The 57671-nt window shown below is 65.9% G+C and carries 44 protein-coding genes and 1 pseudogene (1 of these 45 running past the window's edge); 24 read left to right on the plus strand and 21 right to left on the minus strand.

Annotation, left to right across the window (positions count from 1 at the left end; genetic code table 11):
- Nucleotides 1-246 precede the first annotated feature (246 nt).
- Both EGJ34_RS01215 and EGJ34_RS01220 read right to left on the minus strand, forming a co-directional pair.
- Nucleotides 247-771, minus strand: coding sequence for a DUF4019 domain-containing protein (locus tag EGJ34_RS01215; RefSeq protein WP_125358281.1), 525 nt, complete (start codon nt 769-771; stop codon nt 247-249).
- A gap of 58 nt (nt 772-829) precedes the next feature.
- Nucleotides 830-1972, minus strand: a complete 1143-nt coding sequence (locus EGJ34_RS01220; RefSeq protein WP_260476867.1) for a hypothetical protein — start codon at nt 1970-1972, stop codon at nt 830-832.
- Nucleotides 1973-2143: 171 nt separating this feature from the next.
- Between EGJ34_RS01220 and EGJ34_RS01225 the strand changes: the two genes are divergently transcribed.
- From EGJ34_RS01225 to EGJ34_RS01235, 3 genes are read left to right on the plus strand one after another with little or no spacing between them, the layout of a single operon-like run.
- Nucleotides 2144-3619 carry an AlkA N-terminal domain-containing protein gene (locus EGJ34_RS01225; RefSeq protein ID WP_125358285.1) on the plus strand — a complete coding sequence of 492 codons (1476 nt, stop codon included), beginning with the start codon at nt 2144-2146 and terminating at the stop codon, nt 3617-3619.
- The gene (locus EGJ34_RS01230) at nt 3616-4107 is read left to right on the plus strand and encodes a methylated-DNA--[protein]-cysteine S-methyltransferase (protein WP_125358287.1); all 492 of its coding nucleotides are present in this window, start codon (nt 3616-3618) and stop codon (nt 4105-4107) included. Before EGJ34_RS01225 ends, EGJ34_RS01230 begins: the two co-directional genes overlap by 4 nt.
- Nucleotides 4108-4158: 51 nt before the next feature.
- A complete protein-coding gene (locus EGJ34_RS01235) occupies nt 4159-5409 on the plus strand; it encodes an ectonucleotide pyrophosphatase/phosphodiesterase (protein ID WP_125358289.1) in 1251 nt (416 codons plus the stop codon).
- Between the two features lie 120 nt (nt 5410-5529).
- Here EGJ34_RS01235 and EGJ34_RS01240 read toward each other — a convergent pair whose 3' ends face one another.
- Both EGJ34_RS01240 and EGJ34_RS01245 read right to left on the minus strand, forming a co-directional pair.
- Nucleotides 5530-5712: a 30S ribosomal protein THX gene (locus EGJ34_RS01240; protein ID WP_125358291.1), complete on the minus strand. Its 183-nt coding sequence runs from the start codon at nt 5710-5712 to the stop codon at nt 5530-5532.
- A 110-nt stretch (nt 5713-5822) separates the two neighbouring features.
- Nucleotides 5823-6236, minus strand: coding sequence for a MerC domain-containing protein (locus EGJ34_RS01245; protein WP_125358293.1), 414 nt, complete (start codon nt 6234-6236; stop codon nt 5823-5825).
- A gap of 175 nt (nt 6237-6411) precedes the next feature.
- Here EGJ34_RS01245 and EGJ34_RS01250 point away from each other — a divergent pair, with 175 nt between their 5' ends.
- The 6 genes from EGJ34_RS01250 (at nt 6412) to EGJ34_RS01275 (ending at nt 14864) form a co-directional block, all read left to right on the plus strand.
- Nucleotides 6412-8601 (plus strand): TonB-dependent receptor, encoded by a 2190-nt coding sequence (locus tag EGJ34_RS01250; RefSeq protein WP_125358295.1) that lies wholly within the window; start codon nt 6412-6414, stop codon nt 8599-8601.
- 271 nt (nt 8602-8872) lie between these two features.
- On the plus strand, nt 8873-9937 hold the full coding sequence (locus tag EGJ34_RS01255) for a D-alanine--D-alanine ligase family protein (protein WP_125358297.1): 1065 nt from the start codon (nt 8873-8875) through the stop codon (nt 9935-9937).
- A 220-nt stretch (nt 9938-10157) separates the two neighbouring features.
- Nucleotides 10158-11381, plus strand: coding sequence for an MFS transporter (locus EGJ34_RS01260; RefSeq protein WP_260476866.1), 1224 nt, complete (start codon nt 10158-10160; stop codon nt 11379-11381).
- Nucleotides 11382-11497: 116 nt separating this feature from the next.
- The gene (locus EGJ34_RS01265; RefSeq protein WP_125358299.1) at nt 11498-12067 is read left to right on the plus strand and encodes a TetR/AcrR family transcriptional regulator; all 570 of its coding nucleotides are present in this window, start codon (nt 11498-11500) and stop codon (nt 12065-12067) included.
- Nucleotides 12064-13716 (plus strand): MFS transporter, encoded by a 1653-nt coding sequence (locus EGJ34_RS01270; RefSeq protein WP_125358301.1) that lies wholly within the window; start codon nt 12064-12066, stop codon nt 13714-13716. The genes EGJ34_RS01265 and EGJ34_RS01270 overlap by 4 nt, the downstream gene beginning before the upstream one ends.
- Before the next feature lie 8 nt (nt 13717-13724).
- Entirely contained in the window at nt 13725-14864 is a 1140-nt protein-coding gene (locus EGJ34_RS01275) for an HlyD family secretion protein (RefSeq protein WP_125358303.1), read from the plus strand.
- Here the strand turns inward: EGJ34_RS01275 and EGJ34_RS01280 are convergent.
- From EGJ34_RS01280 to creB, 7 genes are all read right to left on the minus strand, one after another.
- Nucleotides 14861-15346, minus strand: coding sequence for a Fur family transcriptional regulator (locus EGJ34_RS01280; RefSeq protein WP_125358305.1), 486 nt, complete (start codon nt 15344-15346; stop codon nt 14861-14863). The genes EGJ34_RS01275 and EGJ34_RS01280 overlap by 4 nt on opposite strands.
- A 16-nt stretch (nt 15347-15362) precedes the next feature.
- Nucleotides 15363-16766, minus strand: a complete 1404-nt coding sequence (gene gltX, locus EGJ34_RS01285; protein ID WP_125358307.1) for a glutamate--tRNA ligase — start codon at nt 16764-16766, stop codon at nt 15363-15365.
- 90 nt (nt 16767-16856) lie between these two features.
- Entirely contained in the window at nt 16857-18653 is a 1797-nt protein-coding gene (locus tag EGJ34_RS01290) for a DUF6543 domain-containing protein (RefSeq protein ID WP_125358309.1), read from the minus strand.
- Entirely contained in the window at nt 18560-22162 is a 3603-nt protein-coding gene (locus EGJ34_RS01295; protein ID WP_125358311.1) for a DUF6543 domain-containing protein, read from the minus strand. The genes EGJ34_RS01290 and EGJ34_RS01295 overlap by 94 nt, the downstream gene beginning before the upstream one ends.
- Nucleotides 22163-22494: 332 nt before the next feature.
- The gene (gene creD / locus EGJ34_RS01300; protein WP_125358313.1) at nt 22495-23814 is read right to left on the minus strand and encodes a cell envelope integrity protein CreD; all 1320 of its coding nucleotides are present in this window, start codon (nt 23812-23814) and stop codon (nt 22495-22497) included.
- A 146-nt stretch (nt 23815-23960) separates the two neighbouring features.
- A complete protein-coding gene (gene creC, locus EGJ34_RS01305; protein WP_125358315.1) occupies nt 23961-25391 on the minus strand; it encodes a two-component system sensor histidine kinase CreC in 1431 nt (476 codons plus the stop codon).
- Between the two features lies 1 nt (nt 25392).
- On the minus strand, nt 25393-26082 hold the full coding sequence (creB, locus tag EGJ34_RS01310; protein ID WP_125358317.1) for a two-component system response regulator CreB: 690 nt from the start codon (nt 26080-26082) through the stop codon (nt 25393-25395).
- Nucleotides 26083-26127: 45 nt separating this feature from the next.
- Here creB and rlmJ point away from each other — a divergent pair, with 45 nt between their 5' ends.
- The 4 genes from rlmJ (at nt 26128) to EGJ34_RS01330 (ending at nt 31799) form a co-directional block, all read left to right on the plus strand.
- Nucleotides 26128-26985 carry a 23S rRNA (adenine(2030)-N(6))-methyltransferase RlmJ gene (gene rlmJ, locus EGJ34_RS01315; protein ID WP_125358319.1) on the plus strand — a complete coding sequence of 286 codons (858 nt, stop codon included), beginning with the start codon at nt 26128-26130 and terminating at the stop codon, nt 26983-26985.
- An 83-nt stretch (nt 26986-27068) separates the two neighbouring features.
- Nucleotides 27069-27614, plus strand: a complete 546-nt coding sequence (locus EGJ34_RS01320) for a GNAT family N-acetyltransferase (RefSeq protein WP_125358321.1) — start codon at nt 27069-27071, stop codon at nt 27612-27614.
- A 60-nt stretch (nt 27615-27674) separates the two neighbouring features.
- Nucleotides 27675-31142 (plus strand): transcription-repair coupling factor, encoded by a 3468-nt coding sequence (mfd, locus tag EGJ34_RS01325; RefSeq protein WP_125358323.1) that lies wholly within the window; start codon nt 27675-27677, stop codon nt 31140-31142.
- Between the two features lie 90 nt (nt 31143-31232).
- Nucleotides 31233-31799: a hypothetical protein gene (locus tag EGJ34_RS01330; protein ID WP_125358325.1), complete on the plus strand. Its 567-nt coding sequence runs from the start codon at nt 31233-31235 to the stop codon at nt 31797-31799.
- A gap of 121 nt (nt 31800-31920) precedes the next feature.
- Here the strand turns inward: EGJ34_RS01330 and EGJ34_RS01335 are convergent, their stop codons facing one another.
- From EGJ34_RS01335 to EGJ34_RS01345, 3 genes are all read right to left on the minus strand, one after another.
- On the minus strand, nt 31921-34014 hold the full coding sequence (locus tag EGJ34_RS01335; protein ID WP_125358327.1) for a M13-type metalloendopeptidase: 2094 nt from the start codon (nt 34012-34014) through the stop codon (nt 31921-31923).
- Nucleotides 34015-34254: 240 nt separating this feature from the next.
- Nucleotides 34255-35004 (minus strand): 2,3-diphosphoglycerate-dependent phosphoglycerate mutase, encoded by a 750-nt coding sequence (gene gpmA / locus EGJ34_RS01340; protein WP_125358329.1) that lies wholly within the window; start codon nt 35002-35004, stop codon nt 34255-34257.
- Between the two features lie 66 nt (nt 35005-35070).
- On the minus strand, nt 35071-36087 hold the full coding sequence (locus EGJ34_RS01345; RefSeq protein ID WP_125358331.1) for a cation diffusion facilitator family transporter: 1017 nt from the start codon (nt 36085-36087) through the stop codon (nt 35071-35073).
- A 199-nt stretch (nt 36088-36286) separates the two neighbouring features.
- Between EGJ34_RS01345 and EGJ34_RS01350 the strand changes: the two genes are divergently transcribed.
- The 8 genes from EGJ34_RS01350 (at nt 36287) to EGJ34_RS01385 (ending at nt 46776) form a co-directional block, all read left to right on the plus strand.
- On the plus strand, nt 36287-37693 hold the full coding sequence (locus EGJ34_RS01350) for a GGDEF domain-containing protein (RefSeq protein WP_125358333.1): 1407 nt from the start codon (nt 36287-36289) through the stop codon (nt 37691-37693).
- Nucleotides 37694-37890: 197 nt separating this feature from the next.
- Nucleotides 37891-38217 (plus strand): hypothetical protein, encoded by a 327-nt coding sequence (locus EGJ34_RS01355; RefSeq protein WP_125358335.1) that lies wholly within the window; start codon nt 37891-37893, stop codon nt 38215-38217.
- Nucleotides 38214-39791, plus strand: coding sequence for a PepSY-associated TM helix domain-containing protein (locus EGJ34_RS01360; protein ID WP_125358337.1), 1578 nt, complete (start codon nt 38214-38216; stop codon nt 39789-39791). Before EGJ34_RS01355 ends, EGJ34_RS01360 begins: the two co-directional genes overlap by 4 nt.
- Nucleotides 39788-40114, plus strand: coding sequence for a DUF3325 domain-containing protein (locus tag EGJ34_RS01365; protein ID WP_125358339.1), 327 nt, complete (start codon nt 39788-39790; stop codon nt 40112-40114). The genes EGJ34_RS01360 and EGJ34_RS01365 overlap by 4 nt, the downstream gene beginning before the upstream one ends.
- A gap of 23 nt (nt 40115-40137) precedes the next feature.
- Nucleotides 40138-42363 carry a TonB-dependent siderophore receptor gene (locus EGJ34_RS01370; protein WP_125358341.1) on the plus strand — a complete coding sequence of 742 codons (2226 nt, stop codon included), beginning with the start codon at nt 40138-40140 and terminating at the stop codon, nt 42361-42363.
- A 280-nt stretch (nt 42364-42643) separates the two neighbouring features.
- Complete coding sequence (locus tag EGJ34_RS01375) at nt 42644-43030, plus strand: BlaI/MecI/CopY family transcriptional regulator (RefSeq protein ID WP_125358343.1); 387 nt, start codon at nt 42644-42646, stop codon at nt 43028-43030.
- The gene (locus EGJ34_RS01380) at nt 43027-44514 is read left to right on the plus strand and encodes a M23/M56 family metallopeptidase (protein WP_125358345.1); all 1488 of its coding nucleotides are present in this window, start codon (nt 43027-43029) and stop codon (nt 44512-44514) included. Before EGJ34_RS01375 ends, EGJ34_RS01380 begins: the two co-directional genes overlap by 4 nt.
- 111 nt (nt 44515-44625) lie before the next feature.
- Nucleotides 44626-46776 (plus strand): TonB-dependent receptor, encoded by a 2151-nt coding sequence (locus EGJ34_RS01385; RefSeq protein ID WP_125358347.1) that lies wholly within the window; start codon nt 44626-44628, stop codon nt 46774-46776.
- Nucleotides 46777-46879: 103 nt separating this feature from the next.
- On the opposite strand, the gene EGJ34_RS01390 is transcribed toward EGJ34_RS01385, so the two are convergent.
- Nucleotides 46880-48007, minus strand: a complete 1128-nt coding sequence (locus tag EGJ34_RS01390; RefSeq protein ID WP_125358349.1) for an acyl-CoA desaturase — start codon at nt 48005-48007, stop codon at nt 46880-46882.
- 2 nt (nt 48008-48009) lie between these two features.
- Nucleotides 48010-49092 (minus strand): ferredoxin reductase, encoded by a 1083-nt coding sequence (locus EGJ34_RS01395; RefSeq protein WP_125358351.1) that lies wholly within the window; start codon nt 49090-49092, stop codon nt 48010-48012.
- Nucleotides 49093-49165: 73 nt separating this feature from the next.
- Between EGJ34_RS01395 and fabR the strand changes: the two genes are divergently transcribed.
- On the plus strand, nt 49166-49849 hold the full coding sequence (fabR, locus tag EGJ34_RS01400) for an HTH-type transcriptional repressor FabR (RefSeq protein WP_125358353.1): 684 nt from the start codon (nt 49166-49168) through the stop codon (nt 49847-49849).
- A gap of 39 nt (nt 49850-49888) precedes the next feature.
- On the opposite strand, the gene EGJ34_RS01405 is transcribed toward fabR, so the two are convergent.
- The 5 genes and pseudogenes from EGJ34_RS01405 to EGJ34_RS01425 all read right to left on the minus strand — a co-directional run bounded on the left by EGJ34_RS01405 (nt 49889) and on the right by EGJ34_RS01425 (nt 55809).
- Nucleotides 49889-50251, minus strand: a complete 363-nt coding sequence (locus EGJ34_RS01405) for a glycine zipper 2TM domain-containing protein (RefSeq protein WP_125358355.1) — start codon at nt 50249-50251, stop codon at nt 49889-49891.
- Nucleotides 50252-50377: 126 nt separating this feature from the next.
- A pseudogene (locus EGJ34_RS01410) lies at nt 50378-50581 on the minus strand (hypothetical protein); the annotation flags it as partial.
- 68 nt (nt 50582-50649) lie between these two features.
- Nucleotides 50650-51624, minus strand: a complete 975-nt coding sequence (locus EGJ34_RS01415) for a DUF1684 domain-containing protein (RefSeq protein ID WP_125358357.1) — start codon at nt 51622-51624, stop codon at nt 50650-50652.
- Between the two features lie 5 nt (nt 51625-51629).
- On the minus strand, nt 51630-54635 hold the full coding sequence (locus tag EGJ34_RS01420) for a TonB-dependent receptor (protein WP_125358358.1): 3006 nt from the start codon (nt 54633-54635) through the stop codon (nt 51630-51632).
- Nucleotides 54616-55809 (minus strand): OsmC family protein, encoded by a 1194-nt coding sequence (locus EGJ34_RS01425; RefSeq protein WP_185750031.1) that lies wholly within the window; start codon nt 55807-55809, stop codon nt 54616-54618. The genes EGJ34_RS01420 and EGJ34_RS01425 overlap by 20 nt, the downstream gene beginning before the upstream one ends.
- A 346-nt stretch (nt 55810-56155) precedes the next feature.
- Here EGJ34_RS01425 and EGJ34_RS01430 point away from each other — a divergent pair, with 346 nt between their 5' ends.
- Both EGJ34_RS01430 and mutS read left to right on the plus strand, forming a co-directional pair.
- Nucleotides 56156-56782 (plus strand): DUF6338 family protein, encoded by a 627-nt coding sequence (locus EGJ34_RS01430; RefSeq protein WP_125358362.1) that lies wholly within the window; start codon nt 56156-56158, stop codon nt 56780-56782.
- 253 nt (nt 56783-57035) lie between these two features.
- A protein-coding gene (mutS, locus tag EGJ34_RS01435) for a DNA mismatch repair protein MutS (protein WP_185750032.1) crosses the window boundary here: on the plus strand, nt 57036-57671 show its 5' end (the start). Its footprint extends 1920 nt past the window's final position; 636 of the gene's 2556 nt are visible here — the first part of the coding sequence; its start codon is at nt 57036-57038; its stop codon lies off the right edge, out of view.

Raw genomic sequence — 57671 nt, forward strand, 5'->3', positions numbered from 1 at the left:
CCAGGGTCACCGACAGTCCACTGCCGGCCAGCGCGCGGGCGAAGCACAGCCCCGCCGGCCCGGCTCCCGCCACCAGCACGTCAACGGTGCCGGTCTGCGGCTCGGAGGGCGTGTCCTGCGCGCCCTGCGCCTGGGTTGCGGTGTCCAGCATGAGTCCTTCCTGATGACGTATCGGTAATGAGCTTAACGCCCTGCCCGGCCCACGCCCTTGATCTGGATCAGCCGGGTTCACCGGGGTTCACCCCGTCACGGCGCGGCAGCACGCACGCTGTAGCCAGCCAGGCGCCAGACCTTGTCCTCGTCCAGGCGGAACGAAACCAGCTCGCGCACCGGTTGCGGGCTGTTGGCAAATTGGGTGGGGAAGCTGACATTGATGTAGAGGCCTTCCGGCACCGTCGCGCCCGGGCCGTACTTCACCCGTGTCACAACGGGTTGCCCGCGCGAGGTCAGCGCGCCCAGTCGCTTGCGGTCCGCCGCCAGCTGGTTGACGAAGGTCTGCTCGGGCACCGCCTTGCGCGCGACCGCCGATGCGCCCTTCCAGGCTTCGGCGGCTCGGTTGCTGTCGACCAGGCCCGCGACCTGGCGGGCAGCGGCACTGAGCTGGTCATCCTGCTCCTTGACCTGCTTCTGCTGCGCTGCGGTCAGAGGCGCGCGTGCGGGAGGGGCTGCGGTGGCCGGAGCGCTGGTCGATGGAGTGGGCGGTGCGGGGGCCGGAGCCTGGGCAAAGGCGGCAAAAGGCAGCACAAGCAACAGCAGCAGCGGACTACGCATCGGCTCACCATCCAAGTGAAAGGAGCCCAGAGTCTAAGCCAGCCGCGTTAGCACGCCGTCAGTTGCGTTCAGCCGCTTCCGCCTCCGGCTGTGCGGATTCGCTGGCGGTACGCTCAGCCAGAGGGTCCTGCGACCGGGTGGCGGCCGGCGGCAGCAGGGTCGACACGTCGATTTCCGAGAGCGGACTTTCTGCCGGGCAGGTTTCGTCGGGGAAGCCAAAACGCTGCTTCAGGTTCTGACCACACGCCGTGACCGCTTCCAGCTCGCTGCCTTCACGCTTGCACTCCTGGTCAAACGCCACCAGGAACGCGTCTTTGCGTCGCACGAAGTCGTCGCCACATTTGCGCATCTGCTTGATCCGCTCCAGATCGTCCTGCACCGCATTGGTGCCATCCAGTCCGAACTGGCGCAGTTCATCGCCGCTGAGCAGGCGCAGGCTGCGGTTGGGCACGGTCATCATCAGGTCGGCTACGCCCACCGCCACGCCGTTGCGCTGCAGGTAGTCCTTGACGTTGTCGTAGACCTCCTGCAATTCGCGGTTGAGTTCAGCGCGCGAGGTCGCCTTGGAGCTGATCCGCATCATCCGATGGATGCCGACCTTGCCGGCGACCAGGCGGTTGTCGCCGGCGGCCAGCACGAACACGCAGGCGCTGTGGCAGACCGAACCTTCGCGCACCCAGATGGTCCAGCGCGATTCGCCGATGCGGTCGCCGGCCACGATGGCCGCTTCGACCTGCCCACCGCTGGAGTCCAGGTCCAGGATGCGGCTCTGGATGTGCTGTGCTTCGGCCACCAGAGCGGTGCGAGCGACAAGTTCAGAGAAGCCCGGGTTGATCTTTCCCACGTAACGCAGTCGCAGCAGGCCGCGCTCGACGCACGGAGCCACGGCTGCGTCCAGGCTCTTTCGATCCAGCGCTTCAAGCGGCACACCGTCGCCGGCGTCTGCTGCGTAGTCGGTGTCGCAGCTGATCCAGGCCTTGCCGTTCTCCAGCGCCACCTCCGGCCAGCCCTGCTCGCCGCGGCGCGGGGGCGGTGGCACCGCAGGCGGCGCGTCCGCAGCATTGATCGACACCATGTTGTTGCCGTCCACCGCCGGTGCCCGCACAGCCTTGTCGGCGGCGGTCACGTTGCCCGGGTTCTCCAACTGGCTGCAGGCGACCATGCCCAGACACAGCAACGGCACTCCCCAAGACTTGAGCAACATGAATACCCGGTTCCCGTTCATTGGCGTGTCAGTGGCGACACGTGAACACACAGTCTAGTGCGAGCCGGGGCGCGCGCGGGAACCTGCCCTGAACCGCCCGGGCCGCGCCGCTCATACGTGTCCGAAAATGGCGAGCCTCGGTGCGCCTCCAGGCATAGACTTGCCCCCATGGACACCGCCCTGCCCCTGGACTACGCCGCCTGTGAAAGCGCCCGCCTCGCACGCGACGCGCGCTTCGACGGCGTGTTCTACACCGCCGTGCGCAGCACCGGCATCTACTGCCGGCCGGTTTGCCCGGCCCCGCCCCCGAAGCCGCGCAATGTGGACTACTACCCCACGGCCGCCGCCGCTGCGGCCGCCGGCTTCCGCCCGTGTCTGCGCTGCCGCCCTGAACTCGCCCCCGAAGCCCAGGACGCCCTGCACAATGAAACCCTGCAGCGTGCGCTGGCGCTGATTCACGACGGCTATCTGCAGGACGCGGCAGTGGGCGAACTGGCCGCACGCCTGGGGCTGAGCGCGCGCCAGCTGCAGCGCCTGTTCGTGGCCCGGCTGGGCGCGGCCCCTGCGCAGATCCATGCCACCCGCCGGCTGCTGCTGGCCAAGCAACTGCTCACTGAAACCGCCCTGCCGGTCACCGACGTGGCCATGGCCGCCGGCTACAACAGCCTGCGCCGCTTCAACGCCGCCTTTCTGGAGGGCTGCGGCATGCCGCCGACCGCGATCCGACGGCAGCGCGGTGCGCTCGACGCCGGCGCATTGACCCTGCGCCTGGGCTACCGGCCGCCGCTGGATTTTCCGGCCATGCTGGCGTTCCTGCGCCGGCGCAGCATTCCCGGCATCGAGCAGATCGGCGAAGACCGCTACCAGCGCGTGATCGGCCCGCCCGATCGGCCGTCGATCATCACTGTCACCGCCGACCCGCGCCGGCCCGAACTGCTGCTGCAGCTCGGCCAGATAGACCCGCGTGCGATTCCCGGCGTGGTGCGCCGGGTGCGCCGCATCTTCGACCTGGATGCCGACCTGCGCATGGTGCATGCCAGCTTCGCGCAGGAACCGCTGCTGGCGCGCGGCGTGGCGGAACGCCCCGGCCTTCGCGTGCCCGGCGGCTGGGACGGCTTTGAAGTGGCCGTACGCGCGGTGCTCGGCCAGCAGGTCAGCGTGGCGGCGGCGATCACCCTGGCGCGGCGCGTGGTGGACCGCTTTGGCGGCGTCCTGCTGGGGATGCCCGAAGGACTGAACCGCGAGTTCCCCACGCCTGCGCAGCTGTCCGAGGCTTCACTGGAGTCGATTGGACTGCCGCGTTCCCGCGCAGCCACGGTACGCGCCGTTGCCACCGCCGTGGCCGAAGGACGCCTGGACTTTGCCGCAGGCCAGCGCCTGGACAGCTTCATTGAACGCTGTGTGGCCCTGCCCGGAATCGGGCCGTGGACCGCGCATTACATCGCGCTGCGGGCGCTGGGCCTGCCCGACGCGTTCCCGTCTGGCGATCTGGTACTGCAGCAGGTGCTGGGCGAAGGCACGCGCTTGAGCGAACGCGCCACCGAGGCGCGCTCGCAGGCGTGGCGACCGTGGCGTGCCTATGCGGTGCTCCATCTGTGGCACCTCGCCACGCCGACCGTGACCACTTCAGGAGAGACGAAATGACCCTGCTCTATGACACCTTCGACAGCCCGATAGGCGCGCTGACCGTGGCCGGCGACAGCCAGGGCATCCATCACATCCTGTTCGAGAACAACCGCTACGACGCAAAAGGCCGCGAACGCTGGCAGCGCGATATCCATGCATTGCGCGACGCACGTACGCAGCTGCTGCAGTTCCTGCGCGGTCAGCGCACCCGCTTCGAACTACCGCTGGCACCACATGGCACCGACTTCCAGCTGCGCGTTTGGAAGGCATTGGCGGATATTCCCTTCGGCCAAACGTGGAGCTACGTCCAGCTGGCGCGGCACATCGGCCAGCCGACCGCGAGCCGTGCGGTGGGTGCGGCGAACGGACGCAACCCGCTGCCCATCGTGCTGCCCTGCCATCGGGTCATTGGTGCCAGCGGTGCGTTGACCGGGTTTGGTGGCGGCATCGAAACCAAGGCGGCGCTCCTGGAACTGGAAGGCCGGGGCACGCCGTTGCTTGTGTGATGTGCCATTGGTTGTCTTCGCGCGGTCACCCGTGCGCCCTATGATGGCCGGATGATCTCTGTCCGCCTGACTCTGGCGATTGCCGCCACCCTCGCGCTGACCAGCTGTGCCAGCACCCCCTCCACCGCACCGTCACCGCCGGCGACCACGGCCGTGCCCACGCAGACGCCCAAGCTGCTGCTGGTCTCCATTGATGGCCTGCGCGCGGACATGCTCGACAAGGGCATCACCCCGAACCTGGCGCGCATCGTGCACGACGGCGTACGTGCGCAGTACATGACGCCTTCGTATCCCTCGCTGACCTTCCCGAACCATTACACCATCGTGACCGGGCTGCGCCCGGACCACCATGGCATCGTGCACAACAGCATGCACGAGAACGAGCTGGGCAGTTTCAAACTGAGCATGCGCGAAGCGGTGACCGACTCGCGCTGGTGGGGCGGCCAGCCAATCTGGGTAGGCGCGGAGAAGGCCGGCCTGCGCACGGCGATCTGGTCCTGGCCCGGCAGCGAAGCGGCGATCCAGGGCGTGCGCCCGACGAAGTGGCGCATCTACGACGGCAGCGTGCCGTTACCGGACCGCGTGGACGAGGTGCTGGGCTGGGTGGCACGCGACGATGCGCAGGCTCCGCGCCTGGTGACGCTGTACATGGAGAACGTGGACCACGAAGGGCACCAGCACGGACCGAACTCGCCTGAGTACGCGGCGGCAGTGAAAGATGCCGATGCGGCGGTGGGCCGGCTGCTGGATGGCCTGCAGGCACGCGGCATTGCCGACAGTACCAACGTGATCGTGGTGTCCGATCACGGCATGGCGCTGGTGCCGGAGGGGAACACGATCGCAGTGGAAGACATGGTGGACCCGTCTCTGGCCAAGGACGTATCCGTCGGGCAGTCGGTAGGATTCGCACCGCTCCCGGGCAAGGAAGCGCAGGCAAAGAAGGCGCTGCTGGGCGCGCACGCGCAGTACGACTGCTGGACGCGGGAAACATTGCCGGCGCGCTGGCAGTACGGTTCCAATCCGCGCATCCCGCCAATCGTCTGCCAGATGCACGAGGGCTGGAACGCGATGCGCCGCGACCGCATCCAGGAGAAATCAGGCGAACGCGGCTCGCATGGTTACGACAATGCCCTGCCCTCGATGCGCGCGGTGTTCATTGGTCGCGGCCCGTCGTTCAAGCAGGGCGAGACGATTCCCGGCTTCGACAATGTCGACGTGTATCCGCTGCTGACACGCCTGCTCGGCATTCCAGCCGCACCCAACGACGGTAATCCGCAGACGCTGCTGCCTGCGTTGAAGTAGCCGGGCACTGCGCCGAGTTGCATGCGTTCCGTACCGCCGGGCTCTGCCCGGCTCTACGCAGCGCGACAAAAAAAACGCGGCGCAAGCGCCGCGTTTTTCTCGACCAATGCTGATGAAGGATCAGCTGGCCTTGGCCACAGCCTTCTTGGCAACGGCCTTCTTTGCCGGGGCCTTGGCCACGGTCTTCTTGGCGACCGGCGCAGCTGCGCCCACGGCCACCTTGCTCACGCTGTGCGAGCGCGAATTGCCATAGCTGGCGTTGTAGCGCTTGCCCTTGGCGGTCTTGCGGTCACCCTTACCCATGTCGTCAACTCCTTAAAGTCTGAATACTGATTACCCCGTACGGACACGGGTTCGGCAAGGCAGTCTGTTTCGACCGCCCTGCGCACGATCGGAAAGCCTATCACACGGCCTCAATGCGCACAGCTGGCGTCGTGGACGTGGCCATGGTTCAGGCGCAGATTGACCAGATGCGCCACCCCGACCAGGACCCCGCCCAGCGTCATCACGATGGCGTGCGGTACAGCTGAATGGTGCAGCGGGTCATACAACAGGCCGGCCCACAGGGCCACCAGTCCCGGCACAAGGAATCCGAGCGCGCGCAGCGCGCCGTGCCGGCGGTAGCCCCAGACCAGGCTGAACAGCCCCAGCAGGGTCACGAAGCACACCAGTGCCAGCTCCACCCCGTCACTCATCCATACCGACAGCCCCAACGACGGGGCCGCCGCCAACAGAACCGGCAGCACCGCACAGTGCACCGCACACAGCAGGGAGCCGGTGGCACCAAAACGATCAAGCAGATGGCGAAGGCCAGGGAACAGGGGCATGACTTCCAGCAGGGTCGGCGACACGATGTGGAATAATATAACATCAATCCTGACGCGCACCCTTCCCCGCCATTCCACCACGTCATCCCACGTCCCAAACCGGGCCGGAACTGACAGGCAGGCCGCGCCAACTCATTGATACAAAGTAACAATTTGACTGACGGACCCCTCTCCAATGCGCTCTTCCCGCCCCCTGCTCACCCCACATGCGCTGTCCCTCGCCCTCACACTGGCACTGGTTCCCGCCCTCGCCGGTGCCGCTGAGAACCAAGGCCATCCCGACCGCCACCTGACTGAACTGTCGACCGTCAAGGTCACTGCCTCGCCCCTGCAGGGCGACGCCGAGTCCCTCGCCCGCCCGGTGGAGGTGCTCGCCGGCGAACGCCTGGACGAGCAGAAGGCCGGCACCCTCGGCGAAACCGTCGCCAAGCTGCCGGGCGTCCAGACCACGTCCTTCGGCCCCGGTGTCGGCCGCCCGATCATCCGTGGCCAGGAAGGCCCGCGCGTGCAGGTACTGTCCAATGGCGTGGGCAATCTTGATGCCTCCACCGTCAGTGCCGACCATGCCACCAGCATCGAGCCATTCCTGGCTGACCAGGTGGAAGTCCTCAAGGGACCGGCCACCCTGCTGTTCGGCAGCGGTGCCATTGGCGGTGCAGTGAACGTCGTGGATGGCCGCATCGCCAGCGAAATCCCGGACCGCCCGCTGAGTGGTCGCGCCGAGCTGCGCGGCAACTCGGTCAACGACGAGCGCAGCGGCATGTTCCGCCTGGATGGCGTGAGCGGCAACGTCGTGCTGCATGTGGACGGCCTGGTCCGCAATGGTGACGACTACCGCATTCCGGGCTATGCCGTGATCGACGGCCTGGAAGACCACGACCATGACCATGAACATGAGGAAGGCGACACCGACGAACCCCGTCGCGGCCGCCTCGACAACAGCTCCGTCCGCACCCGCGCCGGTGGCGTCGGGGCCACCTGGCTGGGCGAAGGCGGTTACCTGGGTGCGTCGGCCAGCACCTACCGCACCAACTATGGCATTCCCAACGGCGCGCATGTGCATGCCGAAGGCGAAGACCACGACCATGACCACGGTGATGAAGAGGAAGAAGGTGACGAGCACGACGTGCGCATCGACATGGTGCAGAACCGCTTCGACGTGAAGGGCGGTATCTACAACCCGGTGTCGTTCCTGAAGAACATCAACGTCCGCGCCGGCTACACCGATTACGAGCACACCGAACTGGAAGCCGGCACACCGTCGACCCGCTTCACCAACCGCGGCATTGAAGGCCGCGTGGAAGCCACCCAGCAGCAGATTGGCGGCTGGGACGGCGCGTTCGGCCTGCAGTTCGGCAACACCGATTTCGGTGCGCAGGGCGAGGAAGCCTTCGTGCCCAATACCGGTACCGAGAGCCTGGGCGTGTTCGTACTGCAGGAGAAGCAGTTTGGACCGCTGAAGGTGGAACTGGGTGCGCGCCAGGACAAGGTCAAGCTGGATCCAACCGGCGACTATCGCAAGCGTGATTTCGACGCCACCAACCTGTCGGCCGCCGGTATCTGGAAGCTCAACGACGCGGTTGACCTGCGCTTCGGCATCGACAGCTCCGAGCGCGCGCCGACTACCGAAGAGCTCTACGCCGCCGGTGCGCATATCGCCACCCGTTCGCTGGAAATCGGCGACGCCAACCTGAAGACCGAACGCGGCCAGCGCGTGGAACTGGGCATCCATACCCACAGCGACCTGGTCGACTTCTCTGCGTCGATCTACCAGACCAAGTTCAAGGACTTCATCTACCTGGCTGATACGGGTGTGGTCGAAGACCTGCCGGTGCGGCTGTGGACGCAGCAGGACGCCACCTTCAAAGGTGCCGAAGCCGAAGCGCTGTTCCACCTGTTCGAGGGTGGCGCAGGTGACTGGGACCTGCGGGTGTTCGGCGATTACGTGAAGGCCGAGCTGGACGGCAGCGGCGACCGCAGCGTCGACATCGCCGTGCCGCACGGCGACCACAGTCACAACTACACCGTCGACATCGCCAACAGCGGTTACCTGCCGCGCATCTCGCCTGCCCGCGTGGGCGCGGACCTGCGCTGGTCGAAGGACGGCTGGCGCGCCTCGGTCGGTGCAGTGCGTTACAGCAGCCAGAAGGACGTGGCCCAGAACGAGGAGCCCAGCGACGGCTACACCCTGGTCGATGCGCACCTGGCCTACCGCTGGGACCGCAACGACAGCAACAGCTACGAGCTGTTCCTGGACGGCAGCAACCTGACCAACCGCGAAGCCCGCCCGCACACCTCGCTGTTGCGCGATTACACCCCGCTGCCGGGCCGTGGCGTCGCGTTCGGCATCCGCGCGTATTTCTGATCCCTCCCTGGGTCTTTGGATACACCTTTCGGGGGCCGCAAGGCCCCCTTTTTTCTGTGCCTGGGATGCGACCAGTGGCATTTTCATGTGGTTGTGTGAGGTGGTAGCGTCGGTCGACAGACGACGGCCCTGAAACCACCAACGCCCGGTAACGCACGACCATCGAATGAAGGCACCCTCCACAGGTTGACGTCAACCGCAGGCTTCATCACGATGCGACATAACCGGGCCCACTCCGCTGCAAGGGCCCTCAACCCCATGGTGTCCCATCGTGACCAGAAAGACCGTGGCATTGCTGTATGGCGGAATATCGCCAGAGCATGACGTCTCCGTCGTCTCTGCCCGCAGCGTCTTTGCGTCCATCGACGACAGCCGCTACCACGTAATCCCGATCGCCATCGATCGCCAAGGCCGCTGGTGGCTTGGAGATTCCGCAACGCTCCCCGACCAGAGCGCCTTTCCCGGCGAGTACCAGGTATCCCTTCTGCCCGGTGGCCGCGGCCAGGCGCTGGCCTTCCATACCGCAACGGGCGAGGCAAAGGGCCTGAACTTCGATATCGCCCTCCCGATCCTTCACGGACAGGGAGGAGAAGACGGCAGCATCCAGGGGCTGCTGGAGACCGCCCGGATTCCGTACGTGGGCAGCGGCGTTCTGGCCTCGGCCGTATGCATGGACAAGCAGGTAACCAAGGCGCTGCTGCGTGATGCAGGCGTGCCGGTGACGCCCTTCCTCTCGCTTGACCGATTCGAAACACCTTCACTCTCCGAACTGAGGAACGCGCTCGGCGGCGAGGCCTTCTTCGTCAAACCAGCCAGGCTCGGTTCTTCCATCGGGATCAGCAAGGTCGCGACGGAGGAGGAACTGGCAAACGCCCTGGCACTGGCGCTCGATCAGGACGAAAAGGTCCTCATCGAGACCATGGTTGTGGGGCGGGAGATCGAATGCGGCGTACTGCAACGGGGATCCGACGACCTGCTGGCGACCTGGCCATCGGAAATTTCGCTGGCATCCGACGCCCATGCGTTTTACACCTACGATGCCAAGTACAACGATCCAGATGCAGTCAGGTTGGACGTTCGGGCCGGCATTGATGAGGCATGCGCAGAGCGCGTCAAGGACATTTCCATTCGTGCGTTCCAAGCACTCGGCTGCGAGGGTATGGCGCGTGTGGACTTCTTCCTGAAGGACAACGGGGATCTGCTGGTCAACGAGGTCAACACGATTCCGGGGTTCACCTCGCACAGCCTGTATCCGAAAATGATCGAGTCTGCCGGAACTCCGTACAGGGAATTGTTGGACATTCTCCTGGAGCAGGCGGTAGCGCGTTTCTCGTAGTGGGACAGGCGAGGGTCAACGTCGCGCCCTCGCTTTGAACCCGGTGGGGGTCCATGCGTTAGAGCACCGGTGGGTGTTATCGGCGGTCGTCTATCGACCGACCCTACCAGTGCCCACATTGCGCGGGGTGCCGGTAGCATGCACTGACCGGCGCGTCGGGTGCGCCCACGGTCTCTGACCTGGCCGTACAATCGGGCTGCCTCCCTGCTGGAGTACCCGCATGGCCCCTGCCTCTCCTGCCCCGCGCATGCACTGGGGTCTGCTGGTTGCCGCTTCGGCGATTCTGATGGTGACCATGGGGGTGCGCCAGACCTCGGGCCTGTATGTGGATCCGATTCACCGCAGCACCGGGGTCAGCATCGTCGAAATCAGCTTCGCCCTGGCCGTCGGCCAGTTTGTCTGGGGGGCGGTGCAACCGGTGTTCGGCGCGGTGGCCGACCAGCGTGGAGCGTGGCCGGTGCTTCTGGCAGGCACGTTGCTGCTGGTCGCGGGCCTGCTGCTGGCCCCTGTGCTGACCAGCCCGCTCGGGCTCAGCTTCAGCCTCGGCCTGCTGATGGCAGCCGGTGCTGGGGCCGGTAGTTTCTCGGTGTTGATCGGGGCGACCGCGCACCGCCTACCGGCGCAGAAGCGTTCGTTCGCTGCCGGTCTGATCAACGCCGGCGGTTCGCTCGGCCAGTTCGTGTTCGCTCCGCTTGTGCAGTGGGTGATCAGCAGCGCCGGCTGGGCGCGGGCCATGTGGGTGATGGCGGCCGCGGCACTGCTCTCGTTGCCGATGGCGTGGCCGCTGCGTCGGCGCCACGGCGATCACGCGCTTAGCGCGGCGGACGAACACGGCGGGCTGCGCGCGCAATTACAGGTCGCCGCGCGTAACCGCAGCTACTGGTACCTGCACATCGGTTTTTTCACCTGTGGCTTACATATTGCTTTTCTCGTCACCCATCTTCCTGGCGAGATCGCGCTGTGTGGGTTGTCGCCGACCGTGTCCTCCACGTCGATTGCGCTGATCGGTCTGTTCAACATCGCCGGCAGCTTGTTGGTCGGTGCACTGGGTCAGCGGTATCGGATGAAGTACCTGCTGTTCTGGATGTATGCCAGCCGCGCGGTGATGATCGGGGTGTATCTGCTGGCACCGCCGACACCGCTGACCTTCTATCTGTTTGCGGCGGCGCTCGGTTTCACCTGGCTGGCGACGGTGCCGCCTACGGCAGGGTTGGTGGGGAAGCTGTTTGGGCCGCGCTATCTGGGTACGTTGTTCGGGTTGACGTTGTTGTCGCACCAGTTGGGTGGCTTCTTTGGAGCTTGGTTGGGGGGATTGGCGCTGGCGCATTCGGGCAGCTATGTATGGATGTGGTATGCGGATATGGCGTTGGCCGCGGTGGCGGCGGTGGTGAATCTACCGATCCGGGAAGCACCGTATGGGTGTCATGCGATGGGGGCACGGTGACGGGCGGTGGAAAGCCACGGCCACTGCTTTCACACGGTTTTACCGGATCAGTCGGCTTGATGCATTTTCCGACTTCCAGGGATAGCGGAGCGGACAGAACTGTCCGAAAATAGTGCATGACCATCCAACGCGCCGATGCCGCCGCCCGCCGTGCCCTCATTCTGGATGCCGCCGACGCGGTGTTTGGCCAGCACGGCGTCACCGCCCCGCTGGACATGGTGGTCGAGCGCGCCCAGGTCGGACGCGCCACGCTCTATCGCAACTTCCCTGACCGCGCTGCGCTCATTGAAGCCCTGCTCAAACGCGCCGTCGCCCGCATCGAGCGCCAGGTAGAGCGTCTGGGCGACCGTGACGACACCCTGTTCCAGGTCCTGGACGGCATGGCCTCCCGCCTCGTCCACTCGCCGGCCCTCGCGGACTACTGGCGCGCGGTCGACCCGGATCATCCGCCCATGGCCGCCGCCCGTCTGGCCGTCCGCGAGATTCTCAAGGTCCCCATCCAGCGCGCCATCGCCGCAGGCCTCTGCCGTCCCGACCTGCAGCCCGCCGACATCAGCCTCATTTCCAGCATGCTCGGTGCCGCATTGCGCGGCAAAACCACCCAGGAACGCGAGCACCTGGCCGCCCGCGCCATGGAGCTGCTGCGTGGAGGACTGCACGGACCTGTCCCCGAGCCGGGCGGATGAGTACCTATCTCAAGCCCGTCCCCAACTGGGAAGAGCACGAGAAGCCCACCCTGCCCGGCTCAGCCTCGATGCCGTGGCATCCTCCTCATCGGCGCGCCGCGTACGCCGCTGTTGCCGTGCTGGTCGGCATCACCGGCGGCCTCGGCAACGCCCTGGTCACCGCCAACCTGCCTTTCCTGCAGGGACAGCTCGGTCTCACGCCCGCCCAAGGCAGTGGCCTGGTCGCCGCCTACGCCATGGTCAACGTCACCGCCAACCTGCTGGCCTTCAAGTTCCGCCAGCAGTACGGCATCCGCCTGTTCGCCGAGATCGGGCTGGGAATCTACGCCGCCCTCGCTGTCCTGCATCTGTTTGTCGGCAGCTTTGAAACCACCCTGCTGATGCGCGCCGCCAGCGGCTTTGCAGGGGCGGCCTGCAGCACGCTTGGCACGCTGTACATGCTGCAGTCGCTGCCGCGGCGTTACACCGGCAACCTGCTGGTGGTCGGCGTCGGCCTTTCGCAGCTTGCCGTACCGCTGGCCTGGCTGGTGTCGCCCGGGCTGGTGGACACCGGTCAATGGCACAACCTGTACTTCCTCGAAGCCGGCCTGGCGCTGTGCGCATTTGCCGCCGTGGTCCTGCTCAAGCTGCCGCCAGGCGTGCAGATCAAGGCGTTCGAGCCCTTGGATTTCCTGACCTTCGCATTGCTTGCGCCGGCCGTCGCGCTGCTGGTCATCGTGCTGTCCCAGGGCTACGTGCGCTGGTGGCTGGACACGCCCTGGCTGGGTTGGGCACTGGTGGCGTCCATCACCTTGGGCACCACCGCCTTCATCCTCGAGCACTACCGGCGCAATCCGCTGCTGCAGACGCGCTGGCTGGCCAGCCTGCCGGTGCTGCACTTCATCGCAGGTGCCTTCCTGCTGCGTTTTCTCACCGCCGAGCAGTCCTATGGCGTTATCGGGCTGATGCGGCAGCTCGGCATGGGGCCGGACCAGATGCGACCGTTGTTCGCGGTGATCCTGGCGGGCGTGATCACCGGCATCGCCACCAGCGCGCTTACCTTCGGCCCCAAGCGGATCATCGCCCAGCTGCTGATGGCCATCGCCCTGCTCGGCACGGCCGCCCTGCTCGACCAGGACCGCACCAGTCTGGATCGCCCACACGATTTCTTCCTGAGTCAGTTCCTGGCCTCGGTCGGGGCGGGGATGTTCATGGGACCGCTGATCATGCTCGGCATCACCCAGGCCCTGAAGCAGGGCGTGGACCACATGATCACCTTCCTGGTCACGCTGTCGATCACCCAGACCCTGGGCGGCCTGGCCGGCTCCGCCGTGCTCAGCAGCTATCAGCTTCATCGCGAGCAGGTGTATTCCAGTGCGCTGGTCAGCCAGCTGGATCCGGCCGACGGCGTGGTCGCGCAGCGCCTGAAACAACAGCAGCAGATTTACGCCGGCATGGTCACCGACCCGGTGCAGCGCGCGGCGCAGGGCACCGCGCAACTGGCCCAGGTGGCGCGGCGCGAGTCCAATGTGCGCGCGTTCAATGACGTGTTTTCACTGAGTGGGAAGGTAGCGTTGGGATTCCTGGGCTGGCTGCTGCTGTTGTCGCTGCGCACGGCCGTGCTCAAGCAATGGCGCAAGCGCCACCCGCCCGATCCCGTTTCCCGATGAGCGCCAGCATGTCCTCGCAACCGCCGCGTCCTGAAGAAGAGAACGTCAACCCGCCGCCGCCCACCGACGCTGCGCCGCCAGCAGCACCGGCTGCCGCTGCGCCGCCGAAGTACATCACCCCCAGCCGACGCGCGGTGATCGTGATGGTGCTGGTCGCCCTGGTGGGCATTGCGCTGATCCTGCGGGCATGGTCGCTCTGGCCTTTCCAGACCACGTGGGAAAGCACCGATAACGCCTATGTGCGTGGACAGATCACCGTGCTGGCTCCGCAGGTCAACGGTTACGTGACCGAAGTGCTGGTGAAGGACTACCAGCGGGTCAAGAAGGGGGACGCACTGGTCCGCATCGATGACCGCATCTACAGGGAAAAGGTCGCTCAAGCCGAAGCCGAACTGGACAGCGCCAATGCCGCGCTCGCCAATTCCGACCAGACCCAGGCGCAGGACCGTGCGCAGATCGCCGCCGCGCAGGCCAATCTGGCGGCCGGGCAGTCAGAGTTGAACCGTTCGCGCAACGAACTCAAGCGTTACGAGGAACTGGCTGCGCAGCAGCTGGTCGCCCTCAACGACCGCGACAGGTTCCGCACGACGACCCAGTCGGCGCAGTCGGCGGTGCAGCAGTCGCAGGCGCAGATCCGTATCGCCGAGGAGACCCTCACCTCCACCCAGGTGGCACGCAAAGGACTGGAGGCACGCGTGGCGACCGCGCAGGCGCAGCTGGAGCTGGCCCGCATCGACCTGGACAACACCGTCATCCATGCTCCACGCGATGGCCAGGTCAGCGAGGCATCGGTACGGTTGGGGCAGTACGTCACCGCCGGCTCACAGCTGCTGTTTCTGGTACCGGACGCGCTGTGGGTGGTCGCCAACTTCAAGGAAGGCCAGACCTGGAAGATGCGCGTCGGCCAGCCCGCCACCTTCGCGGTGGATGCGTTCGACGGTCAGCGTCTGAGCGGGCGGGTGGAGCAGATTGCGCCGGCGACGGGATCGGAGTTCAGCGTACTGCGGCCGGATAACGCCAGTGGCAACTTCACCAAGGTGGTGCAGCGCTTGCCGGTGCGGATTGCGATTGATCCCGGGCAGGACCTGGCACCGCGATTGCGGCCCGGGATGTCGGTGGTGGTGCGGGTGGATACGGCCGGGAACTAACCTGCGCAGCGGGCGCAGAGGCCGTGTACTTCCAGGGTCTGGGCCTGCGGCTGGAAGCCGAGCTCCTTGGCGCGCTTTTCCAGTTGGCTGACGATGTCGCGGTCCTCCAGCTCGACCGCGCTGTGACAGCTGTTGCAGATCAGGAAAGGCACAGAATGCTGCGCGCTGCTGGGGTGGTGACAGGCGACGAAGGCGTTCACCGACTCCAGCTTGTGCACGAAGCCGTTGGCCATCAGGAAGTCCAGCGCGCGGTACACGGTGGGCGGTGCGTCGGCCCCTACCCCCTTGCCGTTGCGCACCCATTCCAGCAGTTCGTACGCCTTGACCGGTTTGCCGGCCTCGGCAATCAGGCGCAGAACGTTGGCGCGGATCGGGGTAAGGCGCAGTCCGCGCTCGGCGCACACGCGCTCCACCACCTTCACGAAGTCGGACGCGTCGTGAACGTGATGATGTGGAGCAGTACAAGCGGTTTTGGCGGACATGCGCGGTCTCCTGGGATCAGGCCTTCGGTACTTTAGTAAGGGCGACGTCGATCCGCTTCAAGGCCTCTTCACGGCCGGACAGGAAGACCGTCTGCGAGATGTCCGGGCTGACCTGGGTGCCGGTGATCGCCACGCGCAGTGGCTGGGCGACCTTGCCCATGCCGGTTTCAAGCGCGGCCGCGGTGTCGTGCAGGGCACCGGCAACCCCTTCCAGGGTCCAGGCCGGCAGCGCCGCCAGCAGCTCGCCAGCCTTGCCCAGCGCCAGCTCCGCGCCCGGTTTGAAGTGCTTGGCCACAGCGGCCTCGTCGTATTCGGTCAGCGGCTGGTACCAGACCACGGCCTTTTCCGCCATTTCCTTCAGGGTCTGCACGCGGTCGCGCAGCGCCACCACGACGTCGGCCGGGTCCGGGCCGGCGGCCAGGTCCAGACCCAGCTTGTCCAGCTGGTACACCAGGTGCGGTGCGACGGAAGCCGGTTCTTCGGTCTTCAGGAAGTGCTGGTTGACCCAGCCCAGCTTGGCCATGTCCAGGCGCGAGGCCTTGGAGTTGCAGTTGCGCACGTCAAACAGGTCGATCAGCTCCTGGCGGCTGAACAGCTCCTGGTCGCCATGCGACCAGCCCAGCCGGGCCAGATAGCTCAGCAGCGCGTCGGGCAGGTAGCCGGCATCCTTGTACTGCATCACGTCCGCCGCGCCGGTGCGCTTGGACAGCTTGGCACCCTGCTCGTCCAGGATCATCGGCATGTGACCGAACTTCGGCACCGGCGCGCCGATGCCTTCGTACAGGTTGATCTGGCGCGGGGTGTTGTTGATGTGATCATCGCCGCGGATCACCTCGGTGATGCCCATGTCCCAGTCGTCCACCACCACCGCGAAGTTGTAGGTGGGGTAACCGTCGGGGCGGAAGATCACCATGTCATCCAGCTCGCTGTTGGCGATTTCGATGCGACCCTTGATCAGGTCGTCAAACACCACCGTGCCGTCGAGCGGGTTCTTGAAGCGGATCACCCGGTTCGGGTCGTCCCTGTACGCCAGCCCCAGCTCGCGTGCGGCACCGTTGTAGCGCGGCTTTTCCTGCTTCGCCATCGCCGCTTCGCGCATGGCGTCAAGCTCCTCGCGGGTCTCGTAGGCATAGTAGGCCTTGCCTGACGCAATCAGCTGCTCGGCCACTTCCTGGTAGCGGGCCACGCGCTGGGTCTGGTAGATCGGCCCCTGGTCGTAGTCCAGCCCCAGCCAGTCCATCGCCTCGAGAATGGCGTCGATCGCCCCCTGCGTGCTGCGCTCGCGGTCGGTGTCCTCGATGCGCAGGACGAATTCGCCGCCACGGTGACGGGCTTCCAGCCAGCAATACAGCGCGGTGCGGGCACCGCCGATGTGCAGGTAACCAGTGGGGCTGGGGGCGAAACGGGTGCGGCAGGTCATGAAGGGCTCGAAGGCGGGCAACGGAATCAGGGGCGATTTTACCCGCCCCCGCCGCTAAACGGGGGCTGGATGCCCCCACCGCCCAGGTGGCTACTCCGGCACGAATTCCAGCAGGCGGTCCCAGCCGCGCTGCCGGGCCTGCTCGAGCAGCTTCTCCGGGGCGACCTGACGGATCATGAACAACGTGGGCGGGGCGTTCTCGGTGGCCCGGGTCGCACCATACATTTCGGCCAGGGTTTCGGCCCACCGCCCGTCCGCGGCCCATTGCAGCGAGCTGAAGTAGCGCGAGGTGAACAGGCGGTGCATCCACGCATTGAACCTTGACGCACTGCTGAAACGGGTCATGCCCAGGGTCGGGCAGTAGTGCGTGTAGAACCGCGCGCCCGTGGCCTGTTCTTCCACCGCCAGCACCATGCTGTGCACCGTACCGGTCAGCAGGAACTGTGCATTGCCCTGCACGCCCTTGAGGAACTGCGCGAACTCGTCAAAGGCGATTTTCGTCTGTGCCGACGTCGCCCCGGGCAGCAGCGCCACGCCCTGGGCGTCTCGTACATACGAGAGGAACTCGGCCCCAATGCCCTCATCGGGTCGACGCAGGGCCAACCGCAGGTTACGCACCAGCTCCATCGCCTTGCCCTGGCCCAGCGCCATCGCCATCATTCGCGACAGACCCGTGCACCAGCCCATGCTGCCGCCGCTGCGAACGTTGAGCAGCGATTGCGAGACCGCAAAGTACTGGCCACCCCCTTCGTCCACCGCATCGCGGATGACGGCTTCCATGCGCAGGATGTACTCCAGCCGCTGTACGCCCTCCATGCGTGCGATCACGACCGACAGCGCCCCGCGCTGGACGGCTTCGAGGCCCCCGCTCACAAACAGCTCCTTCAGTTCGTGAACGGACCGGCTTGCGGTCACGCCTACCGGCATCTCCACCCGTTCCGGATGCTCCATGCCCCAGCGGAAATCGCGCGAGGAAAGATCCAGCGAGCGCGAAGACGTCAGCAACCTCGCCTGCGTCTCCATGGCACCACGATAGCTCGACGCGATCGACGTGCTGCGGGACACGGACGGAGTACCGCCGCTTGACGAGCTGCCCGAACCCACCCGTGACAGCGACGACGACGATGAGGGCGCATCGGGAAATGGCCCCTGTCCACCGCGCAGGCCAACCTCGGAATGCGGTTCCCACAGGCCGTCGGCATTGAGCCGGACCGGCGCATGGTAAAGCCCGCCGGGATCGGGATTCCGCTGCCGCCAGGTCTGGTTGGCCTCATCGAATCCCACTTCGTACACGTGGCCGGACTGGCGGATATAGTGATGACCCAGGTAGTGGTACACACCATTGTCGGCAGGTCTTGCACCGTCGACGATCATGTCTGCCGGCTGCGCGTAGCGGGCACTGAACCCGCGCAACGGGTCCGCCACCCCCACCTCCGCCATCTCCTGGATTTCCGGAACCACCTGCGCGCCATCGCGCGTGGCCATGCCAGCGGTGCGGGCGATCGCAAATGGTGCCGACAGGGCCAGACCGAACAGACCCCAGCCTGCGCTCACGGCACCGGCGCTGCGGTCCTCCTGGGTGCGGCCATCGATCGCTTTCTCCAGTCCCAGCGCGAACTCCAGCCCCGAACCGGCTGCCGCAATCGGCAACAGCCAGGGCATGGCGATGCTGCCCAGCCCGGTGAGCAGGTTGAACTTGGCAACCCGCACCAGAAGATACTCACGCCAGGCTTCCCAGTTCGAACTGAACAACACGCCCGCATCATTGACCGTGTGCTGATGAAGGCGGTCGATCAGCGCCTCGAAAAGGTCGCTGCCATCGATCTCCAGGGCTGATTGATTGCCCAGGAAGATGTCGCCATGGGCTTTGTCCAGCGCGGTGTCCACACCATTGGAGAACCATCCGTCCTGCAGGTCGGCCAGGTCAAACGCGGCGTGCAGCCAGCCGCGCCTTGTTCGCTGTTGGCAACGCGCGTCAGCCAGGCCTGCATCTGCTGGGTATCGGAGAATTCGCGGAACGCGATCGCGTCGCCTGGCGCGTACAGCAGCACCTCCGGCCAGGAAGGGTTTTCGATCCGCATCAGGGTGGCCTGGCGACCGTACAGACTGATCCAGCTGATCCGTGCGCCATCGGCAGCGCGGCAGCGGAAGGCGCGCTTCTCGGCCTGTGACAGCACCATGTAGCCGGTGGCCGCAAAGGCGAGCTTCAGGCCCCGCGCCGACAGCGACCCCTCGGCGAACTGCTGCCAGGCCGAGAACATATAGACACCGCGCAGGTACACGCCGACATCTTCGCGATGTTCTTTCCAGAATGCATTGAGCACCGCGAGATAATCACTGCGCAGGTCCATGTTCCGCACCAGGTCAATGAACTGATCCGGCAGCAGGTTGCCCGCTTCCGTGGCCTGGTCGTAGGTGGTGCTGTTGTCCCTCGCATAGATGCCCAGCTCGTACGAGCCCGGGCTGCCATCCGGGAACCCCGTGGCCTTGATGAACGCCGCCTCGACCAGTCCCAGCGCACTTACTTTCTGCGACAGGTCATGCACGAAACCACTGGGCGACTCACGACTGGGGGTGCCACCCGAGAACCGCACCAGCTGGAAGTCCTCGGCGCTGATGACCACCCCATGCCGCTTCAGCACCGCGGCCTTGAGCCGGTCGGCCACGTAGCGATACGGCGGCGGATAGCTGGCCTCCAGCACGCTGCGCAATGTGCTCAGGCTGGCGAGCCAGCGCGCGTCCTCCACTCCCACGTTGCGCAGCAGCGACTGCGCCGACGTTCTCGCCTGCACCAGCCAGTGCGCCCCAGCCAGCGCATAGGGATCGTGGATGCCTTCCGTCATGCGCTCCAGGGCGGCTTCCAGCAGCGGCATCGAGACCGGCATCGGCAAACGCCGCAGACGCTGGTCCAGCGCCAGGTAATCCTTGCGTGCCTCCGCCGTGGACGTCATGTTGCCGTAATGGAGCTGCTGGCTGCGCAGTGTCAGTTCCTGGATGAACAACGCACGCAGCAGATGACCGTCCACCGCTTCTCCGCGAAGCACAGGACCGTCGCCGGTACGCCAGCGTGCATGCTGGTGTGCCGGTACCCAGCGATGGAGCTGGTCGGACAGATCATGACGCAGCTGCTGCAGAGCCTCTTCCAGGGAGGGGAATTCCTGCACGATCGGCTGGCGCGAGGGCGCGATCACCAGCAGCGCGCCCTCGCTGCGCTGCGGCGACGGCAGTGACTGCGCCAGCAGCAGGCCGTGCAACGGCACGTCATCGCCCCCCGGTGGCCGGGCGACCAGCGCATGTACCCGGATGTCCTGCCCCGGCAAGGCCAGCGCGCGCCCCATCTCGCTGCCACTGCCGCCGAACCGGGCCGGGTAGCGCAGCAGGGTGTCCAGCAGCCATTTGCCCGGCGCGCTGAGGGTGCCGGCAGCGGCCAGCAAAGTACCACTGCCGCTCAGGCGCTGGCTGATCGCTTCCACATAGGCCTCGCGCTCGGGTCGGGCGGCATTGCTGCGCACCGATGCAATGAACGCATCAAGACTGTCGCGGAAACTGCCGATGTAGTCGTTGCCGGTAATGACGGCGTTGAACTCCGCCAGACTGGGCCGCGTGATCTCGTCTTCTGGCCAGTGGGTCCCGGGTTCACCACTGGGATACAGACCGGTCCGCGCATCGTCTGTTTCTCTGGGCAGGAATACGGCTTCCACCAGCGTATGCGAGCTGACCAGGCCACTGCGTATGCGGCGGTCGCGGGGAAAGTCACGGTACCGCCCGACCTGCTGCGGATCAGGTGGCTGCTTTTGCTTCCTCTCCCATTCCGGCCAGGTCGGGTAGTCGGTGAAGATGTTGCGACGAATGCCGTCAGGATCCAGCGTGACCTGGGTGGCTTCGAATATCTGGCGGGTCAGCAGCGCACCCACGTGCCGGTCCAGGCTGGGCAGCCAGCGTCCCACCTGCTCCAGTCGCTTCTCGGCGAATTCCAGCGTCCGCATTGCCACCACCAGGCGCACGTCCTGCGCTGCCACGGTGGTGTCATTGCGGTTTACCCAGTTCCGCAGGTGCAGACGCTCCAGTGCCACTGGCACGCGTTCGTCATTGCCGGTCACCACATCTTCCGGATGTGTTGGCCGGCTGGGAAGTTCCAGTACAGCCTGGGCCAGCTGCTCGCCGGCGACCTGCAGAGACGCCGCCTCACGTCGCGCGCGCCTCGGCGGCAGCGATGCAGGCAACACGCCCAGGTGGGCCGCGACAACCTCACCCATGTCATTGGCGAGCAGTCGCGCCTGCACCAGCTCGCCGGCACGGCCCGCTTCCACGGCGGTGTGATGGAGACGGTCGTACAGGTCCTGCCAGACGCTGCCACCGCCCTCGATGTCGACTACTTCATCGAGCAGGGTAATCGCGCTTTCAAGGGATGATTCCGCGACGTCCGGCGCTGCCGGCGTGACAGCACCGCCGAGGTGGACGTCATCAGGGACGACGTGTGCGGAACGGTTGCCGCTCAGCATCTGCCAGCCGTGGTAGATCATCAGCAGACCGCTGCTGGCCAGTCCGGCCCCCCAACCGATCAGACCGTGGTCCCCGGTCCGCGCGGCACCGGAAGTCGCTGCAGTCGCTGCCGCTGCGGCAGACCACGGGTCCGGCGGCGCGGCACTGCTGCGCGGCGTGGCGGATGGCACGTGCGTCAACTGCCGAGCCACCTGCGTTGGAGCAGGCGGTGCCAGCAGTGCACCACCGATCCGGAACATCCCGGCCAGCCGCCCCCAGTGCTCCGGCAACGTCGCAATGAAGCGATCCAACGCACGGTCGGGCACGGCTCCGCGTGGCAGTGTCCGCTGCAGCTGCCACAGCACGGCGGCCACCGCGAGCGCGGTGACCGGATCGACGTGGACCCTTGGCCGCATTGCGTCGTCGGCCTGCACAACCCATTCGTGCAAGGCTGCCAGGGTGTCACGCAGCGCCGCTGGCAACGCACGCACCAGCTGCTCGAACTGGGCGTATTCCCGCAACGGCGGCAGCCCCGCCGCCAGCGCCGAAAGGACCGGTGCCATGTCGCGCCATTCACCGTTCCGTACCAGCCGCGCCACTGCCGCCAGCGCAGTGAGCGTGGGCATCGCACCCGACAGTACCGACCAGCGGATACGGCTGAGCGCTGCATGCAGCGCGTGCAACCCCAACGCGGCGAGCAGGTCGCGCTCACGGTGATGCTCCGACAGTGCGACGGCAAAGCGCGCACAGATATGTTCCCGCAGGTCCGCTGATGCCGCATCGGCCAGCGTGCGCTCCAGCAGTGAGGCCACGGCGGTGGCCTGCGGTGCGCCAGTGGCAAGAATCCGGTCGCGCAGCGTCGCCTCGTCTGCCGAGAGCGACACCGGCGCTTCTGCAATGGGCGTCAGCAGCACGTGCGCCGAACAGGTGGCGGAGGCGGAACTCCCTGCGCGATTCCCCAGGCCTGTCAGGCGGGGCACCGGTCGCAGACCGGATGGACCGGCGCGGTGTTCGACGGGCACGCGGCGGGGTGCAGTACGGGCTGCGGGAACTTCCTGGAGCTGGGTCATGGAAAGCAGCGGCAGTGGACATGAATGCATCCTAGGGCGCTGTCATCCAGACGCCATCGTGTCCTTGCCATGGCTACATCTGCGCGGTCTCGAACTGGTCATTCGCGACGCTGCTGCGCACGGACGACGGCCAATGCGGCGACCAGGCCGATTCGACCCGGTCGCCGCCCTGCTACTCACTTCTGGTTGGCACCCAGCGCGTACCAGTCAATGCGACGCGTGATCCACATTGCCGCCGCCAGCACGCCAAACAGCAGCAGCGAGCCCATCAGCAGCGCGTTGTTCTCCGATACCAGCAGCGCATACAACGCGCTGTACAGGACCGTGAGCATCCCGGCGAAGCCGAGTCCACGCAGGCGGCTGCGCAGCACTCCGCTCAGATACACCGCCTGCAGGCCAATACAGGCCACCGCCGACACCACATAAGCCACCCAGAACGGAATGTGCTCGGACAGACTGAGCAGCAGCAGGAAGAAGATCGCCAGTGCCAGTCCCACCATCAGGTACTGCAGCGGATGGATGCGCAGGTCCTTGATCAATTCGAAGAGAATGAATCCAACGAACGTCAACAGAATGAACAGAATGCCGTATTTGCTGGCGCGATCGGCCTGCGTATAGATGTCGACTGGATTGACCAGCTCCACGCTCACCGCCTCGATTTCGCTGTCACCGGTGCCGCGCAGCTGGCGTTGCGCCTGTGACGCCAGCGACGATACCGACCACTGCGCGTGGAAGCCCTTCGCATCCACGGTACGTTGATTGGGGAGGAAGCTGCCCCCGAACGACGGATGCGGCCAACTGGACTGCACCGCAATGCGGCTGTCATCGCCCACTGGCACGACCGACAGGGAGCGGGTCCCGTCCAGCACCACGTCCAGCTCCACCGCACTGGCCGCCAGCATGCCGCCCGCTGGATCGTTGAAACCACGCACCGGTACATGCAGGCCCTTGCCCATGCCGGCAACGCCGCCCAGTCCCGGCTGCAGGGTCAGGGCCTGACCGTCCACGCTCAGCTTCGGCGAACCCACCAACCCCCGCACGTCTGCAATCCCGACCACCAGGTACGGCTTCCCGTACACGCGTCCTTCGCGCACCGGGTAGTCGTCCTCGCTGAACGTCGCGCGCACCTTGGCTTTCCAGGTGAACACCGGAACCCGGAACAGACCGATGCGACGCTCATCCGGCTGCATGCCGCCTTCCACCACCAGGCTAGACGGCATCTGCAGCCAGTAGCTTTCCTCTACCTGGGTGTCGATCTTCTTGATGCCGGCCGCGTCCACGGTTTCCACCTGACGGGTCTCCCGCCACGGCACCACCCGGATCGGGCCGGTCAGGGTCTGCGCACCAGCACGACTCTGGGCCACCCGCATGTAGGCCTCGTCGCGGTAAGCCTCACGTTCGCTGATCACGCCCCGGATCAGCATCAACGGAATCAACAGCAGCAGAATCAGCCCGCCGACAATGGCGAACCGCAACAGCATGTGCAAAGACTTCATCACCCTTCCTCGGTTTGGGAGGGTGCCAGCGTCGCCGCCGCCGGTGTGGAGGGTTTGAGCCCAACATGAAGTCAGAGTGAAGCGTAGTGACACGCCATGCGTGTCATCGGACGCCCGACCACCGCGAAGACACGCATGGCGTGTCTCTACGAAATCAACAGCGAGGCCAGCGCTCCGCCACCCTCGCGATTACCCAGGCTCACGCGCCCGCCATGCAGGCGCGCCACCTCCTGCACGAACGACAACCCCAGCCCGGAGCTGCGCTGCCCGGTCGCCGGCCGCGCCAGCGAGTAGAAGCGTTCGAACACGCGCGCCAGCGCGTAGTCCGGTACCCCGCTTCCGCGATCGGCTACGTGCAGTACCACGGCATCTCCGTCGCGCGCTGCGCTGAGCTCCACGGTGGACCCTTCGGGTGAAAACGCCAGTGCATTCTCAAGCAGGTTGTTCAGTGCCTGCCCAAGCAGCCACCTGTCGCCCGACACCGACAAGCCATCAGCCGCCTGCACCTTGACCTCCACCCCGGCCGCCTGCGCCCGCACCGCCACCGCCTCGGCCGCCGCCTGCAGCAATGGCGGCACTGCAATGCGCTCACGTTTCTGCAGCCAGCCGTGCTGTTCGACCTCGGCCAGCGCCAGCAGCTTGTCGATGGTTTCGGTGAGGCGCTGTTCCTGACCTTGGATGCTGCGTGCAAAGTGCAGGCGGTCGGCCTCGGGCAACGGCTCCTGCAGCAGCTCGGCCGCGCCGCGGATGGCCGCCAGCGGGCTTTTCATCTCGTGGGTCAGCGACTGTACGTACTGCTCCACGTAGGCCTTGCCCTCGAGCTTGCGGCGCATGGTTTCCAGCGCGCGGCCGAGGTCGCCGATCTCGTCGCGACGCGGCGGAGGCGGTGGCACCGGCTCGCCGCGGCTGACCGCCTGCGCGTAGCGGTTGAGCCGCCCCACTCCGTGCATCAGCCAGGCGGTCATCAACACGCCGATCAGCGCCGACAACCCGATCAACCAGGCTCCCCGCTCGATGATGGCGCGCTGGCTGGCGGCGATGAACGGATCGATGCTGCGGTTGGGTTGGGCCAGACTGAGCACGCCGATCAGGGTTCGGCCATCGCCCGGGTCGAGGATCGGCGCGGCCACGTGCATCACCGTGCGGCTGGTGTCACCCGGCGTTTCCGGGCTGGAGCGCGCACCGTATTCGCCGCGCAACGTGCGGTAGACATCATTCCAGCGCGAGTTGTCGCGCCCGAGGTCCTGCCCGGTGGAGTCGTACACCACAATGCCGCGGGCGTCGGTGATGGTGACCCGATAGTCCAGCGACCGCTTGGGAAAGCGCCAGACCATGGCCTTGGGGTCGCGTCGCTGCGCCCGCGCCAGGTCCTGCACGAAACGACCGTGCGCGATCTGCCCGGCCTTGAGGTCGGCCGCGGCCATCTCGGCGAGCACGTTGGCGGCGTCCACCAAGGTCGCTTCCATGGCCTGGCGCACGCCGGGTTTGACCTCGTTGACGAACACACGCATCACGAAGAACGCGGCAATGCCCACGATCAGGAAAAATCCCAGGAACAGCTTCAGCCCCAGCCGCACGCTACACCTCCAGCGCGTAGCCCACGCCGCGGTGGGTCCGGATCGGATCCGGCTCGGCCCCCGCCGCACGCAGCTTGCCGCGCAGGGTCTTGACGTGGGTGTCCACGGTGCGGTCGGCACTGTCGGCGGCGCTGTCCCAGCCCCGGTCCATCAGCTGCGCGCGGCTCAGGATCGCGCCGGGGCGCTGCAGCAGCGCGGCCAACAGAGCGTACTCGTACCGGGTGAGGTCCAGCAGCTGCTCGCCATAGCGGATGCGGCGGCCATCACGATCAATGGCGAAACGGCCATGCGACTGCCAGCCCTGCGCCTGCTCGGGCGCGACCGCCCGGCGCAGACGCGCCCGCACGCGCGCCACCAGCTCACGTGGCGAGAACGGTTTGGCCATGTAGTCGTCCGCCCCCAGCTCCAGGCCGAGCACGCGGTCGATCTCGTCATTGCGGGCGGTCAGGAAGATCACCGGCACCTGGCTGAACACCCGCAGCGACCGGCAGACCTCGAACCCGCTCAGGTCCGGCAGGCCGACGTCGAGCACCACCACGTCCACGCTTTCGGTACGCAGCAGCTGCAGCGCCTGGCTGCCCAGGGCGCAGTGCCGGGCCTGGTAGCCCTCGCTGCGCAGGGCGTAGAGGACGGTGTCGGCGATGGCGGTTTCGTCCTCGACGACGAGGACGAGGGGAGCAGTAGCGTTCATGCGCGCAGCATAGCCGTTGACGCCCTTGCCCCGTACACTGCGCGCATGAATTACCACCACGCCTTCCACGCCGGCAACCACGCCGACGTGCTCAAGCACATCGTCCAGCTGGCCCTGCTCGACGCCTTCAAGCGCAAGGACAGTCCGTTCTTCGTGCTCGATACCCACGGCGGTGCCGGCCGCTACCTGTTGACCAGCGAAGAAAGCCGCAAGACCCTGGAAGCCGAAAACGGGGTGATGCGGCTGATGGCCCAGCCGAAGCTGCCCGCGGTGGTGGAGCGCTACCTCAAGGCCGTGCAGGCCGACAACCCGGTCGGCGCGCTGGTGAACTACCCCGGGTCGCCGCTGCTCACCGCCCAGACCCTGCGCGAGCAGGACCGCATGACCGTGTGCGAACTGCAGGAGGCCGAGGCCGCCACGCTCAAGGCGTTGTTCGCCCATGACAGCCGCGTCGCGGTGCTGCAGGCCGATGGCTACACCCAGAACAAGGCGCTGCTGCCCCCCAAGGCCAACGGCGCGAAGATCGGTCGCGGGCTGGTGCTGATCGACCCGCCCTACGAAGCACAGGATGCGGAATACCAGCGCATCCTGGCCTCGGTCGAGGAGATCCTGGGCCGCTGGGCCCAGGCCAGCTTCGCCATCTGGTTCCCGATCAAGCAGCGCCGCAGCATCCTCCACTTCCTGCGCAAGGCCTGCGCGCTGCCGGTCAAGTCGGCGCTTACAGTAGAACTACTGGTGCGCCCGGACGACTCGCCGTTGAGACTCAACGGCAGCGGCATGCTGCTGCTCAACCCGCCGTGGCAGTTCGACCAGGTGCTGGCTCCGGCCATGCCGGTGCTCAAGCAGCATCTGGGCGAAGCGGGAGCCAGCACCCGACTGCAATGGTTGAAGCAGGCCGAGTAACCCTGTTCCCCGTGTGAGCGTTTCGTTCACGGAAAGCGCCCCCGGGGATGCGAGAATCCGAAGACCACCAAGGAATCACCGGTATGGCTACCCGTAACCGCATGCCGCCCTGGCACGAGATCTTCAAAGCCCCCAGCGGCCACGAACTGCTCATCCGCCCGATCCGGCCGGAAGACAGCGCACCGCTGCAGGCATCGTTCAGTCTGTTCGGTCCCGAAGAAATCCGCGACCGCTTCCTGCAGTCGGTGACCGAGCTGTCGCCGGACACCACCCAGCGCCTGACCCACCCCAATCCCAAGACCGAAATCACCCTGGTGGCCGCCGAATCGGTGCCCGCCGGTGAAGCGGTGGTAGGTGCGGTGGCCCGGGCCTCGATCATCTCTGGTACCCGCGACGCGGAGTACGCGATCCTGATCAGCCGCTTCCTGGTCGGTCAGGGCCTGGGCCGGCAGCTGATGCGCAAGCTGGTGAAGTGGGCGCGCGGCAAGTACCTGGACCGCCTGTACGGTGACGTGGCCGAAGAAAACGAACCGATGAAGCAGCTGGCCGCGTCGCTGGGCTTCAAGCCGATGCCGCACCCGCAGGGTACGCCCGGGCTGGTGCGGATGGTGCTGGAGCTGGATTCCTGATTCAACAGCGTCCACGCGTGACACGGTGACCACGGGGCCGTCTGCTAAAATCGGCGGCTCATGTCACGCATCTCCTATCCCGCTCCGCCGCTGCCGCGTTCCGGCCAGCTCCGCGCCTGGTGGCGCGCTCCCGCTTCGGCCACTGCGCTGGCGTGGCACATCGCCCGCGCCGCGCAGACGCATGACGGCCCGTTGCTGGTCATCGCCCGCGACAACCATGGGGCGAACCAGATCGAAGCCGATCTGCACACGCTGCTGGGCGCGGATGACAGCCTGCCGGTAGTCGCTTTCCCGGACTGGGAAACGCTGCCTTACGACGCTTTCAGCCCGCACCCGGACATCATTTCCCAGCGTCTGGCGGCCCTGCACCGCCTGCCCTCGCTCCAGCGCGGCATCGTGGTGGTGCCGGTGCAGACCCTGCTCCAGCAGTTGGCTCCGCTCAAGTATGTGATCGGGGGCAGCTTCGACCTGAAGGTCGGCCAGCGCCTGGATCTCGATGCCGAAAAGCGCCGGCTGGAAGCGGCCGCCTACCGTAACGTGCCGCAGGTCATGGATCCAGGCGATTTCGCCGTGCGCGGCGGTCTGTTGGATGTGTTCCCGATGGGCGCGGATGCGCCGCTGCGGGTGGAGCTGCTGGACGAGGACATCGACTCCATCCGTGCCTTCGACCCGGAAAGCCAGCGGTCGCTGGACAAAGTCGACGCGGTGCGCATGCTGCCCGGCCGCGAAGTGCCGCTGGACGAGCTGAGCGTGTCGCGGGTGCTGGCCACGTTGCGCGAGCGTTTCGACGTGGACACCCGGCGCAGCGCGCTGTACCAGGATCTCAAGTCCGGATTGGCACCGGCTGGCGTGGAGTACTACCTGCCGCTGTTCTTCGACCAGACCGCCACCCTGTTCGACTATCTGCAGCCCAATGTGCTGCCGGTGCTCGCTGCGGGCGTGGGCGAAGCGGCGGCGGCGTTCTGGGCACAAACCCAGAACCGCTACGAGCAGCGCCGTCATGACGTGGAACGGCCGCTGCTGGCTCCCACCGAGCTGTATCTGACTCCCGAAGGCCTCAATGCGCACCTGAACACCCTGGCGCGCGTTGAGATCTGGGCTGCCGACCATCCCCGCATTGCCGACGCACAGCCGCTGGGCGACCAGGCGCTGCCGCCGTTGCCCGTGGCGGCGCGCGATGCGCCCGCGGGCGAGGCCCTGAAGTCGTTCCTGAGCCACTATCCCGGACGGGTAGTGATTGCGGCCGATTCACCAGGGCGTCGCGAAGCGCTGCTGGAAGTGCTGGCGGCCGCCGAGCTCAAACCTCCGGTGGTCGCCGACCTGCCGGGCTTCCTGGCTGCGGATGGTGCCCGTTTCGCGATTACCGTCGCGCCGCTGGAAGACGGCTTCGCGCTGGAACAACCGGCGTTGGCAGTACTGACCGAGCGCCAGTTGTTCCCGGAACGTGCCGGCACCACCCGTCGCAGCCGCCGGGTCGGCCGCGAACCGGAAGCGATCATCCGTGACCTCGGCGAGCTGACCGAAGGCGCACCCATCGTCCATGAAGATCACGGTGTGGGCCGCTACCGCGGCCTGATCGTGCTTGACGCCGGCGGCATGCCGGGCGAATTCCTGGAAATCGAGTACGCCAAGGGCGACCGCCTGTACGTGCCGGTGGCCCAGCTGCACCTGATCAGCCGCTACAGCGGTGCGTCACCGGAAACCGCGCCGCTGCATTCGCTCGGCGGCGAGCAGTGGACCAAGGCCAAGCGCAAGGCCGCCGAAAAAGTCCGCGACGTGGCCGCCGAACTGCTGGAGATCCAGGCACGCCGCCAGGCCCGTGCTGGTCTGGCCCTGCACGTGGACCGGGCCATGTACGAACCGTTCGCAGCTGGCTTCCCGTTCGAGGAAACCCCGGACCAGCTGGCCGCCATCGACGCCACCCTGCGCGACCTCGCCAGCAGCCAGCCGATGGACCGCGTGGTCTGCGGTGACGTCGGCTTCGGCAAAACCGAAGTGGCGGTGCGCGCGGCCTTCGCCGCCGCCAGTGCCGGCAAGCAGGTCGCGGTGCTGGTTCCGACCACCCTGCTGGCCGAACAGCACTACCGCAACTTCCGCGACCGTTTCGCCGATTACCCGCTGAAGGTCGAAGTGCTGTCGCGCTTCAAGACCAGCAAGGAAATCAAAGCCGAACTGGAGAAGGTGACCGCCGGCACCATCGACGTGATCGTCGGCACCCACCGTCTGCTGCAGCCGGACGTGAAGTTCAAGGACCTGGGCCTGGTCATCGTCGATGAAGAACAACGTTTCGGCGTGCGCCAGAAGGAAGCCCTGAAGGCGATGCGCGCCAACGTGCACCTGCTCACCCTGACCGCCACACCGATTCCACGCACGCTCAACATGGCCATGGCCGGGCTGCGCGACCTGTCGATCATCGCTACCCCGCCGCCAAACCGGCTGGCCGTGCAGACCTTCATTACCGCCTGGGACAACGCGCTGCTGCGCGAAGCCTTCCAACGTGAACTCTCGCGCGGCGGCCAGCTGTATTTCCTGCACAACGACGTGGAAAGCATCGGCCGCATGCAGCGCGAGCTGGCCGAGCTGGTCCCGGAAGCGCGCATCGGCATCGCCCACGGACAGATGCCCGAGCGCGAACTGGAACGGGTGATGCTGGACTTCCAGAAGCAGCGCTACAACGTGCTGCTGTCGACCACGATCATCGAGTCGGGCATCGACATCCCCAACGCCAACACCATCATCATCAACCGTGCCGATCGCTTCGGCCTGGCCCAGCTGCACCAGCTGCGCGGTCGCGTCGGCCGTTCGCACCACCGCGCCTATGCCTACCTGGTGGTGCCGGACAAGCGCGCGATGACGCCCGACGCGGAGAAGCGCCTGGAAGCCATTGCCTCCATGGACGAGCTGGGGGCGGGCTTCACCCTGGCCACGCACGACCTGGAAATCCGTGGTGCCGGTGAGCTGCTGGGCGAAGACCAGAGCGGGCAGATGGCCGAAGTGGGCTTCAGCCTCTACACCGAACTGCTGGAACGGGCGGTTCGCAGCATCCGCCAGGGCAAGCTGCCGGACCTGGACAGCGGCGAGGAAGTGCGTGGGGCGGAAGTGGTGCTGCACGTTCCGGCATTGATTCCGGACGACTACCTGCCCGACGTGCATACCCGCCTGACCCTGTACAAGCGCGTCAGCAGCGCACGTGACAGTGCCGAGCTGCGGGAACTGCAGGTGGAGATGATCGACCGCTTCGGCCTGCTGCCGGATCCGGCCAAATACCTGTTCGCGATTGCCGAGCTGAAGCTGCAGTGCAATGCACTGGGCATCCGCAAACTCGAGCTGGGCGAGGCCGGTGGCCGTATCGTGTTCGAGGCCAAGCCGCAGATCGACCCGATGGCGGTGATCCAGATGATCCAGAAGCAGCCGAAGCTGTACGCCATGGACGGTCCGGACAAGCTGCGGATCAAGGTACCGCTGCCGTTGCCGGAAGACCGGTTCAATGCGGCCAAGGCGCTGTTGACGACACTGACACCCGGCTGAAATGCAGCCGGGACTTGCGCGAATGCGGTGACATCCGGATTCTTTGAGGCGGCCAGCCATGGCCACCTCACCATTCCAGGAGCTTCACCCATGAAAGGATCCCTTCGCACTGCCGCCCCGCTGGGGCTGCTGCTGCTCGCCCTCGCCCTCGTCCCCGCCGCCCACGCCCGCCAGGACAGCGCGAACGCTGCACCGGCCTGCCTTTCGCGCACCCAGATCACCGCGGCGGTCACGCCTGCTGTGATGATGGCGGCCCTCCCCCGCTGCGTGCAGGAAGGGCGTACCCAGGACGCCATCGACCTGTACAACTTCTCCGGCGTGTTCGCGCATTTCGACCGCCAGCGCGTTGCCGACCAGTCGGCGCACGCCGTCTATGGGGCGTTGAAATTCGCCGCCGGCGAGGCCATGGGCGAAGACGCCCTGGTGCGTTTCGATACCGCGCTGAAGGCGCAGCTTGCCCCGGAGAAGGCTCCGGCCTATATCGCCGGTGTCTGCAAGGACGCCAAGCGGATCGGTCCGCCCAGCTATACCCCCACCTACATGATCAACCACGGCATGGCCGCGTTCACTGGCCAGGGGGGCGGCCCGGTCGCCGGCTTCGAACCGCAGCAGGCATGGCAGAACACCCTGTCCAACTATCTGAAGTGCCCGGGCTGATCCGTGCCCTTCAAGAGCACCCGACCAACGGTCGGGTGCTACCTCGGCCTGTAACGGTTCACGACCGTTGGTCGTCACCCCGCCAAAGGTAGGTCACGACCGTTGGTCGTGACCCAGGCCGTTACCAGATCACCACACGCTTGTCGTCGGCGCGCACCATCGCGTCGCCGGCCTTGCACTCGAACGCCGCCGCGAACGACGGCATGTTCGACGGTGCCCCATTGGCACGGAAGTTGGCCGGGGCATGCGGGTCGGTGTTCAGACGCACGCGCAGCTCACCGTCAGTGAAGTTGCGACGCCACACGGTGGCCCAGTTCATGAAGAAGCGCTGGTCCTGGGTGTGGCCATCGACCTCCACATTGGCCTTCGGGTCTTCCTTCAGCGCCATCTGCAGCGCGTCATAGGCCACGGTCAGCCCGCCGAGATCACCGATGTTCTCTCCCAGGGTCAGCTTGCCCTTCACGTTCACGCCCGGCAGCGATTCGTAGCCGTCGAACTGCGCGACCAGCTGGTCGGTACGGCCGGTGAAGGCCTTCCGGTCGGCGTCGGTCCACCAGTTGTCGAAGTTGCCGTTGGCGGCGAACTGGCTGCCGGAGTCGTCGTAGCCGTGCATCATCTCGTGGCCGATGACCGCACCGATGCCACCATAGTTCAGCGCCGGATCGGCCTTGGCGTCGAAGAACGGTGCCTGCAGGATCGCCGCCGGGAACACGATCTCGTTCTTGGTCGCGTTGTAGTAGGCATTGACGGTCTGCGGGGTCATGCCCCACTCGGTCTTGTCGACCGGCTTGCCGATCTTGTTCAGCATGTAGCGGTAGTTGAACGCACGCGCCGCCTGCATGTTGCCCAGGTAGCTGTCGGCATTGGTTTCCAGGCCCGACCAGTCACGCCACTTGTCCGGGTAGCCGATCTTCGGGGTGAAGCTGGCCCACTTTTCCAGCGCCTTCTTGCGGGTGTCCTCGCCCATCCATTCCAGCTTCTCCAGGCGCGCCTTCAGGGCGACCGAGAGGTTCTCGACCAGGTGCTGCATCTGCTCCTTGGATTCGGCCGGGAACACCGCGTCGACATACAACTGGCCCAGGCCCTCGCCGATGGAGGTGTTCACCGAATCAAGCACCCGCTTCCAGCGCGGCTGCATTTCCTTCTGACCGCGCAGGGTGGTGCCGTAGAAGTCGAAGTTGGCCTTCTCGAAGTTGCTGCTCAGGTACGGCGCGGCATCATCGACGGTGTGGAAGCGCAGGTAAGCCTGCCAGGTGCTGGCGGGCACGTCGGCCAGCATCTTGTCCACTTCGCTGAAGAAGCCCGGCTGGGCCAGCGAGAACTTCTGCGCGGCCGGCACCTTGAGCGTGTCAAACAATGCGGTCCAGCTGAAGTTCGGGGTGAGCTTGTCGGCGTCGGCGGCGCTGAGCGGGTTGTAGCGCTTGGCCGGGTCACGCAATTCGATGCGCGACAGCGAAGCCTTGGCCAGACGGGTTTCGAAATCCATCACGGCCTTGGCATCGGCCTTGGCCTGCGCGGCATCCACGCCGGACAGGGTCAGCACCTGCTCGATGTAGGCCACGTAGGCGTCGCGAATCTTGGCCTGGGCATCGTCGAAGTAGTAGCCCTTCTCGGGCAGGCCGAGGCCGCCCTGACCGACGTAGGCGATGACGTTGGCCGAGTCCTTGTAATCAGCATTGGCGGACAGCGAGAACAGCACGCCCTGGCCCTGGGCCTGGCTGTCGCGCAGGTACTGGGTGATGGCGGCGGTGTCGTTCAGCGCGGCGATCTTGTCCAGCTGCGGCTGCAGCGGGGCGACGCCGGCGGCTTCGATCTTCGCTTCGTCCGAGCCGGTCTTCCAGATGTCGCCGATCTTGGCTTCTACGGAGCCGGCCTTGGCGTCGCTGGCGGCGGCCTGCTGGACCAGCGCGTGCTGCACTTCCAGCGAGCGCTCACGCAGGATCTCGAAGCTGCCCCAGGTGGTCTGGTCGTTCGGCACCGGGTTGGCCTTCAGCCACTTGCTGTTGACGTAACCGTTGAGGTCCGTGCACGCAGCAATGGCCGGGTCGAGGTCGGCGCTGTTGAGCGAGATCAGCGGGGTTTTGATCTGCGACTGATCAAACGCGGCCTTGGCCGGGGTGGCGTCGGCGGCGGGGGCGTCGGTCTTGCCGCAGGCGGCAAGCGAGGCGGCAATGGCAACGGTCAGGCCCAGGGGGGCCAGCTTGGTAAAGGTCATGCATCACTCCGGCTGCAGTTGGAAGCATTGCCCGCAGGACGGGCAATCTCACAGCGTAGCGCGGGTGGAGCGCAGATCGGACCGGCCAAAGGTCACAGGGGTCCCGTAACGACACGCCGTGCGTGTCATCGGGGTAATGATCTGCCGTAGAGCCACGCCGTGCGTGGCTTCGCGGTGCCAGACGGAGTCGCAGCCACGCAGGGCGTGGCTCTACGGGAAAATTACCACGGACCGGGAGGGTTACCTGGCCTTGCCCTGGTTCGCCACGGCTTCTGCCGCCTTGCGTGCCGCTTCCGGGTCGCCCAGGTAACGGAACGACTGCACGGTGAGGTCGTCATTCAGTTCGAACAGCAGCGGAATGCCGGTCGGAATGTTCAGTTCCAGGATGGCTTCCTGCGAGACGTTGTTGAGGTACTTGTACAGCGCGCGCAGCGAGTTGCCGTGGGCGGTGACCAGCACGGTCTTGCCGTCCTTGAGCTGCGGTGCAATGGAATCGAACCAGTACGGCAGCACGCGTTCCAGCGTGGTGGCCAGCGACTCGGTGCCCGGCAGCGCGTTGCGGTCCAGACCGGCGTAACGGCGGTCGTGGATCGGGTGGCCCGGGTCTTCCAGGTCCATCGGCGGCGGCGGAATGTCGTAGGAACGGCGCCAGATCTTGACCTGGTCCTCGCCGTGCTTGGCAGCGGTTTCAGCCTTGTCCAGGCCCTGCAGCCCGCCGTAGTGACGCTCGTTCAGGCGCCAGCTCTTGCTCACCGGCAACCAGTCCTGGTCCAGCTCGGCCAGTGCACCCTGCAGGGTGTGGATGGCACGCTTGAGCACCGAGGTGTGGGCCACGTCGAACTGCAGGCCTTCCTCACGCATCAGCTTGCCGGCGGCGGCGGCCTCAAGGCGGCCCTGCTCGGTCAGGTCCACGTCCACCCAGCCGGTGAAGCGATTGTCCAGGTTCCACTGGCTCTGGCCGTGGCGCAACAGTACGAGTTTCCGGGTCACTGCAGTTTCTCCAACAGGTGGCAAGGCAGACCGCCATTGTAGCGGCAACCCTGCCCCCTGCCCCGCTCAGGCATGCGGGTGGCCGTGGTGGCCCTGGGCGTCGGGTTTGCGCCGGCTGTGGCCATGGTCGTGCGGGTGACCGTCGTGGTCGTGCCCATGCGCATGATCGTGTTCGTGCCCGCCCGTTGGCTTGCCGTCCGCGCAATCGTCGCCGCAATGGTCCACCTCGACCTGCAGGGTCACATGGTCGATGCCGAAGTCCTCGTGCAGGGCGGTGCCCAGCTGCCGGCGCAGGCGGTCGGCATCCACCCCCTCGGCCATTACCACATGGGCGGTCAGTGCCGGGGTGCTGGAGGCCAGCGCCCATACGTGCAGGTCATGCACATCGCGGACGTCGGGGTGCCCGCAGAGGCGCGCGCGCACCGCGTCGACCTGGATGCCCTTGGGCACGCCCTCCAGCAGCACATTGATCGCTTCACGCATCAGCACCCAGGTACGCGGCAGTACCCACAGGCCGATCAGCACGGCGAGAATCGGGTCGATCACCTTCCATCCGGTCCAGCGGATCAGCAGCGCGCCCAGGATGACCGCCACCGAGCCAAGCATGTCGGCCCACACTTCCAGGTAAGCCCCTTTGACGTTGAGGCTTTCACCGCTGCCGGCGTGCAGCAGGCGCATCGAGACCAGGTTGATCACCAGCCCGAAGGCCGCGATCACCAGCATGCCGGTGGAGGCGATTTCCACCGGCTGGCGGAAGCGCGCGATGGCTTCCCACAGAATGTACGCAGCGACCACGAACAGCAGCACGCCGTTGATCATCGCGCCGAGCGCTTCCAGCCGCGCGTAGCCGTAGGTACGGCGCGCGTCCGGCGGCCGCCGGCTCAGCCGCACCGCCACCAGCGCGATCATCAGCGCGAGCGTGTCGGTGGCCATGTGCGCGGCATCGGACAGCAGCGCCAGGCTGTTGGTCCAGAACGCGCCCACCACTTCGACCAGCAGGAATGTGCTGGTCAGCCCCAGCGCCCACCAGAGCGGCTTCTCGTGGCGGATCTCGCTGGGCAGGTGATCGTGGTCGTGACCCATGGAACGGCTCCTGTGCAAGGGCTGCAGGCTATCGCGGCGCGCCGTAAGGAGACTATTACGATGTTTATAACATTGCAGGCACAACGCCCTTGGCCGCGACCAATCGTCGCAGCTGCGACAACTTCGCCTACATCTTTCCGGTCCGCCACCGATACTGATGTTTTGAGTCATAGGTCACAGTTCCGTGCACACGATATCGATGGACCGCGCCAGCCAGGCCTTGATCGCCGCCTGGCAGCTCTGCCTGCAGGAAGCCGGCCCGGAGGCGATGGCGCTGATGCAGCAGATGGCACCTGGCGTGGCTCCCGCCTTGGCGGAGCACTTCTATGCCGTGCTGCTGGAAGACCCGCGCGCCGCGCGTTACCTCTCACATGACCAGGTCCGCCAGCATCTGCAGCCCTCAATGCAGCGCTGGCTGCAGCAGCTGCTGGTGACGGTCGCGGCAACCGTGCCTGCCAGCGTGGCGGCGCAGCGGGTGATCGGCGACGTACATGCCCGTGTCGGCATTCCGGTGGACCTGGTGACCCGGGGCGCGCGCGTGCTCAAACGACACCTTTTTGCGGAACTCCAGGAGCGCGCATCGAGCGCCGACATTGCCTTCCGCGCGATCAACGCGATCAGTGCGGTGATCGACATCGCCATGGAGGGCATGACCCTGGCTTATGCGCATGCACGCGAGCGCTCGGCACGCACCGATTCGGCCTACCGGCTGTTCTCGCTGGTGCAGAACGTCAGCACCGAGCGCGAGCGCCAGCGCGCCCTGCTGCTGGACTGGGAAAACGGCCTGCTGTACGCCATGGCCAGCCAGCGCGCGGAAACCGAAGGGGCGTGGCTGGCCGAGTCGGAATTTGGACTGTGGTTCACCCACAAGGGACGGCCGAGCTTCGGTGAAAGCAGCGAGACGTCGCAGATCGACGCGCTGATCAAGCGCATCGACGCGCGTCTGCCCGACGCACTGACCCACAGTGATTTCCGTACCCGCATGCGTGCCCTGCTGCACATCCGCAAGAAGCTGGAGCAGATCCGCACCCTGCTGGGCATGCTGTTCGAGCGGGTCGGCGAACTGGATGCCGGCAGCGACGCACTGACCCACCTGCTGAACCGTCGGTTCCTGCCCACCGTGCTGCGCCGGGAAATCGAACTGGCCAGCAGCTCGCACACGCCATTCGCGGTGCTGCTGCTGGACCTGGACCACTTCAAGGTGATCAACGACACCCATGGCCACGACGGCGGCGACCGCGCCCTGCAGCACGTTGCCGGACTGCTCAGCCAGTTCACCCGGGGCAGCGACTACCTGTTCCGCTATGGCGGCGAGGAGTTCGTGATCGTGCTGGTGGCGGCCACGGTGGACCAGGCGGTATCGATTGCCGAGAACCTGCGCGGCCACATCGCGCGCAGCCCGCTGACCCTTCCCAGCGGACAGGAACTGGCCCTCACCGCCAGCATCGGCGTTGCCGCGCATGACGAGCACCCGGACTTCGAGCATCTGATGGCGCGCGCCGATGCCGCCATGTACGAAGCCAAGAAGCGCGGCCGCAACCGCGTCGTGCTTGCGAGCGACGATCTGCCGCCCGCCCCCGACCGGCGCATGCAGCACCGGCGCTGACCGTTGCGGCGGACCCGTAGAGCGGGGCTTGCCCCGCTGGACGTTCGCCGCGAAAAGCAGCGGGGCAAGCCCCGCTCTACGGCTTGTCAAGCTCCCACCGTAGGTTGTGGCATCCCCCAAAAGGGGGATACACCCCAAGCGACGATCTCAAATAATAGTGAGTCGCAATTGCCATGCCGTTCTCATCGACATCAGTGATGTCCACCGTCCCGCCCCACGCACCGCCTGTCCGGCGCACGACCTCCCGCCGCAAGGGCAATGCCCGACTGTGGGCGCGTGGGCTGCTGGCGCTGATCGGCGGCCATGCCGTGGCGGCGGCCTGGGCCGACGGCCTGGCGCGCCTGCTGCCGGGCAATCCCGCTGACTCCGCGCTGGTCGCCACCATGGCCTCCTTCGTGGTCTACGCGCTCGCTGCGATCTGGGCTTATGCCGCGCGCAGCACCGTGCGTGCAGTAATGGGACTGACCGCGGCCATTGTCCTTGGCGCAGCGCCGGCCGCGCTGCACACGCTGGGTGCCGCATGAGCCAGGGCTTCCGTCAGTCACAAGCGGTGCTGCATACCTGGTCCGGTCTGGTGGTCGGCTGGGTGCTGTACCTGATCTTCATTGCCGGGACTGCCAGCTACTGGCGCAACGAGCTCACCCGCTGGATGCAGCCGGAGCTGGGGCTTCCGGCCGCGTCTGACGTTGCATTGGACCAGGCACAGCGCTTCCTCGCACGCACCGCACCCGACGCCACACGCTGGTCGATTGAGCTGCCTGGTTCCCGCAGCAATGCCACCTCCGTGCGCTGGCAACCCAAGGACGCGCCCGAACCGAAACGCGGCCAGCCCAATCCGTGGCAGGCCACCCTCGATCCCAGCGGGCAGCCGGTCAGCGCGCGCGAGACGCGCGGCGGTGATTTCTTCTACCGCCTGCACTTCGACCTGCACTACGTGCCCGTGCTGTGGGCACGCTGGTTCGTCTGCTTCTGCACGGTGTTCATGCTGGTGGCGATCATCAGTGGGGTGATCACCCACAAGAAGATCTTCGCCGACTTCTTCAGCTTCCGCCGTGGCAAGGGCCAACGCAGCTGGCTGGATGGCCACAACGCGCTGGCGGTGCTGTCGCTGCCGTTCCACCTGATGATCACCTACACCGGCCTGATCACCCTGATGACGGTGTACATGCCGTGGGCCGTGCAGGCGAATTTCGGCAGCCGCGATGCGTTCTTCGCCGAACTGTTCCCGCGCGAGGCCAAGGTGCAGCCTGCGGGGCAGCGCGTGATGATGCCGGAACTGGCAACGTTGATGGAAAGCGCACAGCAGCAATGGGGCAACGGCCATGCCGGGTCCGTGGTGGTCGACTACCCTGGCGACGCTGCCATGCGCATCACCTTCCGACGCGACAGCGGTGACCGTATTGCCGACAACGGCGAAGCGCTGCGTTTTGACGCCGAAGGCGCACTGCAGGGCCCGGTTGCCACACGCTCGGCGGCGGTGTTCACCCGCGACGGCATGATCGGCCTGCATGCGGCGCGCTTCGCTCCCACGCTGATGCGATGGTTGTTCTTCCTGTCCGGCGTGGCCGGTACGCTGATGGTCGCCACCGGTCTGGTGTTGTGGACGGTGAAGCGGCGTGAGCAGCTGCCCGATCCCGCCCGCCCCCCGCTCGCGTTCCGCTTCGTAGAACGCATGAACATCGGCTTCGTCGCCGGCCTGCCCTTGGCGATGCTGGCATTCCTGTGGGGCAACCGACTGCTGCCCGTCACTCTGGACGCCCGCGCCCAGGCCGAGATCAGCGTGTTCTTCGCCGCATGGGCGCTGTGCCTGCTGCATGCCGCGTTGCGTGCGCCGCGCCGTGCCTGGACGGAACAACTGGCCGCGGCCGGCGTGCTGTCATTGCTGCTGCCGGTGTTCAACCTGCTGGTCTGGAACGGCGGACTGTTCAGCGCGCTGGCGGCGGGCGACACCGCCAAAGCGGGCATCGACCTCGGACTGGCCCTGCTGGGTGCCGCCCTGCTTTGGGCGGCGCGAAAGGTGCATCGCCACGTGCCTGCGGCCCGTCGCGCGCGCGTACCGCGCAACGGTGCCTTGAACACCTACGGGGCCGGCGCATGACCGTCGTGGCGTGGCTGCTGGCGATGCTGGGCTTCACCGCCCTGGCGCTGTCGATGGATCGCCACCATCGTGACGTGTTCTCCGTACTGCCCACGCCGGTAAGACGCCGCTGCCTGCGCGCGGTCGGCTGGGTCGCGCTGCTGGCCTCGGCCGGCTGCAGCATCTTCAGCTGGGGCCTGGCCTACGGCGTGATCGCCGGACTCGGCGTACTGGCCGCCGCTGCCGCCCCACCTTTGTTTTGGCTCAGCTACCGGACCGCACCGCGTGCGCGTCCTTCGCCAGGCGCTCCGCCCGCCCGCGCCCCGCGCGATTCCGCTTCCTGATTTCCGCTACTCCTGAGGTGTCCATGATCCGTTCTTCCCTGCCCGGCGCGCCGCGTCGGAACACCCTGGCGCTGTGCCTGGCCCTGGCCGCCGGCGCGCCTTCGCTGGCACTGGCGCAGAGCGCCGCCACCGCGCCCACCACCACCGAGCTGGACAAAGTGCTGGTCACCCAGCGCACCGAGGGTTACCAGGTGTATGGCACCAACACCGCCACCAAGCTGCCGCTGACCCTTCGCGAAACCCCGCAGTCGCTGACCGTCTTTACCCGCCAGCGGATCGAGGACTTCAACCTGATTACCATCGCCGAGGTGCTGCAGCAGACGCCCGGCGTGACCGTGCAGTCGTACGACAGCAACCGCACCCTGTTCAATGCGCGTGGCTTCACCATCAACAACTTCATGTTCGACGGCGTGCCCACCAACTACACCACCGGTGCCGGTGGCAACTCGATCCTGAGCGACACCTCGATCTACGAGCGCATCGAGATCGTGCGCGGATCCAGCGGCCTCGTGACCGGCTCGGGCAACCCGTCGGCCACCGTCAACATGGTGCGCAAGCGTCCCACCGACACCTTCCAGGCCAGCACCAGCCTGAGCGCGGGCTCGTGGGATTACCGCCGCGCTGAAGTCGATGTGGGTGGTCCGCTCACCTCCAGTGGCCGCGTGCGGGGTCGTTTCGTCGGGGCCTACACCGACAAGGAAAGCTGGGTGCGTTTCCAGCATGACACCTCGCCCAGCCTGTACGGCGTGATCGAGGCCGACCTGACCGACAGCACCCGCCTGCGTGCCGGCATCGATTACCTCAAAACCGAATCGGACGGTGGTGCCTGGAGCGCTTCGCCGCTGTACTTCCGCGACGGCAGCCGTGCGGTGATGCCACGCTCGTACAGCGCAGCGGCCCGCTGGAACGAGTGGAACCGCGAAAGCACGAATTACTTCCTGACCCTGGAACAGCAGCTGGGCGCGGGCTGGAGTGGGCGCATCGCCTACAACCACCGCGCCACCGACACCGACTCGCTGCTGCTGGCCGGCTCCAATACCGGCAACTGGGCCGACCCGGTCACCGGCCTGGGCCTGCGCATTGCCGATACCTACTCGGTATCGGAAACCCGAGAAGACGCCTTCGACCTGTATGCCTCCGGTCCGTTCCAGCTGTTCGGCCGCCAGCACGAGCTGGTGATGGGGGTGAACCACTACGACCGCGACCTGGACACCATCCGCGCCGGCATCACCTCGCGCCCATACAACGTCGCCGCCTTCCCCAGCATCTTCAGCTGGGGCGGCAACATCGGCAAGCCGACCACGTTCAACTACGGCATTCCCTCCAGCACGGTCAACACCACCGAAACCGGCTACTACGCAGCCGCGCGCCTGAACCTGATCGACCCGCTGAAGGTGATCGCCGGCGTGCGCTATTCGGACTATCGCACCACCACCGACAACTACGACGTCAACGGCACCTTCACCGGCCGCAGCGCACGCACCACCGCGCACGAACCCACCCCGTATTTCGGGGTTCTGTACGACCTGAGCAGCAGCATCACCGCCTTTGCCAGCTACTCGGACGTGTTCCAGGCCACCGCGCTGCGCGACATCAACAACCAGCTGCTGGACCCGGTCACCGGCAGCAACTACGAATACGGCTTCAAGGGCGAGTTCTTCGGTGGCCGCCTGTACGGTTCGCTCAATGGCTTCTACATGAAGCAGGACAACGTCGCCACGCGCGACCCGGCCGGGGCCGATGTGATCCTGCCCGACGGCAGCGTGCCCTACATCGCCAGCAAGGGCATCGAGACCAACGGTGCCGAGTTCGAGGTCTCTGGTTCGATCACCGACAACTGGAGCATGACCGGCGGTTACACCTACGCCTACAGCACCAACCCGGACGGCAGCCGCATTGCCAGCACCAGCCCGATGCAGCTGGCGCGGTTCAACACCACCTATCGCCGCGGCGACTGGATGGTCGGCGGTGGCTTCACGGTACAGAGCGAGATCTACCAGCTGCAGCCGATTCCCACCGGCCGCTACACGACGGCGGGTGCGCCGATCACAGCCACCGGCAAGATGCGCCAAGGCGGCTACATGCTGTTCGATCTGATGGGGCGTTACCGGATCAACGACAACATGAGCGTCGGCGTGACCGTGACCAATGTGTTCGACAAGGTGTATTACCGGAACGTCGGCTTCTTCAACGCAGGCTACTGGGGCGAGCCGCGTCGCGTGTTGTTCAACCTGCGCGCGAATTTCTGACCCCGTAGAGCGGGGCTTGCCCCGCTGAGGCACCGACCCACCGTAGAGCGGGGCTTGCCCCGCTGAGGCACCGACCCACCGTAGAGCGGGGCTTGCCCCGCTGACTACACCGCGCGAAAGCAGCGGGGCAAGCCCCGCTCTACGCAAGCGTTCCCGAATTTCCCGGCGTTCCCCGCAATTCCGATAGTTCCCGCATTCCCGAATCAGATGCATCCCAGGGCTTGCACTTGATGCGACACATGTCGCACACTTGCGACACCACATCCACCACGCTTTCGCCATGGTCCGTCCCCCCACCCCCTCCAACGCCGAGCTGGAACTGCTCAAGTGCCTGTGGCGACTGGACGCCTGCAGTGCCCGCGAACTGCACAACGGCATCGCCGCCAGCCTGGACTGGTCCTATTCCTCCACGCGCAAGACGCTGGAGCGGATGGTCGACAAGGGACTGGTGACGGAAACCAGCGAACACGGCCTCAATGTCTACCGCGCCCAGGTCGGCAAGGTCGCCACGCTGGCGGCATTGAGCGCCGATTTCGCCCGCCGCGTGCTGGAACTCGACGGCGCATTGCCAGTGCAGGCGTTCGCCGACAGCCGCCTGTTGAGCGAACAGGAACTGCAGCAACTGGAGGCACTGCTGCACGCCCCCGCCCCGGATGACGCGCCATGAGTGCGCTGCCCCTGCAGACGTGGATGCTGCTGGCGCTGGGCAGCCTGTGCAGCGCCGCCCTTGCACTGGCACTTGGCCGAATGGTGCAGCGGCTGTGGCCGCAGACGGTGTCCACCCCGGGCGTGTGGCTTGCAGTGTGGTGTCTGGCGGTGCTTCCTCCTCTGCTGTCGGTGCTGCTGGCAGGCTTGGCCCCGGTCCCGCTGGCGGCACTGCCGGTTGCGCTGCCCCTTCCGCTGATGTTGGACAACCCAGCGACACCCCTGGATGCAATCGTCTCGACTGGACGGGGTTGGCCCTCGCTGGCCGGTGTGCTGATGGCTGCGTGGCTGCTGGGTTCGGCCCTGGCGCTGTTCCGCCTGATCGCCGGGGCCTGGTCCGCATACCGGGTTGTGCGCGGCGCATCGGATGTCATTGACACGTCCAACTGGCCCGGTCCGGCAAGCACGCAGCAGGCGCTTGCCCTGCACGCGCAGGGCATTGCGGTGCGCCTTACCTCACACGCGATGACCCCGTTCGCCGTGCGCTGGCCGCGACCGACCATCGTGCTGTCTGAAAGCGCGCTGCGCCACTTCACTGACCCTCAGCTGCGCCTGGTGCTGCGACATGAAGCCGCGCATCTGGAACGCGGCGATCCGCAACGCGCCGGCGCGATGGCGATGGTGGGCGCGCTGCTGTGGTTCAACCCCTTCGTGCGCCGTATCGCCGCGCGTGCGCAGATGGCCGCCGAGCTGCGCTGCGATGCCATGGCACTGGGCGGCGACGCCGCCGCCGGACGCAGTTTTGCCGTTGCCTACCTGGGCGCGCTGCGTCTGGCCGGGCATGGCAACGCGCCCGGCCCGGTGACCGCCTTGACCCACCGCGACATGGCCGGCCACCAGCTGCGCATCCAGCACATGCTGCGCGGTGGCAGCACGTTGCGGACCTCGTGGCCAGGTCGTGCCGTCGTGCTTGCTGCACTGCTGGTCAGTGGTGCGGTCATGACGGTTGTGCAGGCGGCAGTGCTTTCACCGGCTCCTCTGCCGCAGTTGACCACCCTGACCAGCATGAGTGTGTCGATGTCACCGGCATCGACCTCTCACCTGACAGCAGCGGGGCAACGCTTCGATGCACCGCTGTCGCAGGTTCGCATCAACAGCCACTTCGGCGACAACGGCGGAATTCGTCAGCGCGCACACCGTGGCACCGATTTTGCCGCCCGCGTGGGTACGCCAGTGCTGGCACCGGCCGATGGTGTCGTGGTGGCGGCCACCCCTCACTACCCCGAGGGAGATCAATACGGGACGGTAGTGGTTATTGATCATGGCAACGGCTGGCAGAGTCTGTTCGCGCATCTGGACAGCACCTCGCTGAAGCCGGGCCAGCGTGTGCGGCGCGGTGAGACGGTTGCGCACAGCGGACGCAGTGGGCGCGTGACCGGACCGCATCTGCACTGGGAACTGCTGTTCAACGGCGAGCGGGTGGATCCACTGAAGCACCTGCAGTAGCGCGGATCACGACAGCGGGGTAAGCCCCGCTCTACGAGGCCCGGCCCCGTCAAGGGAGCCCACCCCCGGTTTAATCCATTCATTGCTTTCCTGGATACAGGAGGTTGTTGCATGCCTGCACGTTGCCCTGCCCTGCTGGTGTTGCCTGCACTACTGGCCACACCCGCAGCCGCTCAATCGCCACCCGCGACCGAACTGGAGACGGTGCAGGTGCAGGTCGAGCGTTACGATGCGCGCCGCGATGATTCCACTACGCGGATCGTGTTCGATGCGGGCGCGCTGCGCCAGTACGGCGACGCGGCCCTGCTGGATGCGCTCAAACGGCTGCCCGGCGTCAGCGTGGTACCCGCCGCGCCCGGCCGCCCCGGCGGCGTCACCCTGCGCGGACTGGGCAACGGCTACACGCAGATTCTGATCAACGGGCAGAGAGCACCGCTGGGCTTCGATCTGGATTCACTGACCCCGGACATGGTCGAGAAGGTGGAGATCCTCCGCGCGCCCACCGCCGACATGCGTGGTGAAGCGATTGCCGGGACCCTGAACATCGTGCTGGTATCCGGTGCCGGGCGTGATACCGACACGGTCACCGCGAACTGGAGCGTGAACAACGGTCGCAGCACACCATCTGTGTCCTGGCAGCGCAGTCGCCGCAGCGACGGCCGCAGCCATACGATCACCACCACGGCCAGCCGCCGCGCGTTTCTGGTGGAAGAAACCGCCAACGAAACCGTGAATGACGCCACAGGTCAGCCCACAGCACTCCGCGCAAGCGCACTGCGCGCCAGTGGCACCCGCGAGGCGCTCGTGGTCGCGCCCAGCCTCGAGCTCACCTTCGACAACGCCGATACACTGGCCCTGCAGGCCTACATCGACGCCAGCCGCTTCCAGCGCCACATCGAGATTGAGTGGGACACGCAGCTGGGTGAGCCGCTGTTGCACAACCAGTACCAGCAACAGACCACGATAGATCTGATACAGGCCAATGGCAGTGCGGAGTGGACCCATCCCCTGGAAGCCGGCGGCAGTTTGGCCAGCAAGCTGTCGCTGGGCGGCAATCACGAACGTTACCGCTATCGCGAACAAGGCCAGGACGAGCAAGGCCGACAGAACCTGGACGACCACACCGACGCGCGCTTGAACGTCCGCAACGCAAACAGCACCGGCAAATGGGCACTGCCCGCGCGTGGCCGGCACACCCTGCAGCTGGGCTGGGAAGCCAGTCTGGACCAGCGCGACGAACAACGGGTCCAGCAGTTGCGCCCCATCGCGGGGATCCCCGGCGGCATCAGCGATCTTTCCTTCGACGCACAGGTCGGGCGGCTGGCGGTGTACGTGCAGGACGACATCGAAATCTCCCCTCGCTGGTCGCTGTACCTGGGCACGCGCTGGGAGCACATCCGCACGCGCAGCAGCGGCAGTGGTTTCGATCCAATCCGGCAAGCCGACAGCGTCCTCTCGCCCATTCTGCAATCGCGCTGGAAGCTGCCCGGCCATGGTGATCGTCAACTGCGCCTCGCACTCACGCGAACCTACAAGTCGCCGACGCTGGGTTCGCTGATTCCACGCCCATACACCTCCACCAACAACCGGCCATTGAATCCTGACGAGCAGGGAAATCCGGCACTGCGGCCTGAACTGGCCAGTGGCGTTGACCTTGCCTTTGAGGTGCAACGAAAAAGCGGCGTGCAGTGGAGTATTGGCGGCTATGCGCGACGTCTCCGCGACGTGGTACTGACCGACACGACACTGCGTGATGGGCGCTGGGTAGCGACGCCTCGCAACGGAGGGGCTGCGCGCAGCTGGGGGGTGGAGATGGATGCGAAAGCACCGTTGGACGCGGTGATCGCGGACGCACCGGATATTACGCTGCGCGCCAATGCCACCTACAACGCCTCGCGGGTGGATGACGTGCCCGGGCCCGACAATCGATTGGACGGACAGTTGCGTTTCACCGGTTCAGTGGGCGCGGACTATCGAATCGATCCGCGCTGGAGTACCGGAGCCAGCTATACGTGGCGCAGCGGCGATGCCACCCGGGTGAGTACCTGGCAGACGGATCTGGAAGGGTGGAACCGCGAGCTGGATGTGTATGTGCTTCGCGCCTTCGGGCCGCGCAACAAGCTGCGGCTCAGCGCCGGCAACCTGCTGCATCCGGATACCCGTTCGGGCCAGCGCCTTTCGGACGGGAATGGGACGCAGGTCTTGCAGCGGGAACGTCCCATCAGCCCCACCTGGCGCTTGCAATGGGAGCTATCCCTGTAGAGCGGGGCTTGCCCCGCTGGAAGCGCCGCGCAAACAGCAGCGGGGCAAGCCCCGCTCTACGTAGCAACGCGCCATGCGCGTCACCACCGACCCACCTCATGCCTTACGGCGTAGACGGCACCGGCGTACGCTCCGGCACCACCACCACCCGCGGCCGGCTCGGCAGCGAGTGCCGCAGAATCCGCCACACGACCTGCCCGAACTGCTTCGGCAGGGAGCCGGTGTTGTAGTGCTGCCCATAACGCTGGCAGATCTCACGTACTTCCACTGCAATGGCCGCATAGCGGTTGGCCGGCACGTCCGGGTAGAAGTGGTGCTCGATCTGGTGGCTCAGGTTGCCGGTCATCAGGTTCATCACCTTGCCACCGGCGATGTTCGACGAACCACGCAGCTGGCGCAGGTACCAATGGCCGCGCGTTTCTTCGCGCACGCATTCCTTGGGGAAGGTTTCCGCGTCGGCAGTAAAGTGCCCGCAGAAGATCACCACGTAGGTCCACACGTTGCGGATCAGGTTGGCCACCACGTTGCCCAGCAGCACCGGCAGGAAGAACGGGCCGGCCAGCGCCGGGAACAGGATGTAGTCCTTGAACACCTGCTTGCCAACCTTGCGGCCGACCGGGCGCGCCTGCCGCAGCAACTGCTTGAAGGTCATTTTACCGGCCAGCAGGCGACCGATCTTCAGGTCCTGGATGGCGATGCCCCATTCGAACAGCAGCGCGAACACCACCGCGATGAACGGCTGCATCAGGTAGAACGGACGCCAGCGCTGTTCGGGGAAGATGCGCAGCAGCCCGTAGCCGATATCGTCATCCAGCCCACGCACATTGGTGTAGGTGTGATGGCGGAAGTTGTGGGTCTTGCGCCAGTTGTCGGCGGTGCCGACGATGTCCCATTCGTAGGTGCTGCCCTGCAGCTGCGCGTCGCCCATCCAGTCGTACTGGCCGTGGATGACGTTGTGCGCCAGCTCCATGTTTTCCAGAATCTTCGAAAGCGCCAGCAGCACCACACCGGCAATCCACGCCGGAATCAGCATGCTGTGCACGAAGGCCCCCAGGAACAGCAGCGCGCGACCGGCCACGCCGGTCCAGCGCACGCCCGCCACCACGCGGCGGATGTAGCGCGCGTCGGCCGCGCCCAGGGTGGCGATATGGCGCGCACGCAGCGCGTCCAGTTCCTCACCGAAGGTCTGCAGTTCAGTGGCCGACAACACGCGGTTTTGCACGGAAGACATGCTCAAAGCTCCAGAATCAGATCGGTGCTGGCGCTGTTCACGCACAGTCGTACTTGCGTGGCCGGTTCGGCCGTATGTTCGCCGGTCAGGGTATTGCGGGTGACCCCGCTGACCTTGCCGCAGACACAGGTGTTGCAGATGCCCATGCGGCAGCCACTGGCCGGGCGCAGCCCTTCGGCTTCGAGCGCGGCCAGCAGCGCGGTACCGCGCGGCAGTTCCAAGGTGCGGCCGCTGCGGCGCAGCTCCACCTGCACGGTACCGGTTTCGGCCGCGACGTCGCTTGCCGCCGGCGGGCTGAAGGCTTCGGCCTGGAAGCCGGCGACCTGTCCCTGCAGGCGGGTGCGCGCGCTTTCGACAAAGCCGGCGGGACCACAGGCCATCACCTGCGCAGCGCTCAGATCGCCCAGCGCGCTGAAGTCGTAGTCGCCCACGCGAACCGCCGGATTCAGCGGATCGCGGGTCAGCGCCAGGTGCACGTGCAGGTTCGGATGGCGAGCGGCCAGGGCGTTGAACTCTTCCACGAAGCACAGCGCCTCGCGGGTCTGCGCCCAGTACACCAGGTCCACCCGGACCGGCAGGCCAGTGGCCTCCAACTGGCGCAGCAGCGCGCGCATCGGGGTGATGCCGCTGCCGGCGGCGAGCAGGACCAGCGGAGCCGATACCGGCACCGAAAGAATCATTTCACCAAAAGCCGGGCCAAGCTCGAACACATCGCCGGGTTGAGCGTTCAGGGCCAGATGCTGGCTGACCATGCCACCGGCCACGGTCTTCACCGTGATTGCCAGGCTGCCGTCGTCGAGCTGGGTCGGACTGTAGCTGCGGCTGAGCCGACGTCCGTCCACTTCCACGCCCAGGTTGACGTGCTGGCCCGGCTGCAGGCCCTTGAAGTGCCGGTTCGGGCGCAGCACCAGAGTCACCGCGTCGGCACTGGCCGCCTCGCGGGACACCAGCCGGGCACGCGCGCGGCGCAGGGTCCACAGCGGATGGACCTGCCCCGCCCAGAAATCGAACAGTTCTTCCGACACCCAGTTGCGGGGCATCAGCGGGTTTCGGCGACGGGCAGCAGGACGGACTCGAGCGTTCATGCCATCACTATACGGCCGAGCATACAGGTGTGTATACAGTTGTATATCGCCCGGACCAGCTATGATTCATCCGATGACTGCCCAGCCCTCCCTGACTGCCACCGACCTTGCCGTATCAGCGGCGGATGAGACACACCCGGCGCGCAAGGGAGCGATCTCCCGCGATGACCTGCTGGCGGCTGCACTGGCCCTGATCGGCCCGCACCGCAGTGTCTCCACGCTGAGCCTGCGCGAGGTCGCCCGCGAAGCCGGCATTGCCCCCAATTCGTTCTATCGCCAGTTCCGCGACATGGACGAACTGACCGTGGCCCTGATTGACCTGGCCGGGCGCTCGCTGCGCACCATCATCGGCCAGGCCCGCCAGCGCGCGGCCTCGTCCGACCGCAGCGTGATCCGGGTCTCGGTGGAAACCTTCTTTGAGCAGCTGCGCGCCGATGACCGCCTGCTGCACGTGATGCTGCGCGAAGGCAGCGCCGGCTCGGACGCCTTCAAGCACGCAGTCGAGCGCGAGCTGAACTACTTCGAAGAAGAACTGTGCGTGGACCTGATTCGTCTGGCCGCCGCGGATAACGGTGCCGTGCTGCACGAACCGCATCTGGTCGCCAAGGCCATCACGCGCCTGGTGTTCGCCATGGGCGGCAGCGCCCTGGACCAGCCACCGGAGAAAGATCCCGAGCTGATTGATCAGCTGTCGCAGATGTTGCGGATGATCATCACCGGCGCGCGCACCATTGCAGGCAATCCACCGACGCGATAAAAAACGGCCAGCTGTTCGCTGGCCGTTTGTGTTCAAACCTTACGGGTAACGCCGCTCGCATCGACGCTCAACCACGCGGTCGCCATTCTTGGACTGCTGGTTGCCCTGGATATGGCGGCCTGCGGCACCGCCGGCAACAGCACCCGCCACGGTCGCGACCTTCTTGCCGTTACCACCGCCGACCTGGTTACCCAGCAGACCACCGGCCACGGCACCAATGGCGGTACCGGTGATGCGGTTGGGATCCTTGCTGTTGCGCTGCACTTCCACGTTCTTGCACACCACCTTGCTGCCGTCATTGAACCGGCGGCCTTCGTCTCTCGGCCCGTACGTCTGCGCCGAGGCGACGGTGGAAAAGGCCAGCAAGGTGCCCAGGCACAGCATCTTGAGTTGGGTCTGCATGGTCGACTCCTGAGGGTGGGACATGCGACCAGTCTCGACACCGCGCCCGCAAGCGACCGTGAAAACAGGTGTACGCCAAGTCAAAGCATCGGCTGCGATTCAGCTTGTGGATCGCAGCCAACGCGTTCAGCGCACCTTGTAAAGCACCGTTGCTCCCGGGCGGGGTTCAAACGCTGGCACGGTCTGCTGGGTCAAGGCAGTGCCCTTGCCATCCCACACCAGCGTTTCCACCGGGTACTCATCCTTGCGGGTCATCGCGTCGATCTGCTTCACCACCACATTGGCACCCTCCGGCACCTCCGGGTTCCAGGCGAACACGCCGACCCGACCAGGCGAAGGCCAGACCTACTTTCAGATCGTCATGGAGATCTTCGCCGGACACCCCTCGCTGACCCTGGTCAGTGGCTGAGCGCACTGCCTGCATATTTCTTCTCACCCGCCAGTACCGACAACCGGACGCGCTTGTGCTGTTCGTCCTGCTGAGCCAGGCGGTTCTCAGGCGGCGGCAGTGGGCAGGTGGCAAAGTCGGTGTAGGCGCACGGTGGATTATGTGCGTGGTTGAAGTCCAGGGTCACTGTACCGTCCGCCGCCACCGGGTCGGTGCGCAGATAGCGCCCCACGCCATAGGTCTGCTTCCCGGTTGTCTGGTCCTGGAACATCAGGTTCAGGCTTTTCGCCGGATCTCCCAAGGCCTCCAGCTGCCACTCACGCCCCTCTTTTTCGAACACGACATACCCCGGATTCGGTGTTTCACTGACCTCCCCCAGCACATTGACGATCGGCAGCGTCCTGCCAGCCGGGTGCGGAACAAACCGCGCCTGCACACGCCAGTCCTCATCGGCTGGGAAGAAGTCCAGGCCGGCGAAATTCCGGCGTGCCGGCGCATCCGCGTGCCGGACTCGCAAGGCCAGTCGCTGCCCGCGCTTGATCGCGGTAATCTGACCCTTGCCCTGATCGTAGAGCAGTTTGGTACCGCCGCCCTGCCCTTCCGGAAACAGGCGCACCTCGCGATTCAATGGCTTGCCATCGACCGTAACGAGCGCCCCGTCCGCAGGTTGGAAGTACAGCCCGTCCGCGCGTTGCTCCACCTGACCGAGTCGATCCGGTGCGATGGCCAGGCGGATGGCATTGTTCTGGCCAGCCCCCACGCTCTGCTTTCCCGGTTCAATCCAGTGCAGCCCGATAAGACTGACCCAGCCGTCGGGCTTGCGCAGGTCGGCGTCCCGCTGCCTGACCCATCTGGCATGCGCGGACTGGAAAGGCGTCGACGACGGCGTGGCCGCAGCCGCCCCGGTCACGACACCTTCCTGTGGGGTACAGGCGGTGGCGGTCAGGGCGATCAGAAGGGAGCACATCATGGCGCGGCTGTTCATGTGGTTCACCAGTTCTTTGAGATGCCAACGTGCAGGTAGCGCCCGTACGACTCATGCAGCGCGGTGAGATAATTGCCACTGGCGTTCAGCGGCGGCTCCTTGTCGAACAGATTCCGGGCTCCCACCTCGACCGCAGCTCCCTTCAGCCGCCCCTGGCTGAACTCCTTCTTCACCGACAGGGCCCAACGCTGGGTGGACCCCACCACGTACGGCGTGCGGTCGGAGTAGGCCCCGGCAGTGACGCTGTCGATGTAGTCATCACGCAGTCGAACCGTCCAGTCCTGCAGGTTCCAGATCAGCGTCGCACTGGCGCGCCATTCCGGCTTGGCACCATTGATGCCGACCTCATTGGCGGCACCCAGGTCGGGCGCAATGATGTTCAGCTGGCCGCTGGCCACTGCGGCAGCCACCTGCTGCACCTCAATCGGCTTCTGCTGCGTGTATTCCTTCAACTGGCTGGCGCTGACAAGCAGGGCGAAGTTGCCCCAAGCTGTCTCCGGCAGGTGCCAGGTGAAGTTGTAGTCCACACCCGATGCGGTCAGCGGACTGCGGTTCTGGTACCGGGTGTAGACGTGCGTCACCACACCAGCCGGAGCCAGGCCTGAGCCCTCGAACTGCGCGATGTCCTCAGCCGTCACAGGCGCGCGCACCACGTTCGGATTGCTGCTGCCTTCCACCACGCGCAGATAGGCGTCGTAGAGCAGTTCCTCGCCCAGCGTGCTGATCGGATTTTCGACCTCTACTTTCCAGGCATCCACGCTCAGGCTGACCGATCCGAACCGATCAGGCAGGAACTGCGGCTCGAACACCGCCCCCCAGGACGACTGCTTCGTGGTTTCCGGTTTCACGTCGTCGCCATAGGACGTCACGGTGCTCACCGATGGCTTGACCGACGAGCCGCTGCTGTAGGCGTTCAAGCAGGCGCTGTAGTCGGGGTGCGCGCCCTTGCTGATCAGCGCGTGGCAGCGGATGGCGTCATTGTTGAAGCCAAAGCCATACGTCGGTGGCGAATTGACCAGCTCCAATCCCGGCGCACGGAAACCGCCGCTGACCGAGCCACGCAGCAGCAGGCTGTCAACGACCTTCCAGGCCGCAGCGAACTTGGGTTTGGCGACCTGGCCCGCATCGCTGTAGTCCTCGTAGCGACCTGCAATCTGCAGATCCAGCGACTGCACCAGCGGAATATTCTGCGCGGGCGAGATGAGCGGCACCGCCAGTTCGATCAGCGCCGACTTCACGTTGCGACTGCCGCGTACGTCCGGTCGCGGGCTGTGGGTAAAGAAGTTGCTGGCCGCGACGGTTCCGGTATACCAGTCCGTATAGGGGCGACTGCCATCAATGTTCTCGTCGCGGTCATCTTCGCGGCTTTCATAGCGGTACTCCACGCCTGCGGCCAGGCCCATGTCACCGGCGTACCAGCTGATCACGTCGGGGCGGTTGACCTTGAAATCCCACAGCGCCAGTTCGGCCGTGCCTTCGCGCGTCGCCTCGCCAATGAACGACGAGGTGTCGTAAGGAGTGGCATCCCCGACCCGGATGCTGTTCGGATCACCACCGCTGAAGGGGTTGTATGCGCTGGCGTCGGTGCGGTTTACTGCCTCGATGAAGGCATCGGTCAATCCGCCCTGCTGGGTATCCTTGCTGCGCGCACGCGAGTACAGCAGCGCGGTTTCCCAGTTCCAGCCGCCCTCGGTCCACCCGCGCAGCCCCAGCAGCACACGCGATTGATCGTTGTCCACTTCGACCTTGCGGATACCCGAATCAGCGAACTGGTAGTTGAGCAGACGGATCGCCTCTGCCCCGCGCAGCGATTCCGGCACCCAATAGGCATCCGGGCGGATGTGCAGCAGGAAGCCATCACCACCGAAGCCGGATTCGCTGCTGACCCAGGATTCGGAGCGGGCCCGGTAGTAGCCCAGCTCGCCAAACAACTGCACGTTGTCGTTGACGTCGAAGCGTCCGCTGGCGAACACGTTCCCCTTCTTTATCGCTGGTGACGTGGTAATGCCCGGTTCGGCAGCAGAATCGTAGTGATAGCGCGTAGGCACCGAGCCGGACACCAGCGCACCGGTGACCGGGTTGACCGACCAGGTACCGGTACGACGCCCATTCGCGTAGGTCTCGAAATGTCCCCACGGGGTGCGCGTACTGAAGCCGGTCGTACCGTTCGGGTCCGGCACGCTGGTGCCGTTACCGAGCGGGCGGCGGCCATCGGTGGCGGTAAACCATGCATCGGAATTGAGCTGCGAGGTGCGTTTGGAGAAGCCGTACAGCACCGAGAAATTGCCGCGACCTTCGGCAAAATCACTGCCGAAGTAGCCATCCAGCGAGATGTCCTCGCGGTGCCCATCGGTGACCTTGCCGTAGTTCAGCTGGATGCCGCCCCCATCGGCCAGGTTGCTGGGCATCACCAGGTCGACCACACCGGCCACCGCGTCGGAGCCGTAGATGGAGGCCGCGCCATCCAGCAGCAGGTTGACCCGCTCCAGCCCGAAGGTGGGAATCGCATTGGCGTTGTAGGTGGTTTCATCGCCGCTGTTGCTGATCGGGTGCTGCACGGTGCGACGCCCGTTGAGCAGCAGCAGCGTGTACTTCGAGCCGAGGCCACGCAGGTTGATCGACCCTACATCCCCGCGCGCCACATTGGAGTTGCGCCCGGCATTGGTGGTGCCCTTTTCGGTCACCGCCACATCGCCGAACTGCGGCAGGCTGCGGAACAGCTCGTTGCCGTTGGTAGCTCCGATCGCATCGATCTGCTCGCGATCCACCGCGACCACCGGCAGTGCCGCCTGCGCGCCGCCACCGGCGATCTGCGAGCCAAGCACCGAAACCCGGTCCAGCGTGCGCGCACCGGCGCGGTCGTTCGCTTCCGCCGTGGCAACCGCCTCCTCCTCGGCATACGCGGAAGGGGCCAGCAGGGTGCACAGCGCCAATACCAGGTGGCGGCGATGCAGGGGCAGGCCACGTCGAACGCGGTGGGCGGGCTCAGGCTTACTGCGCAGGTTCTGCATACGCGCCTCGCACGATGCGACCTTCCAGTTTCTGCTCGTCCTTCACAAGATTGTAGAGCGGGCACGTGGCTTCCACGGACTGACGCAGGGCATCGATCTCCTGTGCCGACGCCGGCGATTCAATACGCACCTTGTAGTGGATGTCGCTGAAGCGCGCAGGCGAGGTGACGTTGCTGCCGAAGCGGGGGCTCAGCTGGCCATCCACGGTGAGTTCCAGCGAGTCCAGCAGCACGTTCCGCGACGCGGCCTGCACCTCGAAGATGTGGGTGAGGCAGGTACCGGTCACGCCCAGCAGATGCTCTTCAACTGTCGGTGCCAAGCCGTAACCCAGCAGATCCGGTGCACTGTCGTGCAATTGCTGGTGGTATCCGTCCTTGCCCAGGTAGACGCGTCGCAGGCCGGTGCGGGGTTCAACGTGGGCGCGGGCAACCAGGGTTTCAGGCTCGGAAGGCTTCTTCTTGCCGTCCGCTGGCTTCACTTGCCGGGCCAGCACCGCCGGGCGCTTTTCCTCGGTGATGAAATCACGCAGGCCCGGCGGCTGCTTGGGATCACGGGTTGCCGGACTCTGGATGTAGTCCACCTCGGCATGACTGACCTGATGCGGCTGGGTGACCAGATCAATGGCTGAAGAGTTCTCATGCACGGCACGCTTCAGTGCCTGCAGCTGCGCCTCCGTGGCCGGGGAATCGATATAGGCCACATAGGAGAGGTTGTTCGGGTAGGCCAGCGTCTCGCTCTTGCGTTCGGGAATACTGGTGAACACCACATCCAGGCCATCCAGTGGCAGGCCCTGCACGGCCGCCTGCACCACGTATTCGTCGGCGACTGCACTGGCCAGCGTGCCCACCAGCGAATCCCAGGAGCCCGCACCCAGGTTGTACCCGGCGTAACTGCGTCCGCTGTCGCTGATGTACTGGTATTCGCCGGTTGGGCCGATGCGAAGGCGGCGTACGCCGGAGCGGCTTTCGGCGGTGACCTTGGCATGGATGGCGGTCGGAGTGCCGGGTTGGGCCTGCTGGGCCTGGATCGCGGCGTGTTTGGCCCTGATGTAGTCACGCAGCGGCGAAGCGGTGCCTTCGGCTGGGAAGGCCATCGGTGCGGTGAGCAACAGCAGGGCAGACAACGCGGTCGCGCCAATGACTTTGGCGGGAGCTGCAGAACGGACGGCGTACATGGGCAGGCGGACTCCGAAGGCGATCATGAACAGGAGCCCACTCTTTCATGTCGCGCCACCGCATTAAAATAACGGTTGGGTATTCCTATATATGCGGGACGCAGGGTGCCCGCACTCCCGGGGAGTGATACTTAACAGCGACTCTCCCTCCTGACGCCCTTTAGTTCGAAAGCGACATGGTTGGTGCCTCCTGAGAAGGCTGCCAATAATGTGCGCCCATGCAGGGAAATGAGACTCGAATGAGTCATGGGAAGGCGCTGCTGTTCGCTCCGACCCAACGCCAGGGGATTGCAGAAATCTCATACTGCGACCGACACACATGTGATCAGGGAGCACTGACGGCCGAATGGACAATCTGTTTTCGCAAGCAACGCCTCTTCTCCTGTTCCTGCTGCCAGGTTTCCTGTCGGCGTGGATATTCTACGGGCTTACCTCACATCCCAAGCCCAGCCAATTTGAGCGGACGGTCGAGGCTTTGGTCTTCACGTTCGTCGTCCAAGGCATCACGGGCATGATCAAGGCGAGCCTCGTTGCCGCTGGTTCCGTTCTTGCCGTGGGAGCCTGGAGTAATGACAGTCAGACGTTCTGGTCGATCGTTGCAACCTCCGCGCTCGGCGTCGGGGTTGCCGCTGCCGTCAACAAGGACACGTTCCACTCGTGGCTGAGGCGTCGAGGATTTACCTCCAGGACTTCGCATCCGAGTGAATGGTTCTGTGTTCTGGATTCAAATCCCGCCTATGTGATCCTCCAGCTTCAGGATGGAAGGCGGCTAACTGGCTGGCCGAAGGAATGGCCGGTGAATCCATCGACCGGGCAGTTTTATATGCAGCAGCCTGCATGGATTGACGAAAATGGAAACGTTGTAGATCTCGACAATCTTGATGGCATAATCATTCACGCAACTGACGTGCGCTGGGTCGAAGTATTTCCGAAGGAGAACTCTGAAGATGACAATGCTGCGCAAGGGGTCTAATCCTCCACCGCCGGTCAGACATGCGTTTGACAACGCCAATCCGCCGACACGCAGTGCGCGGCCGGCTCCCCCACCGAATCCGCCGCCACCGCCGAAGAAGCCCTGATGTTTCCCGAACAGGCCCCGTTGAGGGGCCTTCTCGTGTCGGCGGCAGGGAAATCCCAGCCCCCCAGGGCGTGCCGATACAATAGGCATTCCAGCCTGCCCCGATGGACCCCGCGTGACCCAGAAGCCCGTTGAACACACCCCGCTGATGAAGCAGTTCTTCGCAGCCAAGTCCGACTACCCGGACCTGCTGCTGTTCTTCCGCATGGGGGACTTCTACGAGCTGTTCTACGACGACGCACGCAAGGCGGCGCGGCTGCTGGACATCACCCTGACCCAGCGCGGCAGCTCGGGCGGCGCGCCGATCCCGATGGCCGGCGTGCCAGTGCATGCCTATGAAGGCTATCTGGCGCGGCTGGTGGCACTGGGTGAATCGGTGGCGATCTGCGAACAGATCGGCGACCCGGCCCTGGCCAAGGGACTGGTGGAACGCAAGGTGGTGCGGATTGTCACCCCGGGCACGGTGACCGACGAGGCCCTTCTGGACGAGCGGCGCGACACCCTGCTGATGGCGCTCTCGCGCAACAAGCAGGGCTACGGGCTGGCCTGGGCCGATCTGGCTGGCGGACGCTTCCTGGTCAACGAGGTCGATACCGACGACGCCCTGGAGGCCGAACTGGCCCGCCTGGAACCGGCCGAACTGCTGGTGCCCGACGAAGAAAACTGGCCGGAATTCCTGAAGCACCGCAGCGGCATCCGCCGCCGTGCGCCGTGGCTGTTCGATGCTGACAGCGGCCGTCGCCAGCTGCTGAACTTCTTCAAGCTCCACGACCTGACCGGCTTC

This window comes from Stenotrophomonas sp. 278 (assembly GCF_003935715.1).
GTDB classification, from domain to species: Bacteria; Pseudomonadota; Gammaproteobacteria; order Xanthomonadales; family Xanthomonadaceae; genus Stenotrophomonas; species Stenotrophomonas maltophilia_AH.

What these genes read in the sequence shown, in the direction of transcription:
- EGJ34_RS01355 (WP_125358335.1), top strand. Translation starts at nt 37,891, where the DNA reads ATGTCCACCGTCCCGCCCCACGCACCGCCTGTCCGGCGCACGACCTCC.
- creB (WP_125358317.1), bottom strand. Translation starts at nt 26,082, where the DNA reads ATGAACGCTACTGCTCCCCTCGTCCTCGTCGTCGAGGACGAAACCGCC.
- EGJ34_RS01420 (WP_125358358.1), bottom strand. Translation starts at nt 54,635, where the DNA reads ATGCAGAACCTGCGCAGTAAGCCTGAGCCCGCCCACCGCGTTCGACGT.
- EGJ34_RS01430 (WP_125358362.1), top strand. Translation starts at nt 56,156, where the DNA reads ATGGACAATCTGTTTTCGCAAGCAACGCCTCTTCTCCTGTTCCTGCTG.
- EGJ34_RS01270 (WP_125358301.1), top strand. Translation starts at nt 12,064, where the DNA reads ATGAGTACCTATCTCAAGCCCGTCCCCAACTGGGAAGAGCACGAGAAG.
- EGJ34_RS01365 (WP_125358339.1), top strand. Translation starts at nt 39,788, where the DNA reads ATGACCGTCGTGGCGTGGCTGCTGGCGATGCTGGGCTTCACCGCCCTG.
- EGJ34_RS01425 (WP_185750031.1), bottom strand. Translation starts at nt 55,809, where the DNA reads ATGTACGCCGTCCGTTCTGCAGCTCCCGCCAAAGTCATTGGCGCGACC.
- EGJ34_RS01275 (WP_125358303.1), top strand. Translation starts at nt 13,725, where the DNA reads ATGTCCTCGCAACCGCCGCGTCCTGAAGAAGAGAACGTCAACCCGCCG.
- EGJ34_RS01360 (WP_125358337.1), top strand. Translation starts at nt 38,214, where the DNA reads ATGAGCCAGGGCTTCCGTCAGTCACAAGCGGTGCTGCATACCTGGTCC.
- gltX (WP_125358307.1), bottom strand. Translation starts at nt 16,766, where the DNA reads ATGACCTGCCGCACCCGTTTCGCCCCCAGCCCCACTGGTTACCTGCAC.
- EGJ34_RS01230 (WP_125358287.1), top strand. Translation starts at nt 3,616, where the DNA reads ATGACCCTGCTCTATGACACCTTCGACAGCCCGATAGGCGCGCTGACC.
- fabR (WP_125358353.1), top strand. Translation starts at nt 49,166, where the DNA reads ATGACTGCCCAGCCCTCCCTGACTGCCACCGACCTTGCCGTATCAGCG.
- EGJ34_RS01330 (WP_125358325.1), top strand. Translation starts at nt 31,233, where the DNA reads ATGAAAGGATCCCTTCGCACTGCCGCCCCGCTGGGGCTGCTGCTGCTC.
- creD (WP_125358313.1), bottom strand. Translation starts at nt 23,814, where the DNA reads ATGAAGTCTTTGCACATGCTGTTGCGGTTCGCCATTGTCGGCGGGCTG.
- EGJ34_RS01260 (WP_260476866.1), top strand. Translation starts at nt 10,158, where the DNA reads ATGGCCCCTGCCTCTCCTGCCCCGCGCATGCACTGGGGTCTGCTGGTT.
- mfd (WP_125358323.1), top strand. Translation starts at nt 27,675, where the DNA reads ATGTCACGCATCTCCTATCCCGCTCCGCCGCTGCCGCGTTCCGGCCAG.
- EGJ34_RS01345 (WP_125358331.1), bottom strand. Translation starts at nt 36,087, where the DNA reads ATGGGTCACGACCACGATCACCTGCCCAGCGAGATCCGCCACGAGAAG.
- EGJ34_RS01320 (WP_125358321.1), top strand. Translation starts at nt 27,069, where the DNA reads ATGGCTACCCGTAACCGCATGCCGCCCTGGCACGAGATCTTCAAAGCC.
- EGJ34_RS01245 (WP_125358293.1), bottom strand. Translation starts at nt 6,236, where the DNA reads ATGCCCCTGTTCCCTGGCCTTCGCCATCTGCTTGATCGTTTTGGTGCC.
- EGJ34_RS01225 (WP_125358285.1), top strand. Translation starts at nt 2,144, where the DNA reads ATGGACACCGCCCTGCCCCTGGACTACGCCGCCTGTGAAAGCGCCCGC.
- EGJ34_RS01215 (WP_125358281.1), bottom strand. Translation starts at nt 771, where the DNA reads ATGCGTAGTCCGCTGCTGCTGTTGCTTGTGCTGCCTTTTGCCGCCTTT.
- rlmJ (WP_125358319.1), top strand. Translation starts at nt 26,128, where the DNA reads ATGAATTACCACCACGCCTTCCACGCCGGCAACCACGCCGACGTGCTC.
- EGJ34_RS01250 (WP_125358295.1), top strand. Translation starts at nt 6,412, where the DNA reads ATGCGCTCTTCCCGCCCCCTGCTCACCCCACATGCGCTGTCCCTCGCC.
- EGJ34_RS01265 (WP_125358299.1), top strand. Translation starts at nt 11,498, where the DNA reads ATGACCATCCAACGCGCCGATGCCGCCGCCCGCCGTGCCCTCATTCTG.
- EGJ34_RS01240 (WP_125358291.1), bottom strand. Translation starts at nt 5,712, where the DNA reads ATGGGTAAGGGTGACCGCAAGACCGCCAAGGGCAAGCGCTACAACGCC.
- EGJ34_RS01385 (WP_125358347.1), top strand. Translation starts at nt 44,626, where the DNA reads ATGCCTGCACGTTGCCCTGCCCTGCTGGTGTTGCCTGCACTACTGGCC.
- EGJ34_RS01370 (WP_125358341.1), top strand. Translation starts at nt 40,138, where the DNA reads ATGATCCGTTCTTCCCTGCCCGGCGCGCCGCGTCGGAACACCCTGGCG.
- EGJ34_RS01390 (WP_125358349.1), bottom strand. Translation starts at nt 48,007, where the DNA reads ATGTCTTCCGTGCAAAACCGCGTGTTGTCGGCCACTGAACTGCAGACC.
- EGJ34_RS01280 (WP_125358305.1), bottom strand. Translation starts at nt 15,346, where the DNA reads ATGTCCGCCAAAACCGCTTGTACTGCTCCACATCATCACGTTCACGAC.
- EGJ34_RS01375 (WP_125358343.1), top strand. Translation starts at nt 42,644, where the DNA reads ATGGTCCGTCCCCCCACCCCCTCCAACGCCGAGCTGGAACTGCTCAAG.
- EGJ34_RS01415 (WP_125358357.1), bottom strand. Translation starts at nt 51,624, where the DNA reads ATGAACAGCCGCGCCATGATGTGCTCCCTTCTGATCGCCCTGACCGCC.
- EGJ34_RS01350 (WP_125358333.1), top strand. Translation starts at nt 36,287, where the DNA reads ATGGACCGCGCCAGCCAGGCCTTGATCGCCGCCTGGCAGCTCTGCCTG.
- EGJ34_RS01335 (WP_125358327.1), bottom strand. Translation starts at nt 34,014, where the DNA reads ATGACCTTTACCAAGCTGGCCCCCCTGGGCCTGACCGTTGCCATTGCC.
- EGJ34_RS01380 (WP_125358345.1), top strand. Translation starts at nt 43,027, where the DNA reads ATGAGTGCGCTGCCCCTGCAGACGTGGATGCTGCTGGCGCTGGGCAGC.
- EGJ34_RS01405 (WP_125358355.1), bottom strand. Translation starts at nt 50,251, where the DNA reads ATGCAGACCCAACTCAAGATGCTGTGCCTGGGCACCTTGCTGGCCTTT.
- EGJ34_RS01395 (WP_125358351.1), bottom strand. Translation starts at nt 49,092, where the DNA reads ATGAACGCTCGAGTCCGTCCTGCTGCCCGTCGCCGAAACCCGCTGATG.
- EGJ34_RS01235 (WP_125358289.1), top strand. Translation starts at nt 4,159, where the DNA reads ATGATCTCTGTCCGCCTGACTCTGGCGATTGCCGCCACCCTCGCGCTG.